Consider the following 55,338-nt stretch of genomic DNA (forward strand, 5'->3'; position numbering starts at 1 on the left):
ACGACAACTGTCGATCTGTCTGGATTTTGTCCATCAAATCTCGCCGACAGGCAAAGCATTCCCTCACCTAAGTAAGGGTAATAGAAGATGCTCCCGACGGGGACTTCTTCGATATGCTTGATGGCTGGAGTTTTGGTAAGCAAATGGACCTCCCCCGCAACACGATAGTGCGAAAGCCCACACCTGCAACCGACTCAGCATTGATGCTTGGGGAAACAGCACTACAGCGACTCAAATCGCGATAAAGCCATTTGTGCATTTGCTACCCAATACCGTCTTGGTGCGTTTGCTGGCAAAGGCCGGGGAAATGGCAGGGGTGACAGGATTCGAACCCGTGGCCCTCGGTTTTGGAGACCGATGCTCTACCAGCTGAGCTACACCCCTGCACGGGAAACGGGCCTTTATCCGAGCGTCACCCGATAGGCAACACAGGATATCGCAGCGATCGGCAGGCATGGCTGGCAAGCGCTTCCGATGGTGCTACATTGTCCGGCATGCATTCGCCCTTCGATCCAGCCGCGCGCGCGCCGATCCCGGTCGATACGCTGTTGCTCGCCTATCGCAGCGGAATCTTCCCGATGGCCGATGCGCGCGAAGATCGCGAAGTCTTCTGGGTCGAGCCGCGCGACCGGGCAATCATACCGCTCGACGGTGTTCGTATATCCAGGAGCCTGCGCAAGGCGATCCGGCAGGACCGTTTCACGGTCACGTTGGACCGGGCTTTCGAGCGGGTGATCCGCGCCTGCGCCGAGCCGCGTCCCGGGCACGAAGAAAGCTGGATCAGCGAGCGGATCGTCGCCAGCTATCTGCAATTGCACAGCGCGGGCCATGCACATTCGCTCGAATGCTGGTCCGCACCGCACGACGATCCCGAAGCGGCACCGGATCTGGTCGGCGGGCTCTACGGTGTCGCGTTCAACCGGGTGTTCTGCGGGGAAAGCATGTTCAGCCGCGCCGACAACGCCAGCAAGGTCGCACTCGCATGGCTGGTCGCGCTGATGCGCCAGGCGGGCTACGCCCTGCTCGATTGCCAATTCATGACCGAACACCTCGCCTCGCTGGGCGCGGTGGAACTCCCCCAGCCGCAATATCTCGGGCTGGTGCAGCAGGCCGCCGGCCCGCCCCGCTCAAGCCTGCATGAGGCGCTGGCGCATTTCGTTCAGGGAGAACCGGGTCACTCGCCGGGAAAGCTCATCGCGCAGTCCTTGACCCAGACGTCGTAGATCGGGTGCTCGACCACGTTGAGGCTGGGCGATTGCTTGAACAGCCAGCCGGAAAAGACGCGAGTGTGTTGCGACCGTCCGCGCTCGAGCACTTCGACCTGCACGAATGCGCCGGTTTCCTGCGGCATTTCCCACGGCGCGGTGCGTTCGCAGGCCGACAGCCGCACGATCACCGGCCCGACCTCGCGCGATTCGCCGGGGCGCATTTCGAGGTCTTCGGTGACATTGTTGCGCTTGTTGAGCAGGCCGATCGTCGCGACCCGCTCTTCCATCGGGGTCGCGCCTTCGGCATCGATAACCGGCGCGGCGGCAGCCGCATTTCCCTGCGAAGTTTCGGATTCGCCGATCGGCACTTCGACCGTTTCGGGCTCTTGCTGGTCACCGCCGCATGCGGCGAGCGCGAACAGCGCGGCAGCGACAAGGGGCGGACGCAGCATCGCGGCGTTCAACCTTCGGGCGTCCAGGCCTCGTAATCGCCGACCGCGCGGGCGCGCTTGCCGCCGCGTTCGAGCGCACCCTGAGGACGATAGGCCGCGGGCGTTCCGGTGGCGTTGGGCGTGTAGTCGGTTTCCCACACCTTGGGTGGCGGGAGATGGCTTTCGGGCACATCGTCGAATGCGCCATGCAGCCAGCCGTGCCATTCGGCGGGCACGCGGCTCGCATCATTGGCCCCGGCATAGATGACCCAGCGCTTCGCATTCTGGGTGTAGGATCCGGTATTCGGACCGTCCTTCGCCTTGGCGCGGTAGTACTTGTTGCCTTGCGCATCGGTGCCGACATGCTCGCCGCCGACGCGGCTCGCCCACCACTGCGTGCCGAGCGTGGCACCATCCCACCAGGTGAATATCTTTCCGAACAGGCCCATGGCCGGGCGGTTAGCGGATATGGCCGGGTGAGCCAAGCCGGAAACTCAATCGGGGAGCGTCCATTCGACCCGGTCGCCCGGGACAATTCCGAGCGCTTTGGCGCGGCCCGCGCGCAATTCGAGCACCGCGATCGACAGCCCATCCGATGGTACCGAATCGAGCGAGTATGGCACGGTGTCGGCGGCGATGTTGCTGATCCGCCCGTCGACCCCGACAAAAATGATATCGAGCGAGAGCGGGGTGTTCTTCATCCAGAAACTGCGCGCCTGCGGCTCCTGCGAGGGGAACAGCATTCCTTCGAAATCGCCAAGTTCAGTGCGGAACATCAACCCCTTGGCCTGCGCCTGCGGCGTGTCGGCGAGCTCTACCCTGAAAGGGATGCGTTTGTCGCCGCGTACCACCGCGAGATCGATCAGATTGAGGCCCGAAACCGGATGCGTGGCCACTGCGGTATCGGATATCTGCGCTGTTTCCGATGCCTGCGCCAGTGCCGGCCCGGTTTCGGCCTGCGAACATGCCGCCAGCACCAAAACGCCAGCCAGCGCCGCCAATCTTACCATGGTCCGTCCTCCTGCCGGTCGCCGGTTTCGCCGTCCTGCGCTTCTACCAGCCAATCTTCGATATCGCCGATAGCTGCTGCCTCGACGATGAACCGCGCGTGCCCGAAGTCATGGCCCGCGCGCAACATTGCGGCAATCTGTTTCTCTTTCGCGGCGCGTTGCGTGTCCGCGGGAGCCGCGTTGTCGATGCGGTGCCCGAACGCGCCGAATCCGCGCTTTTTCGCCAGCAGGATCGCCGCGCGGCGACTGTCGGCTTCCCCCGGCGCATGGTCGGTGCGGATCTGCTCATCCACCCCTGCAGCCCACAGCGCCTGTTCGACCCGCCGCTTGCCGTATCCGCGCGCGGTGAGATCGCGACTGCGCATTCGTGCATAGGCTTCGTCATCGACATAGCCGAGCTCGATCAGCCGCGCGACGAGCGCTTTCACGTCGAGCGCGCGGTCGCGGCCATCCTCGCCTTCGGCGATGCCGCGCTCACGTATCTTGCGGGCGAGATAGGCTTCGAGTTTTGCGCCGGTGGTGGCGTAACGAGCGGCATAAGACAGCGCGAGATCGCGCAACGCGGTCTCGTCGAGCGGGCGCTTGCGGTTGCTTTTTCCGCGACGACCCGAGGGTGATTTAGTTTCAGATGAAACCATTTTGCCTTATTGGTGCCACAGTCCTTATCAAATGGGAAAAATTGGAGCGCCGCGGAAAGCCATCCCGTGCGCGTTGGGGATATGATAGGACGCGCAGGGCCGCGCCGCAAATTACGGGTATCGCGAAGAAAATGACCGACGCCGCAATGACGCCGACGCCGAACGACTGCGGGTTACCCCGCATTCGTGCGCAATTTGCAACCTTTCACGAGGCGATCGATTACGCTGCGCGCAGCGAAAAGGGACTCAATTTTCACGATATGCGTGGACAACTCGAGCGCGTGTATCCGTACTCCGAAATGCGCGCGGATGCGCTCGAAATGGGTCGGCGACTCGTTGCCAGCGGGATCGGCAAATGCGATCGCGTAGCGTTGATCGCCGAAACTGGCCCCGAGTTCGCGGCACTGTTCTGCGGCTGCGTGTATGCCGGGGCGTGGCCCGTGCCATTGCCCTTGCCGACCACGTTCGGCGGCAAGGAAAGCTATATCGACCAGCTCGCGGTGCAATTGCAGAGCTCTGACCCGACGATCCTGATCTTTCCCGAAGAGATCGGCGAAATGGCGCAGGCTGCCGCCGCGCGCCAGGGTTGCAAGGGCGAAAGCTGGCAGGATTTCGCACAGCGCCCCGCGCCCGAATGCGACTTCCCCGAAACCGGCCCCGAAGACATCTGTTACCTGCAATATTCCAGCGGCTCGACCCGGTTTCCGACCGGAGTGGCGGTGACGCACGAGGCGTTGCTGCATAACCTCTACGGTCATTCGACCACGATGCATCTGGGCGCAAACGATCGCTGCGTCAGCTGGCTGCCGTGGTATCACGACATGGGCCTGGTCGGCTGCTTCCTGTCGCTGATCGCCAACCAGGTATCCGGCGACTATCTCAGGCCCGACGCCTTCGCCCGCCGACCGCTGGCATGGCTCGACATGATCAGCCGCAACAAGGGCAATACGCTGTCCTATTCGCCGACGTTCGGTTACGACATCTGCGCGCGCCGCATTTCGAGCCAGAGCCACGTCGCCGAACGCTTCGACCTGTCGCGCTGGCGGGTCGCGGGCAACGGCGCCGACATGATCCGCCCCGACGTGATGCAGCAATTCGTCAATGCCTTTGCCGATGCCGGGTTCAAGGCCAGCGCCTTCACCCCGTCCTATGGCCTCGCCGAAGCCGTGCTGGCAGTTACGGTCATGCCGCCGGGCGAAGGAATACGCGTCGAACTGGTCGAGGAAGAGCGCCTGTCGGGCACCCCGCGCGACATTTCGCGCCCGGCGCGCTACCGCGCGATCGTCAATTGCGGCAAGGCGCTGCCAGACATGAAGGTCGAAATCCGCGGCGAAGACGGCCATGCCCGCGGCGACCACCAGATCGGCAAGGTCTGGTGTCACGGCCCCAGCGTGATGCATTCCTATTTCCGCAACGAGGAAGCGACCGAGGATTGCCTGGTGGATGGTTGGCTCGACACCGGCGACATGGGCTATCTGGCGGATGGATATCTGTTCATCGTCGGGCGCGCGAAAGACATGATCATCATCAACGGCAAGAACCACTGGCCGCAGGATATCGAATGGGCGGTTGAGCAGCTGCCCGGCTTCAACCACGGCGACATCGCCGCTTTCGCGGTCGAGACCGACAATGGCGAGGAAGCCCCGGCGGTGCTGGTGCATTGCCGCGTTTCCGATCCCGTAGAGCGCGTGAAACTGCGCGAACAGATCGCCGACAAGGTGCGTTCGGTGACCGGCATGAGCTGCGTCGTCGAGCTGGTTCCGCCGCGAACGCTGCCGCGAACCTCATCGGGCAAGCTCAGCCGCGCCAAGGCCAAGAAGCTGTACCTGTCGGGCGAGATCGTGCCGCTACAACTGGCGGCGTAAGCTCACTCGCTTCCCACTTTCCCCCACTGCGCGCGCAAGGTGCCGGGTGCAGTCTGCACGGTAACGTCGACTCCGCTGCGGGCGAGAATTTCCGCGGCCATCGATCCCTGTTCGGCATCGCCCACCAGCACGACAGGCAGGTCGATCCGCGTCGCCGCCCAGGCAATCGTGCTGAGCGCGCGCGCGCCTTCGATCGTGGGTCCGCTATCCTCAAATGCGATTGCGGATGGCAGCGGTGCGACCGGCGGCACCAGTTCGATGGTCCATTCCGGTTCGGTCGCGGCGATGCGCTGTTCGAGAATGCGATAGGTGGTGAGCGTCGCGTCCTCCAGTTCCTGCGCGCGCACCGTCGCGCGGCGGCGGGTGCGATCGACCGTCACGTCGCTCTCGGTCACCCCGGCAACCAGGGCAAGCCGCCGCGCCAGCATTTCCGCGCGTTCGACCGCTGCGGCCTCCTCGTTGGCGCGGGCGGCGGTCAGCTGCGCCTGCTCGGCGGCGCTGGCGCTGGTTCCGACCTGGAACTGCGTCAGGGTCAGCTCGATGTCCTGACCGAGCCGCGACGAGAGCGCCCGCTCGATTTCCGATTCGGCATCGTTGCGCAACACCGGGGTCAGCATCGTCGCATTGACCGCAATCGGGGCAGCGGCGAACTCGATTTCAATCTCGCTCAGCCGCCCGCGCCCCTGGAAACTTTCCTCGATCTCGGCGCGCACGATCCGCTGCGCGTTGGTCTGCCACGCGATCTGCTGCAGCGAGAATGCCAGCGGCACCGCCAGCCCGATGAACACCGCAGCCACCGCCACATTCTGGAACAGCGTGTTGCGCGAGCTCAGCGACGTCTTGAAGCCATACAGGCGCGCCATCCCCCACGCCGTCAGCGCGATGGTGATGAGGTTGGTCACGTAAAGCAGCAGCGCACCCGAAAACACCGTCCAGTTCCAGGTCGCAAGGCCGAAGCCCACGGTCGCGAGCGGCGGCATGAGCGCGGTGGCGATCGCCACGCCGACGATCGTGCCTTCGCGCCCGCGAATCATCGCATAGGCGCCCGCCAAAGCGGAGAACAGCGCGACGAACAGGTCGAACAGGTTGGGCTGGGTGCGCGAGGCGATCTCGGGCGTGATCGTCTGGATCGGCGAGAGGTAGACCAGCACCGCCGTCAGCCCGATCGCCATCAGCGTGCCCCAGCCCAGGCTGCGCGCCGATTGCTTGAGCCATTGGTAATCGCCGATCGCCAGCGCGAAACCGAGGCCCATGATCGGACCCATCAAGGGCGACAGCAGCATCGCCCCGATCACCACCGCCGGAGAGGACAGCAGCAGGCCGAGCACCGCGATGCCCGCGCTCATGGCGGTCATGAACATGTAGCGTTCGGACATCGCGCAGTCTTCGCGTCGCTTCTCGATCACTTCGGCCTGGTCGACCGTGCCGATGACGTCGCGCAGCCACCAGCGGCGCAGGCTGAACACCACGCTGCCGAAACTCGATCGCTGCTCGGTCGCGCGGTTCGCCGCGTCACGCTCGGGCGTTTCGCTTGGAGCGAGGGGTTCGGAGGGCTGTGAAGAGGTCGCGTCGTTCACTGGTCTGGTTCGTTCCCGCTTGAGGCCGCGCGTTTACGAGCAAATTGCGACGAACGGAAGCACCGACGCAAATGATTGGACGCAAGGCCGTGAAACAGGCATTCTTGAAACTCGTGTTTTAGATCACTAATACAGTCAGGAAAGATCAGGGCCGCGTACCGGGACGAATGGAGCGGGGCGCGCAGGAGGGAGCAGACGAACCGCATGAACACCGAGACTTCGCCCGAAACCAAGCTGGCCACCGCGACCAAGACCGCGACCGATTTCGAGCTGAGCCCGCCCGATCCGGTGCCGGTGGTCGCTCCCGAAAAGGCGGCGGGTCTGGTCCCGGTCACCACCGAACAGAAGTCCAAGCTCGATACCAAGGTCGACGCCTTCGTCGACGATCTGGTGTCGCAGGATGCCAACTCGCCCGCATTCGGCGAGAAGGTCGATCAGATCACCCGCATGGGTCAGGAACAGATCCGCGCCGCCGCCGGGCACTCGAACCGATTTCTCGATCGTCCGGTACGCGCGATGGACGCCGACAGCAGCGTCGGCAGCGATCTTGCCGAATTGCGCCGCACGGTCGAGGATCTCGATCCCGGCCGCAAGAACAAGCTGCTGACCCCGCGCAAGCTGTTCGGCATCATCCCGTTCGGCAACAAGCTGAAGAACTATTTCGACAGCTACACCAGCGCGCAGGGCCACATCCAGGCGATCCTCGAACGGCTCGATTCCGGCAAGAAGGAGCTCCATCTCGACAACGCGGCGATCGACACCGAGCGACAGAAGCTGTGGGAGGCGATGGGCGAATTGGAGCAGATGATCCACATCGCCAAGACGCTCGACGAACGGCTGGAAGCCAAGGCGCTGGAGCTCGATTCGTCCGATCCGGCCAAGGCCAAGGCGCTGCGCGAAAGCGCGCTGTTCTACGTCCGCCAGCGCACGCAGGATCTGCTGACGCAGATGGCGGTCAGCGTGCAGGGCTATCTCGCGCTCGATCTGGTCAAGAAGAACAATATCGAACTGGTGAAAGGCGTCGACCGCGCCAGCACCACGACCGTGGGCGCGCTGCGCACCGCCGTCACCGTGGCGCAGGCAATGACCAACCAGAAGCTGGTGCTGCAGCAGATCACCTCGCTCAACCAGACCACCAGCGACATCATCGATTCGACCAGCACTTTGCTGCGCGAACAGACCGGGCAGATCCACGAACAGGCAGCGGCGAGCACGATCCCGCTCGAAACGCTGCAGCGCGCCTTCCAGAACATCTACGACACGATGGACGAAGTCGACGAGTTCAAGGTCCGCGCGCTGGCGAGCATGAAGGAAACCGTCAACGTCCTGTCCAGCGAAGTCGAAAAGTCGAAAGGCTATATCGCCCGCGCCGAAGGGCAGGCGCAGGCGCAGGCCAAGGTCGCTTCCGAACCATCGCTGCTGGCGCTCGATAGCTGACAGGAACCTCCGTGAGCGATACGACCAGGCATTCGGACCAGATCCTGAACGCGGCGGGCCAGTCGCTCGCCGTGCAGCGCTCGGGCGGGACGCATCGCCCCGGCCCGCCGATCGGGAAGGGCTCGGCCGACGTCCGGCTGAAGACGTGGATCAAGCGCGCGGGCTATTTCGGGGCGGCGCTGGTGGCGATCATGGTCACGGTGTCGATCGCGGGCATGATCCTCGGCGGGATCGGCTTCTGGGGCGTCGTGGCGGCGTTCTTCGCGATCCTCGGCGCGGCCTACATTTTCTCGCAATATCCCAGAGTGAAGGTGCCCAGGCGCGGCGAACTGAAGCAGGGCAACCCCAAGCAGATGGTTGCGCGCCTCGAACTCTGGCTCGAGGCGCAGCGCCCGGCGCTGCCAGCGCCTGCGGTCAAGCTGGTCGAGCAGCTTGGCGTGCAGCTCGACGCGCTCGGGTTGCAGCTCGAAACCATCGACGCCGGGCATCCGGCGATGAACGAGGTGCGCGAGCTGGTGGGCGAGTACATCCCCGAAACGATCGACAATTACCGCAAGGTGCCCGAGCACATGCGGTCGGAAGAGCACGCCGGAAAGACCGCCGACCAGCGCCTGACCGAAAGCCTGACCAAGCTGTCGGGCGAAGTCGACCGGGTGACCCGGCGGCTGGCCGAGGGCGCGCTCGACGATCTGGCGATCAAGTCGCGCTATCTCGAATACCGCTATGGCGGCGACGAACTGATCGCCGATATGCGCGGTGACGAAGGTTCCGGCGTGCCGCTGCCGGACTTCACGACGACACGCGAAACAGACAAGCAGTCGCGCTGACCGATGCGCGTCACTCTGCCCCATACGCTCGGCCGCGAGGAAGTGCGCCGCCGCATGCACGAACACGGGCACGAGATCGGCAGCTACTTCCCGCCCGGAATGGCCACGGTCGAGACAAGCTGGCCCGACGAAGACCGGATGGATCTCGAGATCACCGCCGTGGGCCAGCGGATCGACGGTCGGATCGAGGTGCACGAGGACCGCGTGGTGATCGAGATGGACCTGCCGCCGCTGCTCGGGTTCCTGCGCGGCACGCTGGAACGCGCGGTGCGCAACCACGGGGGCAAGCTGCTCGAAAAGCCGTAAACGGCAGATCCCGAACTGCGGCCGGTCCCGCACGGTGATGCGGGGTCCAGGCCGGTCGAGCCGGTTTGCACGAACGCAGCGCATCTGTCATCTGCAGTGGGCGGTCGCCTTGGACAATGCGGCTAGCACTGAAGCGAGGAATGGAGACCATCGGCATCCCGGCGAGTACCGACAATCTGCGTGCGCACCTGCGGGCCGAAACGGCGGGCGCGCACGACATTCTCGATCGATCGATGCGATCGCTCGGCGGATGGACGTCTCGCACTGACTATGCGGCGTTTCTGGCGTTGCAATATGCGGGCCGCGCCCCGGTCGAAGCCTGGTTATCGGACCACGCGCCGTCCCGTCTGCAGCCCCCACCGCAATGCTCGCTCATCGTACGGGACCTCGCTGCATTGGGTGCCCCGCAACCTGCAGCCGGGCTGCCGTTCGCGCCTGCGGCCCAGCGGCATTCGGAGGCTGGGGCGATCGGTGCGGCATGGGTGCTTGCAGGCTCGGCGCTCGGCAATCGCACGATACTGAAAGAGCTGGATCGCAGCGGTCGCCTGAAAGGCAGCGCGGGTTGGCCGCACGGCTTTCTCGGCGATCAGACGATGCTCGCCTTCTGGCAAGGCCTCCGCCGCGACCTCGAACGGCCAGCCTCACCCAGCGACGTCGAAAGCGCGAGCAGCGCCGCTAAAGCGGTCTTCGATCATTTCATCCGGTGCGCGCAACCAGTGGGCGAGGCCGTGCGCGAAGGGGCCCGCGCTTGATGAATATCCCAGCGCAATCAACCGACCTCACCGAATGCGATCGCGAGGCGATTCATCTGATTTCGGCAATCCAGCCGATCGGGGGTCTCATCGCGGTCACTGGCGACTGGCTGATCGCGCACCGTTCCGCCAATTGCGCCGAAATGCTCGGGGTGGAGCACGATCCCGTGGTGGGCAGCCGGCTCGAAGACACGTTCCAGCCCCGCGCGGTCGATTCGCTGCGCGATGCGGTCCGGCGGCTCGATTCCGATGACGGGGTCGAGCGGGTGTTCGGCCTGCGCCTCACCCACGGTGGATCGCTGTTCGATTGCGCGCTGCATTGCAGCGGCGGGAAGGTCGTGATCGAATTCGAGCCGCATGCCGAAGCCGATTATGCCGATCATCTTTCGCTGATCGGACCGGTGCTGGCGCAGCTCGAACCCATTCGAGACATGGAAACGCTGTGCGACAAGGCTGCCACGCTGGTGCGCCAGATGCTCGGATACGACCGGGTTATGATCTACCGTTTTCACCCCGATGAGAGCGGGGAAGTGATCGCCGAAGACCGGCGCGACGATCTCGAACCCTATCTCGGCCTGCGCTATCCGCGGGCCGACATCCCGCAGCAGGCGCGCGCGCTGTTTCGCCGCAACAAGGTCCGGATCATCGCAGACATGGGGGCAGAGCCGGTCCCGGTGGAACCTGTGCGAACAATCGACGGCGAGCCGCTCGACCTGTCGATGAGCGTCCTGCGCGCCCATTCCGAAATGCATGTGCGGTACATGCGCAACATGGGCGTCGATGCGTCGATGGCGATCGCGCTCGTGCGGCAGGGGCGGTTGTGGGGCATGATTTCGTGCCACCATTACGCGCCGCTCACGCCGCCCTATTCGCTGCGCACCATAGCCGAGATGTTCGGACAGATGTTTTCGATGATGCTCGACCGGTTGCTGATCAACCGGTCGGAAGCGCTGCGTGCCCGCGGCAGGCACCTGCACGATCAATTGATGGTGCGGCTCGCAGGGGGGACTTCGCTGGCCGACAGCCTGCCGATGCTCGAGGATGTGCTGCGCGACGTCATCGATCACGATGGCGCATCGATGCTGATCGACGGCGTGTACAGTTCGCGCGGGCTTGCGCCCAGTGAAGACCAGTTCTGCGGGATGGTCCCACGCCTGGCCGGCGCACCTATCAGCACGATTATCGCCAGTTCGTCGCTGCGCGAGCTGATTCCGATCGCAGGCGAGTTTTCCGACGAATTGGCAGGTGCCCTGATCCTGCCGGTGTCGCGCAATGCGCGCGATTATCTGGTGTTGTGGCGCCGCCCCCTTACGCAGACGGTGACTTGGGCAGGAAATCCCGAAAAAGCGGTTGCCGCGCAGGGCGAACGGCTCGAACCGCGCGGGAGCTTTTCGGCCTGGGAGGAAACCGTCCGCCATCGCTGCGCGGACTGGAGCGAAGACGAATTGGCCATCGCCGAAAGCGTGCGGGTGACGCTGCTCGAAGTGGTTCTGCGAATGAGCGACGAGGTCTCGCGCGAACGCGCCCGCGCGCAGGAACAGCAGGAATTGCTGATTGCCGAACTCAATCACCGGGTGCGCAACATCCTCAACCTGATCCGCAGTCTCGTCACGCAGTCACAGCATGATGCACTCGACGTCGCGAGCTTTGCCGGGATCATCGGAGGCCGGATCAGCGCGCTGGCTTCCGCGCACGACAACATCACCCGCGAAAACTGGTCTCCCGCGCCGCTCTCTGCGTTGTTCGAAACCGAACTGGCAGCCTACATCAGCGAAAAGCGCGAAAGGTTCGACCTGCAAGGGGAGGAAGTACTGGTCAAGCCGGAGGCCTACACCGTGCTGGCGTTGGTAGTGCATGAACTGGTCACCAATTCGGCGAAGTACGGCAGCCTGTGCGATCGCCATGGCACGTTGAAGGTCGATCTGTCGCGCAACCGAACCGGCGATCTCGAAATCCGCTGGCGCGAAAGCGGCGGCCCTCCGGTGAAGCCTCCCAAACGCCGCGGTTTCGGTTCGACCATCATCGAACGCTCGATCCCCTTCGAGCTCAAGGGCGAATCCGATCTGCGGTTCAAATTGAGTGGCCTCGAGGCCGATTTCCTGGTGCCCGAGCGCTTCATCGTTCCCTTCACCGAGAACAAGGGGTCGAAAACCAGTGCAGTCGCGGGGGCTCCGACATCCGAGCCCAAGGCGGCAGAAGGAATGGCGCTGCCGCAGCACGTTCTCGTCGTGGAGGACAGCATGATCATCGCGCTCGACACCGAAGAAACGCTCAAGCGGCTGGGTGTTCCATCGGTATCGGTTGCCGGCAGCGTCGCGAGTGCACTCGAGGCAATCAGGCAGCGCACCCCCGATCTCGCGATCGTCGATTTCAATCTCGGAATCGAATCGAGCGAGCCGGTGACCAAGCTGCTGCGGGAACGCGGCGTGCGATTCGTGCTCGCCACGGGCTATGCCGAGATCGAAGGGCGGATTGCCGATCTCGGCGCCGAACGACTGTTGAGCAAGCCCTACGGTCGCAGCGAAATCGAGGAATTGCTGATCTCCGAAGCGGCGGCTCAGGCGGAGCGCGAGAGCAGCGTCACCTCGGCAGCTCCGAAATCGACCGTGTCGAGCGACGGGGCGTAGAGACACTCGCCCGCGCCGGCGCTGATATCGCCCCGTGCCCGCACCTCGCCCGCAAGCGGCAGCACCAGCAGCCCGCCCGGATAGACCGCGCGCACCGAGGCATCGGGCGCGCCTTCGATCCGGTCGAGCCGGAAATGCGCCCCGTCGATCAGAGTCGTGCCACGGCTCGCGACCGACCCGCGATGCTCCTGGCCGTAGGGCGCGCCATGCGCCACCGCCACGGCACGATCGAGATGCAGATCGCGGGGGCGACCGTAATCGTAGAGCCGAAAGGTGGTATCGCTGGTCTGCTGTACTTCCACCAGCGCGAGGCCCGGCCCGATCGCGTGCACCGTGCCCGCCGGCAGGTAGAACACGTCGCCCGGCGCTGCATCGTGCCAGGTCAGCAGGTTCTCGATCGATCCGTCCCGCGCGGCAGCGGCGATCTCCTCGGGCGCGATCGCCGCGTCGAAACCGATCGCCAGTTGCGCGCCCGGCTCGGCGTCGAGCACCAGCCAGCACTCCTCCTTGCCGTTTTCGCCGGGGAGAGCATCGGCGTCGGAGGGGTGCACCTGAACCGACAGCTTCTCGCTGGTGAACAGGTACTTCACCAGCAGATCGGGCAGTTCGGCGGGCGGCTCGAACCAGATTTCACCGATCCGCTTGCCATCCGGCGCGGCAAAGGGCGCGGGCAGCGTCTCGCGACCCCAGATCTTTTCGACCATTTTGGTGGGAAGTCGCCGCGCACCGCTCACTGGTTTGCCGCTCCCGGCAGCTTGCCTACGTTCTGCGCACCCTCGCGGGTGGTTACCAGCACTTCACCGTCGCTGACGATGATGCACACATCATCGAGACCGACCGCCGAAATGCGCGGACCGTCGCTCGACGCCATGACATTGCGGCAATCGGCGAGATCGGCGGTTCCGCGCACCGAGTTGCCCGCGTCGTCGCGCGGCAGGGCATCGTGGAGCGCTGCCCAGTTGCCGATATCGGACCAGCCCATATCCGCCGGTACCATCGCCGCGCGCGCGGTGTTTTCCATCACCGCATAGTCGATCGAGTCGCCCTCGATTGCGGCGAATATCTCGGCTGCCGGATGGAAGCGCGAGCCCTCGTCGCGCCCGCCGGCAACCGCCTGAGCGACGCGCTGCGCCATCGCCGGCCGATGCTCTGCCAGTTCGACCAGCAATGCTCCGGCGCGGAAGGCGAAGATCCCGCCGTTCCAGCTGTATTCGCCGCTGGCAAGATAGGCCTTTGCCCTTTCGAGGTCGGGCTTTTCGACGAATTGCGCGATGCGGTAGCCGCCCGGCAAGGCTTCGCCGCGATGGAGATAGCCGTAACCGGTTTCCGGATGCGTCGGCGCGATCCCGAACGAGACCAGCCAGTCGTCACGCGCCAGTTCGGCGGCAGCGAGCGCGGCGGCGCGGAACGCGGCTTCATCGGCGATATGATGGTCGCTCGGGCACACCAGCAGGATCTCGTCGTCCGGGATCAGCGCGGCGGCAAGCGCGATCGCCGGGGCAGTGTTGCGCCCCATCGGCTCGACCACCAGCCGGTGTTCGCGCCCTGCCCCGATCTGCGCCTCGATCAGGTCGACGTGCTGCGCGCCCGCAACCACCATCGGCGGGGCGAACCGATCGTGACCGGCGACGCGTCCCACGGCCTGTTCGAACAGCGTCGTTTCGCCGATCAGCGGCAGGAACGGCTTGGGCTTGGCCTTGCGGCTGACGGGCCACAACCGCGTGCCGCTGCCGCCGCACAGGATGACCGGATGGATCGTGACGGGGGTGTCCATGGCCCGGCGCTATACCAGCGCCCGCCGCCGTGGCCAGCGGGTTTTGAGCGCGCCGTGCACAACCTGCGCCGGCTGGTGCGGGCGTGTCAGAACCACCGCTGGCGCCAGTAGAACGGCGCGGCCACCGGATTGCCATTCGCATCCTGCGCCGGGCGGAAACCGAGCCGCTGTTCGACCAGCTGGCAGGTAATCCGGTCGGCTTCCGGATCGGGGCTGGGCCGGTATACCGAGCAGCTGCGCGCGCGGCCATCGACGCCGACGGTGACCTTCACGATCACCTCGGTCCCGCGCCGCGCGGCGCGGCCGCCGGGCGGCACCGGATAGTCGCGCGCGTTGTTGATCGATCCCGAAATGTGCACCGGCTTGGAAACCGCGATCCCGCCGCGGCCCCCGCCGCGATTGCCGCTGCCGGTGCCGAGCCCGGTACCGGCCGCACCGGTGCCGTCGCCGCTGTCGCGCGCGCCCGAGCGGCTGGCGGTCCCGGTCGAGGACGCCCGTGGGCGCGGCTCGGGCGAGCGCTCGATCCGCGGCGTCGGCGCGGTGACCGGCTGGGGCACTGCCTCCTTTCCCGGATCACCCTGCGCACCCTCGTCCGGTTCGGGCCGGTTTTCGGGTGGCGGAGGCTCGGGCGGAGCGGTGATCGTTACCGTGAAGGCCGACACCACCTCGCGCTCCACCGAAGCGGTGAAATCGGGAACCAGCGCCCGCGCCAGCCCGTAGATCGCAGCGATATGCAACAGGATGATGGCGAAGATCAGCGGCCAGCTTGGCCGCCGCTTCACGCCCGAATACCCTCGTGCCATCGCTGTCCGTCCCTCCCGTCTGCTCCGATTCGGACCGTTTTGGTGCCAATTGCCGCTCTTACGGTAACGCTCCGGGTCTATAGCGAGCCTCGGGTTACAATGCGACGGAGCGTCCAATCGAGCGTGCGATGAGGGATACGGGCATCGTCGGTCCCGGCGCCAGGGCGCTGGGCCGCTTGGACGCGCGCAGCTTCGCTGCAGCGGCAATCGGCGCGCTATGTTTCTGGTTGCTTGCGGTGGCGAGCCTGTCGTTGCTGCGCTTCGATTCGACGCTTGCGGCGGTGTGGCTGCCCAATGCCTGTGCGGTGGCGTTTCTGCTGCGTGCGCGGCTCGCCAACGAATTGCCGTTTCTTGCCGCGATCCTGGCTGCCAGCACCATCGGCAACACCATGGGTGGCACCGCCGTAGAGGTCGCTGCGGTGTTCTCGTTCGCGAACGTGATCGACATCGCGGTGGTTACCTGGCTCACCCGGCGAAGCTGCGGCCTGCGACCCGACATGACGCGCATCGAACATCTCGCCCGTGTCGTGTGGGCGGGAGGGCTGGTCGGCCCGGTCCTGTCGGCCTCGCTCGCAGCGTTCGCGATGGGGCCGGACAGTGCCGCGATCCGGGACGGCGTGGTCAGCTGGCTCCTGACTGACAGCATGGGCATGGTGCTGATCGTCCCGACCGTGCTGCTGGTCTTCGACGCATTGCGAAACCGGGTCCGGTCGCGCGGAGCCGAGCTGGCGGAACGCACCGCGCTGCTGATCACCGGGTCGGTGTTCGTCTTCATGGTGTTCAGGCAGACCGGTTATCCCTTGCTGTTCCTGATCCCGCCGATCACCCTGCTGCACGCCTTTAGGCTGGGCAGCCTGGGGACGGCGCTGTTCGTCGCCTTGGTCGCGCTGATTTCGACCACCATGACCTGGGCGGGCTACGGCCCGATCGCGCTGGCCAGCACCTCCGATGAGACCCGGTTGCACCTGATCCAGGCCTTCGTCGCCGCCAATTTCCTCACCGGCCTGCCGGTCGCCGCGGTGCTCGCGGGCCGCAACCGGATCATGGAGGAGCTCGATTCCGGGCGGCGCGAACTGGCGCTGCTGACCGAAAACGCCACCGATGCGCTGATGTGCTTCGACCTGGCGGGGGTCTGCACCTATGCCTCGCCTTCGGTCGCGACCGTGCTCGCCGAACCGATCGACACCTTTCTGGGCCAGCGGCCATCCGATCGCGCCCATGCCGACGCCCACGACCGGATCGTGCAGGCGCAGCAACGGCTGATCGACGGGGAATCGGAAAACGAGCGGTTCACCTATCGGCGGCTGCACGACAGCGCGGCTGGAACCCCGGTGTTCCTCGAAGCGGAATGCGCGATCGCGCTCGACCCCGACAGCGGCGAGCGCGAAGGTATCGTGGTTTCGATCCGCGACGTTACCGAGCGGGTCGAGCTCGAACTGCAGCTGACCGGCGCGAGGCGCCACGCCGAAAACGCCGCACGCGCCAAGTCCGAATTCCTCGCCAACATGAGCCACGAGATCCGCACGCCGATGAACGGGGTGCTCGGGTTCGCCGAGCTGATGCTGCAGGGCGATCTCGATGCGGACCAGCGACGCCACATCCAGATGATCGTCGAGTCCGGGCGATCGATGATGCTGCTTCTCAACGATATACTCGACCTGTCGAAGATCGAGGCGGGACAGATCGCGATCCACCACGCTCCGGTGGACCTGGCGGCGACGATCGAGGAATGCGCTGCGCTGCACCGCCAGGCAGCCGAGAAGAAGGGGCTGAAACTGCACGTCGCGCGCGAATTGCGCCGCGATGGCAGCGTCGCGGACGAGCTGCCCTGGGTCTCCACCGACGGCCTGCGGCTGCGCCAGATGGTGCTGAACCTCGTCGGGAACGCAGTCAAGTTCACCGAAAAGGGCCAGATTCACATCGGCTACGCGGTCACCGATCAGGAGATCACGGTGCGCGTCGCCGACACCGGGATCGGGATCACCGCAGCCCGGCTCGAATCGATCTTCCAGCCGTTCACGCAGGGCGAGAGCGATACCGCGCGACGCTATGGCGGGACCGGGCTGGGACTATCGATCAGCCGCCAGCTGGCCGAACTGCTCGGCGGGTTCATCGATGTCGAGAGCCAGCCCGGTGTCGGTTCGTGCTTCACGCTCACGCTTCCGGCCACGCAAGCCAGTCCGGACTGCGCCGCCGAGGCCGAGCCATCCGCGCCCTTGCTCGGCCCCGAAATGTTCCCGCAATCGGCGCGCATCCTGCTGGCGGAAGATCACGACGTTAACCGCGAACTGATGGTCGAGATGCTCGAGCGGTGCGGCCTTTCGATCGAGATCGCGCAGGACGGGAATGAAGCGATTTCGCTGGTGATAGACGGATTGATGCGGGACCGCCCGTACGATCTCGTGCTGATGGATATACAGATGCCGGGCTGCGACGGGTACGAGGCGACCCGCGCGATCCGCGCCGAGGGCATCGGGCCGGGCACGCTGCCGATCATCGCGCTGACCGCCAATGCGTTCCCGCAGGATATCGCCGAGGCGCGCACTGCCGGAATGCAGGCGCATCTCGCCAAACCGATCGATTTCGCGGACCTCGCGAAAGCCCTGCAACGCTGGCTGCCGACCCGGATCATCGATCTGGATGGCGCCCCCGATGTGGCGGATTGCGATAGCGGCGGGCAGGACGAAACACCCAATCCAGCGAAATCGCGGCGGCCGACCGAAATGCGCTCGCCCGAGCTGACCCGGCGGTGGCAGGAGCGTCGCGAAGCCGCCATCGAAGCCGTGCGCGCCGCGCTCGCCAGCGGGATGCTCGGCTCCGCTGCGGCCAGCGCTACCCAGCGAGACGAGCTCGCCGCGACGGTGCACAAGCTGGCCGGAACCGCAGCGATGTTCGGCGAACCCGAACTGGGCGACCAGGCCGCCGCGCTCGAACGTGCGCTGAGGCTCGATCTGGGAGGGGACGTGCGGGAGATGCTGGCCGGCGAGCTGCTCGATCGCGCCGACGACAGCGATGGCGGGACGGAGCGGCTCGGCGAGGCTAGCGGCTAGCGGCCAGGGCGACGCGGCCGGGTGCCGGAGACGCGGCAAAAAAAAACAGCGGAGCCCGAAGGCCCCGCTGCTTTTTCTGTATCGACAGTGCGACGAATCAGAATTCGTAACGCGCACCGATCTGGATCCGCCAGGCCGACTGGCCGATGCTCAGGAAGTTCTGATCGTCCGGGTTGAAGCCCGAGATGATGTAGCGTCCCTGCGCATCGACACCGCCATCGACCAGGTCGACGAAATCGCCGCGTGCACGCAGCACGTTCCAGCTGCTGTCGAGCAGGTTGAGGAAGTTCGAGAAGTCGGCGAATACCTCGATCCGGTCTTCGGTGATCCCGGTCAGGCTGCCAAGGAACGGCAGTTCCTGGCTGATGCGCATATCGAGATCGAAGAACCAGTCGTTGTTGCAGGTGTTGCGCGCGATCGACTCGCCCGGAGTGAACTTGCATTGGCTCCCGACCTCGCTCGTGTCGAGGTAGTTGAGCAGTGCAGTCACCGCAGCCGGGTCCGAGGACGGCGAAATGTTCGGATCACCAACTCCGGTCGGGATGTAGAGCAGCGCGTTGTCCGAACCCGACGAGCTGTCGTTGAACACGCCGCCGCCATCGAAGGTGAGGCTGTAGGGCAAGCCCGAACGCGCCCGGAAGAAGAACCCGATATTGGTATCGTACCCTTCGAAGAATTCCTCGCGGAAGTTCACCGCCGCGGTGAAGTTGTGGCGGTTTTCGAAGTTGGAAGTCGACACCGCAGGATCCTGGCGATCGAACGCGGTGGTGATGTCGTAGGACGACGTCGCGGTCGACGATCCGTTGTTGCGGTTGTTTTCCGAGTCGGTGAAAGCGTAGCCGAGATTGATCCGGGTGCCGCCGCCCGAGGTGAACAGCCCGCCCTGGAAATTCTTCGACAGGATCGCCGAAAACACGTGGCTGTCGTAGCTCGGCCCGTTGGTCAGCTGGATTTCGTCATCGCGACGGGTGCTGAAACACGCTGCCGTGACATTGCTGTATACCGGCGGCGTTCCACCGGTCCCTGCGAGCACGGCATTGCATCCGGTCGCCGTCGGATCGATCGCGGCGTAGATCGGACGACCATCGACGGTGAAACCGCCGTTGGTGCGGATGTCCGGGGTCTGCGAAAGATCGACGAAGTTCAGCGTGTCGTTAAACCGCGAATAGATATAATCGAGGCTCAGACGCCAGTCGCTGAAGAAGCCGGTTTCGGTGCCGAAATCGGTCTGGAAGCCGACATTCGCGCGCACCACGGTCGGCACGTCGAATTCGGGATCGGTCGACTGCGTGTCGGAAAGGCCGGCTGCAGCTTGCGCCGAACCGGCGTTGATCGCGCATTGCGGGAAGCCGGCGAACTGGCCGTTCTGAAGTACGCTGAACGAACCGTTGGGGTTCCGGACGCCGGCGCAGCTGGAGCTGAACGTGCTGCCTTCGCCGGTCGAGAAGCCGTTGTTCGAGAACGCGTTCGAGAAATACACCACCGGATCGCCGCCGGTGAACATCCCGACACCGCCGGTCAGACGGCTGTTCGAGAAGAACCCGTCGTTATCGAATTCGTAGGTCGCCGACAGGCGCGGCAACACCACGGTGTCGATGCGGCCGAACGAATTGGCGTTGGTGAAGCCGTAGCGACGGAGGAATTCGGGGTTCGCCGTCGGAGCATCACCATCGTAGAGCTGCACGCGGACACCGGCATTGATCGAAAGCCGATCGGTCGCCTGCCATTCGTCCTGTGCGTAGACCGAGTAGATCCGGCGGCTGAACAGCGCCGCAGCCTCGTTGATATCGCCCGACGGGGTGGCGTTGATTACGCCGCCGCCGAGGAACTGCCCACGGCTGTTGCCGTCGATCAATTCGTCGGCAACGTCACCGAAAACGCTCGAGAAGTTGCCGCTGGCGACGAGGCCGTTTTCGAAATCGGCGAGGTTGCGGAAATACAGCGTGCCCGTCGCATTGATCGCGAACAGGTTGAACACTTCGAGATCGTTGATCTCGGCCCCGAACTTCAGGAAGTGGTCGTTGCCGGCGTCGACATTGATCTGGAACCGCGCCTGATCGATCTTGGTATCGAGCTGGTTGGCGGAGCGGAAAATGCCCGGGCCGGTGCTGAGAATACCGTTCTGGGTCGTCTGACCCGCTACCGGAGCAACCCCGACCACGAGACGCACGGTCGGATCGTCCGACTGTGCCTCACCGAAGCCGACCGGGCCCTGCACGTCGCCGACTTCGGCGCGGCTGAGGCGCAGCTCGGTCGAGATCGTGTCGCTCCAGGTCGAATAGAGGCGGACCGAGTAGTAGTCCGAGATCGTGCCTTCGTCTTCGAAGCTGTTGAGGCCGCCCAGGTTCTGATCGCCGAAATCGGGCTCGACATTGGTCTCCTCGAGCCGCTGGTAGGTCGCTTCGAGGCGGTGATCGTCGGTGATGATCGCGTCGAGACGGCCGAAATAGCGGACGTTGCCTTCTGCCAGCGAAGTCGGATAGCCGCCGATGTCCTGGCCGTAGACGTCGCGCGCGATCCGCGCGAACTCGTCGAACTGCGCCTGCGTTACGAAGTTTTCTTCATCGGCGAAACCGCCGCCGGTCGGGCCGACGTTGTTGCCCTGGCCAAGATCGGCCTCTTCGTATCCGAACGAGAAGAACAGCCGATCGGGAATGATCGGACCGGACAGCGTCGCGCCCCAGCGCTTTTCTTCGTTTGCGGACAGCTGGCGACCGTCGAGGTTGTCGGCGAACAGCCCTTCATCGAAGTAGGTGATGAAGGCCGAGCCGCTGAACTTGTTGCCGCCGGACTTGGTCACGACGTTGACGAGACAACCGGTGAATTCGGAATATTCGACGTCGAACGGCGCGAACTCGACCGAAACCTGGTCGACCACGTCGAACGGCAGCGGCAGCGAGTTGCGCGCGGCGAACGGCGTGCCGTTGAGGCCGAACACGTCAGCCTGGACGATCCCGTCGACGGTGAAGGTGTTCGAACGGTCGTTGCCGCCGAGGCAGGAAATGCGATCGACGTCGTTGGCCTGGTCGATGCTCACGCGCGGGTCGATGCGGATGATGTCGCGCACGTCGCGGGTGATGGACGGGAACGCTTCGAGCGTCTCGGTGCCGAACGCGGTGCCCGGGCCGACCGCGACCTGGGAGACCTGTGCACGCGCGCCGGTGACGACGATCACGTTATCGGCAGCGCCCGCCGCCGTCGCGTCGAGCGCGAAGTTGAAGCCGGTGTTGCCCGAAATGTTGGTGAAGACGTCTTCGACCGTCTGGCCTTCATATCCGTCCGCGGTGACCGTGACGGTGTAGGGACCGCCCGGTTGAAGCGACTGGATGCGGAAACTGCCGTTCGCGCCCGTGGTGGATGTGCGGGTGCTGCCGGTGCGCGTATCGGTGACGGTGACGACTGCGCCCGTCAGCGAGTTGCCGTCGGCGTCGGTCACTGAGCCTTCGACGCCCGACGTGATCTGTTGCGCGGCGGCGGGAGTTGCAATCGTGGTTGCGGCAGAGAGGCTGACGACGCTCGCTGCCAGGAGATATTTGAGTTTCATTGAGGAGCCCCTGGGTCGGAAAGGAAATCATATGGGATGGGAGTGCGTGCGCACTCCCTTAGGTGCGTTGCACTGCACAAAAGCGACTGTTTTGTGACAGTTCGATGAAACGCCCGAGTCGCGCAACCGGTGCGCCGCGCAAATTCACGGAATTTGCGGCACTTTGGCGAGGATTCGCGTGGGTTTGCCGCCATGTGTTGCGCGCGCGCAACGAGCCGGGAGTATTTCCGCGCCTCAGCAGCAGCGGGCGTGGCTAGGCGAGATTGATTTCGCGCAGCCGCTGTTGAAGAAAATCGTGCGCGGTGATCGATTCGGCCGGGGGATCCGGATCGTCGGCCGACACGCAGCTCGCCAGCGGCTCGATCAGGTAGTCGGGCCGGAAATGGAGAAAGAACGGCATCGAATAGCGCGAGCGCAACGCGGCCGGTCCGCGCGGATTGACCACCCGGTGCGTGGTCGAACGCAGCCGGCAATTGGTCAGCCGTTCGAGCATGTCGCCGACATTGATGACCAGCCCGCCCGGGGGAACATCGATCGCGTGCCATTCGCCCGCTTTGGTCAGCAGTTCGAGCCCCGCCTCTTCCGCGCCGAGCAGCAGGGTGATGGTATTGATATCGCCGTGCGCGGCGGCGCGGATCGCGCCTTCGGGCGCGTCGGGGCCGAGCGGCGGATAGTGCAGCAGCCGCATCACCGAATTGCCGTCTTCGACTGTGGCCGCAAAGAATTGGCGATCGAGCCCGAGATGCAGCGCGATCGCTTCGAGCACGCGCGATCCGGCGTGTTCGAATGCGGCATACAGCTCGCTGAATGTCTCGCGAAATCCGGCGATTTCATCGGGCCACACATTGGGGGCCATGTATTGCGCCAGCGGATGGTCGGCGGGCAGCGAACGCCCGACGTGCCAGAACTCCTTGAGGTCGAAGATTTCGGCGTCCTTGGCCTTTTCGGTGCCGAACGGCGTGTAGCCGCGCGCGCCTCCACCGCCTTCGATCCTGTAGGATCGCTTGACCTCTTCGGGGAGCGCGAAAAACGCCTTCGACGAGGCTTCGGCGCGGTCGATCAGGTCCTGCGGGATGCCGTGGTCGCGGATCACCGCAAAGCCGTATTCGGCAAAGCTGCGGCCCAGCTCGTCGGCGATGTCTTCGAGCGGCTTGTCCAGGGACACGATGGCAATGTCGGGGGCGGTGTCGGTCATGGCCCTGTATTAGGCACGAGGTCCGCCCGCGACAACAATCAAAGCGGCAGAAACAGGCTCGCCAGCGCGGCGCTCATCAGGTTGGCGAGGCTGCCCGCCGCCAGCGCCTTGAGCCCCAGCTTCGCAATCACCGGACGCTGGTTGGGGGCAAGCCCGCCGGTCACCGCCATCTGGATCGCGATCGAGGAGAAATTGGCGAAACCGCACAGCGCAAAGGTCACGATCGCGCGGCTGCGCTCGGTCAATTGCCCATCGGTCATCGCGCCAAGATCGATGAAGGCGACGAATTCGTTCAGCACGATCTTGGTCCCGAACAGCCCGCCCGCGATTTGCGCCTGGTCCCAGTCAGAAATCCCGATCAGGAACATCACCGGTGCAAACACATACCCCAGCAGCTTCTGGAAGCTGATCGTGCTGAGCCAGGTGGCGGCTTCGGCGCTGAGCGGCGTACCGAGCGCCTCGGCACCCGACACGATGCCCGCGCCGAGCCCGCCGAGCAGCCCGTTGGCCAGCGCCACCAGCGCGACGAACACCATCACCATCGCGCCGACCGCGACCGCCAGCTTGACGCCGGTCTGGGTGCCCTGTGCCGCCGCTTCGATGATATTGGCTGGCTTGTGCCCTTCCTCGAAAGTTTCGGCCATCTCCACCTCGCCGGGCTTGCCGCCCTCGACGATGGCCGCCGGACCGGCGGCGCTGATCCGCGACTGCGGCAGTTCGAGCTCCTCGCCATTGCTGTCGAGCATCGTGACCCGCGCCAGCTCGGCGGGAACGTTGGCCTTGCGCTTGACGCGCGCGCCCGCAACCGAGGCGACGCTCGGCCCCTCGGCAGGTTCGCGCACCACATCGTCGGGCATGATGATCTTGGCCATCAGGATTCCGCCCGGCGCCGACATAAACGCGGCGGCGAGCAGGAACGGCACGGCCTCGGCGCCGATGAAGCTGGCATAGGCGGCGAGGATCGTTCCGGCGACGCCCGCCATGCCGACGGTCATCAGCGTGAACAGCCGCGCAGGGGGCAGCGCGGCGAGGTAGGGCCGCACCACCAGCGGGCTTTCCGACTGGCCGACGAAGATATTGGCGGCGCTGCCCAGCGCCTCGACCTTGCTGATTCCGGTGATCCAGCCGATCGCCCCGCCGACCCAGCGCACCAGCCGCTGCATGATGCCGAGGTGATAGAGGATCGACACGATCGCGGCGAAGAACACAATCACCGGCAAAGCGGCGATGACGAAGGTGTTGGCGAAGGGATTGCCCTCCATCGGCCCGAATACAGAGGTGATGCCGACCTTGGAGAAATCGAGCAGCGCGATCACGCCATTCGACAGACCCTGGATCACCGCCACGCCGAAATCGGTGCGCAGCACCAGCACAGCCATCGCCGCCTGCAGCGCGAATGCCGCTCCGACGACGCGCATGTTGATCCGTTTCTTGCCCGAAGACAGCAGGAAGGCGATGAGCAGGATTGCGCCGATGCCGCCAAGGCTCAGCAATGTGGACATTGTGCTTTCGTTCACGGCGCCGCCGCTGCCCCCGAATGATTGTCTGAATCTGGACCATAATCCGCGCCGGACCGGCGCGCGCAAGTCGCGTGGGTGGCAGTTTGTCGGGTTTTGCGCAACTCCCGTGCGGAGCGACGCCTCGTGGCGGGGCATCGGAGCAGGCAGTTCGGTGGAAAAGCCTGTGGTCAAACCGGTCGTGCCCGGCTTTTCTTTTCGAAACGCACCGCTTACGCCCTTGGCGATGAGCGAAACGACCTCCGCCGCAGAACCAATGACAACCTCGCCGGTTTCAATCCCTCTAAGTCTATTCGTATTCGCCTTGTTGTACGGCGGAATGACAGTCTTGGCAGGCTTCTTGGCCGTCAAACAGGTGCAACTTTGGCCGACCAACCTAGGTGTTGAGGCAGGAATTTTCGCGTTTCTAGTTCTCGTGGTGCTTTCAAGCGCAATCACTCAGATTCATGGCAAGCAAATGGCCAATAAGTTGGTTTGGTGGGGCTTTCTGCCGCTGGGTGCCTCGATCGTGCTTATCTTTTTTGTGCTAGCGCTGCCGGCAGACCCCGCAATGTGGCCCGAAGGTCTGGAGGCCTTCCAACTCATCCATGCAACTACTCCAAGAATTATGGCAGCCGGTCCAGCGGCGTACCTTGTGTCTCTTTTGCTCAACGTGTGGATTTTCGACCGATTGCGAGGAACTGGCGAAGCGAGCACGTCCAGCCTGATGGCGCGTGGTGCAGTCGCTTCGGCCTTAAGCCAAGCGCTCGACTCGGTTATTTTCGTAACTCTTGCGTTTGCAGGCGAGCGCGACATCACCAACCTGCTGATCGGTCAAGTGATCGCCAAGGTCGCGCTAAGCCTGGTGCTGGTGCCGTTCCTGATCACGTTCGGCGTGAAGGCGGCGCAATGGCTCGATCGCAGGGGCACCCCGGGCTGAAGAACCTGGCTCCGCCGCGACGCGATCGCCCGGCATTCCGGGTGGCTTGGGATGGCGGCGTGGATGGTGAGCCGTGCAGGGGTCGAACCTGCGACCTACTGATTAAAAGTCAGTTGCTCTACCGACTGAGCTAACGGCCCCCACGGGGTGCTTCGGCATCCCGGGCGGGGCCGAACGGAGCGCTCACCTAGGCAGTAGGCGCGGACGGGTCAAGCGTGCATTGAGCTGCGCAAGCGTCAGCCCGGACACGGGGTCGCGCCAGCCGGGCGCAATCGCCGCAGCCGGACGAAGCACGAAACCGCGCCCGCGGAAATGCGGGTGAGGAACGGCGAGTTCCCCGCTCGACCAGATCCCGCCGCTCCACAGCACGATATCGCAATCGAGCACGCGGTCGCCCCAGCGCCGCCCCGGACGGCGGCCGAACTCGCGCTCCATCCGCTTGAGCGCGGCGAGCAATGCGGGGGGATCGTACTCGCTTTCGAGTATGGCGGCGGCATTGGCAAAGCGACGCTGCGCCGCCCCCATCGGCGCGGCTGCGATGATCGGCGAGCGGGCGACGACCGTGCCGAGCGCCGCCAGCTCTTCCATCGCCGCGTGCACCACCGCCTGCGGACGACCGCACAGGTGGTGCCGGCGGTTGCTGCCGAGCCCAATCAGGTAGAGGCTGCTCACACGTCTTCGCAGATGCGCCCGTAGAGCTGCGGGCGACGATCGCGGAAGAAACCCATTCCTGCGCGGTGCTGGCGCGCCCGCTCGAGGTCGAGCGTGGCGACCAGCACGCCCTCGTGCTCAGCGCCGAACTGCTCGACCAGGTCGCCCCACTCGTCGGAAATGAACGAATGGCCGTAGAAGCTCTGCTCGCCCTCGGGACCTTCTGCGCCGATCCGGTTGGCCGCTGCCACCGGCATGCAGTTCGAAACCGCGTGCCCGATCATCGCGCGCCGCCACATGCGGCTGGTGTCGAGCTCAGCGTCGTAGGGTTCGGAGCCGATCGCGGTGGGGTAGAGCAGCAGTTCTGCACCCTTCAGCGCCATCACCCGTGCGCATTCCGGATACCACTGGTCCCAGCAGATGCCGACCCCCACGCGCGCGGCGCCGCCGGTCGCGGGTACGTCCCACACCTTGAACCCGTCGTTGCCCGGGCGGAAATAGAACTTCTCCTCGTAGCCCGGCCCATCGGGAATGTGGCTCTTGCGATAGGTGCCCATGATCGCACCGTCCGGACCGATCATCGCCAGCGTGTTGTAATAATGGTGTCCGTCACGCTCGAAGAAACTGGTCGGGATCGTCACCTTGAGCTGCGCCGCCAGCTCGCGCATCGCGACGACACTCGGATGTTCGGCGGTGGGCCGGGCGAGCGCGAACAGCGCCTCGTCTTCGTCGCGACAGAAATAGGGGCCAGAAAACAGCTCGGGCGGCATGATCAGCTGCGCGCCCTTGCCCGCCGCCTGTTCGACCAATGTCGCGACAGCCGCGATATTGTCGGCTTCGGAATCCCGGTTGAGCGCAAGCTGTAGGGCGGCGACGGTGATGGTGGTCATACCGCCGCCTCTAGCGGATCATTCCGGCTTGCGGAACAGCAGTGTCATCCGGTCGCTTTCGCCGATTTCGGTGTACTTCGCGCGGTCCTCGTCGCCCTTCGCGTAGCTCGGCGGCAGGGTCCATACGCCCGCCTCGTAGTCGGCGGTGTCCTTGGGGTTGGCGTTGATTTCGGACGTTCCGACCAGCTCGAACCCCTTGCCTTCGAAGAACGCGATCAATTCGTCCTCCTTGAGATAGCCCTTGTTGCCGTCGACGTACTCGGCTGGCGCGTCGGCCTTCGCACGGTGCTGCACAACGCCGAGCAGACCGCCGGGCTTGAGCGCCTTGAACAGCGCCTCGATCTCGCTGTCGGCCAGGCCCCAGCGCTTGAGGTTGTGCATCATCCGGAAGATCAGCACGCGGTCGACCGTGCCGTTGATCTCGTCGGGAATCGCGTTGCCGAAATGGAACGGCAGCTTTTCCGCAGGGATCTGCATCGCTTCGGACTGGCGCGCCGAAAAGGTCTCGCCGCCCTGCCGGACACGCGCGACGAAATCCTCGCCGAGGCTGCTCGCGCCCTCGGGCGGGAAATTGACCGCGATATACTGCCCGTCCTGCACCAGATACGGCGCGAGGATGCGGGTATACCAGCCGCCGCCTGGGCCGTATTCGGCGACCGTCATGGTCGGCTCGATCCGGAAGAAAGCGAGCGTTTCGCCCGGATGGCGATACTGGTCGCGCGCGCGATCTTCGGCGCGCAGGTCGGAAGCCAGCACTTCGGCCAACGCGTCGCTGGCCGAGGCTGCACCGACTGCCTCTTCGTGGCTCTCCGCCGCCGGAGCGCAGGCGGCGATGGCGGCGATCGCCGCAAAGCTGGCAAGTATGCGTCTGGTCATGGCTTCTCTCCCGCCAGGCCCGGCCCGATGGGGCTCAGTCGGCCTTTTTGAACAGCAGTGTCATCCGGTCGCTTTCACCGATCGCAAGATATTCGCTGCGGCGCGGATCGTCAGGACCGGTCCCGAGTACCGGCGGCAGCGTCCACACGCCGCGCTCCCAGTTGGCCGGATCCTTGGAGTTGGCGTTGATCTCGCTCTTTTCGACCAGTTCGAAGCCATTGGCCGCGAAGATCGCGATCACGTCCGCCTCGCGCATGTAGCCGCGCTGGCGCGCGCCATAATCGTCGTAGCTGGCACCATCGGGCGCGCGGTGCTGGACGACGCCAACCAGACCATCGTCCTTGAGCATGACGCGCGCGGCCTTGAGCACATCGTCGGCATTGTTGCCGATGTTGAGACCGTGCATCGAGCGGAAGATCAGCACGCGATCGACGGTTCCGGCGACGTCCTCGGGCATTTCATCGGTTTCGAAGGCGGTCACAGCGTCCGGCTCGACGCCCATGCCGCTGGCGAGGCCCGCCTTGAAATCCTCGGTCCAGGCCTTGGCCCGAGCCTCCTGTGCGCGGCTGTTGTAGCTGCGCGCATCGCTGTCGCCGTTGAAGGCGATGTATTTGCCGGCGGGCATAAGATAGGGCGCGAGGACGCGGGTATACCAGCCGCCGCCTGGGCCGTATTCGGCGACCGTCATGGTCGGCTCGATCCGGAAGAAAGCGAGCGTTTCGGCTGGATTGCGATACTGATCGCGCGCGCGATCGTCGGCGCGGCGTTCGTGTGCGAGCACTTCTTCGAGGCTCGGTGCAGACGCATGGTCGTCGGCGATGGCAGGAGCGCTGGCGGCGAAAGTAGCGGCACCGGCAAGCGCGGCGAAGGGGGCAAGCAGGGCAAGTTTCATCGTCGGGGACCTCTCTCGTGAAAACCTGTCTGGTGTCCTTACGCCTCGCAGAGGCGATGGCAAGGCGCAGGAGCGGCACTGGCAAATTCGGTCGACCTTCCTATGTCATTCGTCGAAATCAGGAGATCGAACGATGGAACAGGCAATCATTGCAGGCGGGTGCTTCTGGTGCACCGAAGCGGTGTTTCGCGACGTGATCGGCGTCAGCGAAGTCGAAAGCGGTTATATCGGCGGGGACAAGGCCGATCCGACCTACAAGGAGGTCTGCACCGGCAACACCGGTCATGCCGAGGGCATCCGGGTGACGTTCGATCCCGACCAGATCAGCCTTGCGGAGATCTATGACGTATTCCTCGGCACCCACGACCCGACCCAGCTCAATCGGCAGGGCAACGATATCGGCACCCAATACCGCTCGGCGATCTTCCCGCTGTCGGACGAACAGGGCGAAGCGGCGAAGGCCGCGATCGGCCGCTGGAACGCGGAAAACGGCGCCATGGCGGTGACGACGATCGAGGGACTGGCCGACGGCAAGCAGGTCCATGCGTGGTATCCGGCGGAGGACTACCATCAGGAATACTGGGACGGCGAAGGCCAGCGGAATCCCTATTGCCTCGCGGTGATCCCGCCCAAGATCATGAAGCTGCGCAAGAGCTTCCAGAAGTACGTCAAGCAAGACGCCTGAGCGCCCATGCCCGCGCTCGACCGATCCTACACGTCCGACCACGAGGTTCGGGCCGATGGGTCGGTCGCCTTCGCCTGTTCGCAGGACGTGCGCGAATGGCCATGGCTGGCGCTGCCGCCGCAGCATCCGCTCGTCATCCAGACCCAGAATTTCTGGACCAGCGTCGGGGCCACGCAGGCGGCCGGTACGCGTGACGACAGCAAGTGGAGCGCGCTGACGTGGACCGACTGGGTGCTCGGCGATCGCGCCGCCGGGATCGCTGCGCGAGGTTTATTTGAGCGCACCGATGACAACGACAAGCTCGAATTTGCCATCGAGCTGTTCGATGCGCAGGACCGCCTGATCGCCCGCATTCGCGGCAGGGGTGTGGTTTTCCGCACGCGCGATTTCGAAAGCTGGCGCGACAAGTCCAAGGTCAAGGCCCGCGATGCTGCCGCCGAGACCGGCGTATTCGACTATGCTCCCCGCGAACAGCTTGGCCTGTCGAGCGTTGAGCCGCCCTTGATTGCTCCGCTACGCGAGCAAGACGGTTCGCTGACAACGACCGCGCTCATCACCAAGGAAAACGGCCTGATGCCGGGCCACCCCTATTTCAGCGGGTCGGGCGACCATGTGAACACGCCGCATCTGGCGGAGGTCGCGCGGCAAGTTGCCTGCCTCCTGTGCGACGGCAGACAGGTCACCATCACGTCCGCCGAAATGGATATGCACCGCTACATCGAGCTCGACACGCCTATCGAGATTTCGATCGATGTCGTCGCGGAGAACCGGATGACCCTGTCGGTCTCGCAGCTCGAACGGTCCTGCGCGACCATCGCGATGGAGTGGGCCTAGCGCTTCCGCCACCGCGCGACGAAGAATCCGTCGAGACCGCCATCATCCGCCAGCATGCCCGGATGGGTCCGCAGCCAGCCCTCGGGAGTCGGCTCGATCCCTTGCGCCAACTCGCTTGAGGCGATCGGCATAGGCTCGAGATCGAACGTCGCATCGATCCACGCCGCCTGCTCCTCGCCCTCTTCCGCCTCCAGAGAGCACACCGCGTAAACCAGCACCGTGCCCTCGCTCATCCATTCGACCGCCTTCATGATCAGCGAATGCTGGATTTCGGTCAGCTCGCCGATCTGGCGCGGCCCGACCCGATGCAGCACGTCCGGGTGACGGCGGCAGGTTCCGGTGGCGGTGCAGGGCGCGTCGAGCAGGATTGCGTCGAAGCGCTTAGCCGGGGTGTAGGTCATTGCGTCGGCCTTGACGATCTCGGCCTCGAGCCCTGTTCGCTTGAGGTTGTCGCGCAGCATATCGAGCCGTTTCTCGCTGATGTCGAGCGCGGTGACTTGCCACCCTTGCGCCGCGAGCGCGAGCGATTTGCCACCCGGCGCGGCGCACAGGTCGAGCGCGCGCTTTCCATCGCCAGCGCCGAGCAGGCGCGGCGGAATCTGCGCGGCGAGGTCCTGCACCCACCATGCGCCGTCGGCGTAGCTCGGCAGCATGTCGATCGGCGTCCCGCGTGGCAGCCGGATGTGCCCGGGCGTGAGGCTGACGCCGCCCATGGCGTTGCAGCGCTCCTCAGTTTCGGCGGTGTGCTTGAGCGCCAGATCGACCTCGGGCGGGTGGATCAGGCCGGGCGCGATCGCCTCGGCCCGCTCGCCCCAGCGTAGTCGAACCGCATCGGGCAGAGTCGGCACGTCGGGCAAGCGCGCCTCGCGCTTCATCAGCGTCGAAAACACGCCATGCGCCAGCCTGCGCGGCCCGCCGGCGAGCAGGTCCAGCCCGGTGGCGATCACGGCATGCGCCGGCGTGTCGAGCCGCAGCGCCTGCGCCAGCATCAGGCGCAACAACGTGCGCGGCTTCGCATCGTCGGGCAGGCGCTTTTTGGTAGCGCTGTCGATCAGCGCATCGAGATCGGTCAGCCAGCGCAGTGTCTCGCCCGCGATCGCCCGCGCCAGCGCGCGGTCGGCGGGGCCCTGCACGCCCTGCATCGCGGAATGTTCGGTCTGTTCGAGCGTCTCGCCCCGACGCAGCACCGCATCGAGCAGCTTGAGCGCGGCGCGACGGGCGGGAAGTCCCGGAACCTTGTTGTGTGGGTTGGGCATAGGCGGTTCGCCTAGCGACAGTTGAAACCAAGCGCCAGCACGCGCATTTCATAGGCGTATGACGAAAAAGAAATCAGCTGCCGCGAATGCGTTCACGAAGCCCGCACACTGGACCAACGATCCGCCGCCCAAGCCCAAGGCGGTCGATCCGCTGAAGGACGAACCGCGCGAGATTTCCCCCACCCGCTATGGCGATTGGGAGAAGGATGGCATCGCCTGGGACTTCTAGAACCTCGACGCGTCGGTTTCGAAATTCGCGACATAGATCCGTCCCTGCCAGGTCGCGATGCAAGTGACGGTCGAGATGAGGGTATCGCTTTCGTAAATGGTGCACTTCCCGCGCGCGTCTACTGCCTCGCCGGCTCGAATCTGAAGATCTGTGACCTTGGCCGTGCCGACGATCGGTGAGTCGAAAACGTGTTCGACGGTGTAGGTGAATGCCTTGCCGCCGGTCTCGCTGCTGAATTCGATCAGGAGCGCCATACCTGTTTCGGTGATGACCACTTGATCGCACCGGGCGAAAGCCACGCCTTGATCGCGCAGTTCGGCGTATCTGGAGGAGTAGGTGCAATCGCCCGTCAAATGGATCGGCCTGCCGCTCGCGGAAGCATCCGGAGCCGGCTCCGTCAGCGCGAGCGCTGCAATCACCCCAAACAGACCGATTCGGTTCACAGTCATGGCGCCAGATTGATCTCCGGCCGCTGCATCGGACGTGAACGTCAAAGTTTGACGAAGGCGACTTCCAACCCGTCCTTCGGCTGCGGGATCGGCCACGCCTGCCAATCGGGCGCGTAGCCCTCGGCGACCTCGATCCGGTAGCGCTGCAGCAGCTGCGCCATCAGGATTTTCACCTGCATGTAGGCGAAGTGCAGGCCGAGACACATATGCGCCCCGCCGCCGAACGGGACCCAGGCGTATTTGTGCCGCGCCTTCACCTTGTCGGGTGTGAACCGCATCGGGTCGAAGGTGAAGGGATCGTCCCAGTATTCCTCCGAATGGTGCGTCCAGTAGATGTTGATCCCCACCATCTGCCCGGCCGGAATGCGATAGCCGCCGAATTCGAATTCCTTGAGCGCGCGGCGCGGCATCGAAGGAACCGGCGGCATCATCCGCAGCGCTTCCTTGAAAGCCATTTCGGTAAGGTCGAGCTTGCCGAGATCGTCGTAATCGAGCCCGCGCGGATTGCCGTCCCCGTCCGGCCCTCCGGTCACCGCAAAAATCTCCTGACGCACCTTTTCCTGCCACTCGGGATTGGCCGCGAGGTAGTAGATCAGCGAGGTCGCGCTCGACGTGATCGTGTCATGCGCCGCCATCATCAGGAAGCTCATGTGGTCGACCACTTCGTCGACCGGCAGCAGCGAGCCGTCCTCGCGGGTCGCGGTGGCGAACTGGCTGAACATGTCCTGCCCCCCGCCCTCGGCACGGCGGCGATTGGTTTCGCGGGTCAGGTAATCGACCATGTATTTGCGGCCGTCGACGCCCTTCTTCATCTTGGTGAAGGGCAGCGGACGGCGGATCGGCGCGACCGAGGCCTGGACCATGTCGACGAAGGCCTGATTGATCCGGTCGGCTTCGGGGCCGAGCGGCACACCGAGAAAGCTGTCCGCGGCCAGATCAAGCGTCAGCTTCTTGATCGCCGGGTAGAAGCGCATCGGCCCTTCCCATCCGGCGACTTCGCGCGCGATCCCGCTACCCAGCGCCCCCGAATAGTGCCGCATCGGCTCGGGCTTGAACGCGATTGAGAGCGCGCGGCGGTCAATCCGGTGATGGTCGAAATCCATCAGCATCAGCCCGCGCGGGAACAGCAGGTCGAGCACCGGGCCCCAGCCCTGTTCGCTCGAAAAGATCTTGTCCTTGTTGAACAGCACCAGTTCGTTGGCTTCCGCCCCGACCAGCGCAACGCTCCAGCCGCCGAAGGCGAAGCTCTTGTAGACCTTCCCGTAAGTCTCGATCATGCGCTTGGTGTAAGCGTGCGGGTCGGCCAGCTGCTTGAAGGTGTTGCCGATGACCGGCAGGCCACGCTCGCCCGGAATGTGTGCCAGGTCGGCATCGCTGGGGATGCCTTCGCTCCAATGCTTGAAGGTCGGAGTGGTGGCAGGCTTTTCAGCTAGGGTGGCCATGGCTTGAGTTCCCGTTTGGGTTTCGGATCACTACTTACCTTAGTGTAAGTAGTCGCTCAAATCCAGCCGGAAAGCTCGCGCCGGATCAGGCTTTCGAGCATCGCTATCCCGCCGCTCGAGACATTCAGGCAATCGAGCACGGCATATTGCTCGCCGCCCGCCTCCAGAAATTCGTTGCGTCCCTCGAGCGCGAGTTCCTCAAGCGTCTCGACGCAATCGGCGGCGAATCCGGGTGCAGCGACGACCAGCCGCTTGGTGCCCTTCTCACCCTCGGCGATTAGCGTGTCGTCGGTCGCGGGCTCCAGCCATTGGGCCGGGCCGAACCGCGACTGGAACGTCGTCTCGAACCGCACGCCCGCGAATTCGGGATTCTCGGCAAGCCGCTCGCGCAGCAGCCTTGCGGTCTTGTGACAATGGCAGTGATAGGGATCGCCGCGCTCCAGCGTGCGCAGCGGCATGCCGTGAAAACTGAGCAGCATGACTTCGGGCGCGAATTCGAGCGAACCAACCTGCCGCGCCAGATCGCCGGCCAATGCATCGAGATACGCCGGATTGTCGTGATAGGGCGGGAGAAACCGCAGGGCGGGCTGCCAGCGCATCGCCGCCATCACCCGCGCCACCTCGTCGAACACGGTCGCCGTCGTCGCGGCGCAATATTGCGGGTAGAGCGGCGCGATCAGGATCCGGTCGCACCCCTTCGCGGTCAGCTCGGTCATCCGCTGCTCGATCGAAGGCTGGCCGTATCGCATCGCGTAATCGACCACGATCTCCTGCCCCATCTCGCCGGCAATGGCTTCCGCCTGGCGGGCAGTGATATCCGCCAGCGGCGAGCCGCGATCGGTCCAGATCTTGGAATAGGCCTTCGCGCTTTTCTGCGGCCGCGTATTGAGAATGATGCCGCGCAGGATCGGCTGCCATGCGATCGGCGGGATTTCGATGACCCGGCGATCGGACAGGAACTGCTTGAGGTAACGCCTGACCGATCCCGGATCGGGCCCATCGGGCGTGCCGAGATTGACCAGCAGCACGCCGATTGCGCCGCTCTCGACCGGCGGGTGATCGTTGGGGAGGCGCTGCTTTTGCCAGGTCATGCAGCGTCCAACGCACCGGTGCGGCAACGTTTCCGGACAGAACTAAGGATGCTGCGATCGATCATATGCCGTCCGAAAGTAGGGGCAGGCGCCGCAGTCTCAAGCCCGTCGCCGAAAACAGCGCGTTGGCGATGGCGGGCGGCGCGATCACCGCGCCGAGCTCTCCCGGGTCGGCCGGAGGGGCCTCGCTGGCGATGAAATCGATCGCGATTTCGGGACAGTCGGCGAGCGTGGGCAGGCCGAGCCCGGCGTAATCGAGGGTGGTCGGAAGACCCGCGCGGTAGCGCAGCGCATTGCCGAGCGCGATCCCGATCCCGAACACCAGACCGCCTTCGATTTGCTGGCGAGCGACATCGGGATTGACGAGCCTGCCGATATCGACTGCCGCACTGAGGCGAGTGACCCGTACTCCGCCTTCACCCGGCCGCGCGGTTGCGACACAGGCGATCCGGGCGCCGGAGGCCGGATCGCCGATCCGGTGGCAGGCGATCCCCTGTCCGCTCTGGTCGAGCCCGCCGTCCCATTCGGCCAATTGCGCCGCGCGCTGGAGGCATGCGGCGAGGCGGATATCGTTGCCCAGCATCGACATCCGGAACGACAAGGGTTCGCGTCCCTGGGCCCGAGCAATCTCGTCGATGAAGCTCTCGATCGCGAAGGCGGTGTAGCTGTTGGCATTGCCGCGCACGCGGCCGACCGGCAGCCCGATCTCGACCGGTACATGCTCGACCACCACGCTCGGCAGTTCGTAGGCCGGGAGCGCGCCTTCGCAGGCGAGTTCATCCTTCTTGCCCGCCGCCTCGCGCAACGCCGCCCACGATGTAAGGTTGCCGAACAGCCGGTTGCCGAATTCGAGCGTAGCCGAGGGGCAGGCGAGCCGCACCCGCAGCGCGTCGATCTGGCCGCTATCGCCCTGCGCCAGCTGCGCTCCGAGCAACGCGTAGGCCGGATTGCGGGGACGGTTGCGGATCAGCTCGCTGCGGCGCGGCCAGCTCAGCTGCACCGGCTTCCCGATCTCGCGCGCGATCAGCGCGATCTCGATCGCGTGATCGTGTTCGAGTCTGGCATCAAAGCTGCCGCCGGCGGGCATCGGGTAGAGCGCGACATCTTCGGGATCGAGCCCGATCGCTTTGGCCGCCGCCACGCGCGCCTGTTCGGGAGCCTGCGATGCAATCCACAATTCCAGCCGCCCGTCGCGCAACCGCGCGGTCGCGGTCGCGGTCTCGAGCGGCGCGGCGGGAGCGGGTTCGACCTCGTAACGCTGCGCGAAATCGACCCGTGTCATTGCCGCTTCGCCAAAGCCGGTTTCGGCGATCCGGAACGACGGGCCGCCTCCGACCATCGTATCGAGCCGCCCGGCGATATCGTCGCTGTCGACCGGATAGGCGGTCTTGAAATGCGGTGCCATCGCCTCGAGCGCCCTGTTCGCGCTCCACCATGTCGTCGCCGCGACCGCGAGCCAGCGATTGCCGCGCACCGCACCCACGATCCCGCGAATGCCCTGCACCGCCCCGGCGTCGAAGCCGACCAGTTCCGATCCGTCGTTGGGGCCGTGGCGGATCGCGGCGAAGACCATTCCGGGCAACCGGATATCGCCGGCGAACTGGAATGTCCCGTCGACCTTGGACGGCAGGTCGATGCGCGGATATTCGATAGTCGAGGCACCGGGCAGCGGGAGCGGCGCGGCTCTGGCCGGTTCGGGCCGCAGCGGCGGAGGGTCGGGCGGAGAGCGTTCCGCCGCCCCGGCGGCAAGTTCGCCGAAAGTCGCCGAATTCTCGCCCAGCGTCACCATGCCGCCCGCGACCTCGCATTCCTCCCAGCTTGCGCCCCACCGATCGGCGGCTTCCTGCGCCAGCATCGCACGCGCAGTCGCACCGGCGGCGCGGCAGGCATCCTCGTAGGCGGCGATCGAGGTGCCGTCGGCTGTCGCGGTAAAGCGCCGCTCGCGCGCGAACCGCTCGGCGAACATCGCGTCGGTCGCGTCGGTCAATCCCGCACCGAACGGATCCCACAGCGCCATCCAGCGTTCGGCCAGCGGGATATTGGGATACGCCCCCGACACCGCTCCCGGCTCGACCGCGATCTGCCGCCAGTCCGCGCCCAGTTCCTGCGCCACGATCTGGGGCAGCAGCGTGGTGACCCCCTGCCCCATTTCGGTCTGCGGCACCGCGACCGTGACCACGCCGTCTTCGGCGATCTTGAGCCACGCACCGAACAGGTGTTCGCCGTCTGCCGGTTCGAGCGGGTTGGGATAGCTGCGCGGCATCAGCCACCACGCCACCAGCAAACCGCCCCCGACGGCCGCTCCGGTCAGCACTCCGCGTCTCGTGACCTGCATTTTCAGCCCGCCTCCCGTTCGAGCCAGTCGGCAACCTGCCGCGCGATCGCGGCGAAGGCGGCGGCGTTGTCGTCTTCACCCAGCGCGGGGGGATCGCCCGCATCGCTCTTGATCCGGATGTCGAGCGCGAGCGGAATTCGCCCGAGGAACGGGATGTCGAGCGTGTCGGCAAATTTCTCGACCCCGCCCTGCCCGAACGGATCGCTCACCTCGCCGCAATGCGGGCAGGCATAGCCCGCCATGTTCTCGACCAGCCCGATGATCGGGATATCGCCCTGCTCGAACAATTGCCCGGCGCGCGCCGCATCCATCAGCGCGATGTCCTGCGGCGTCGAAACCAGTACCGCGCCATCGGGCTTGTGCTTCTGCATCATCGAGAGCTGCACGTCGCCGGTTCCCGGCGGCAGGTCGACCAGCAACAGTTCGGTATCGCCCCAGCGCGCATCTACCAGCTGGCCCAGTGCACTCCCGGCCATCGGGCCGCGCCATGCCAGCGCCTTGCCCGGATTGACGAGGCTGCCCATCGACAGCAGCCTGATGCCGTGCGGCGTATCGATCGGGATCAGCTGCTCGTCCTCGGCCACCGGACGGTCCGTCTCGTTGCCGAGCAGGCGCGGCTGCGAGGGGCCGTAGATATCGGCATCGATCACCCCCACCTTCTTGCCGAGTTTCGACAGGGCGACGGCGAGATTGGTGGTGAGAGTCGACTTGCCGACCCCGCCCTTGCCCGATCCGATCGCGATCATCCGGCGGCGTGGCTTTTCGCCCATCAGCGCGACGCGCACTTCGCCGACGCCCTCGACCGGCGTGAGCGCTTCGGTGACCTGCCGTTCGAGCGTTTCGCGACCCTTCGCCGACATTTCCCCGACTTCGACGACCACGACGGCGCGCCCCGCGACCATCTTCGCCGAGCGCACGCGCGCTTCGATTTCCGGGGGCAACGCCGCGCGAAGCTGGTCTTCGCCGGGCGGTGAATTGGCGGCCGCGTTCATGGGACAGCGCCTCTAGCACCAAAATCCAACGCTCAACCCCTGTTTTTCGCCAATCCGCATACCTATAAGGGTTGTATGCGAATTTTCGACGGTTTGAGAGAGCGCTTTGGGTGGGCCGACAGGGGCCTTGCCATGGCTGGGAAAAAGAACCCTTGGGGCGGCGCCGGAAAGGGCGAAGGCGACGGCGATACGCCCGAAACCGGCGAAAGCGACCCGGGCAAATCCGGCGGCCCGCGCAATCCCTGGCTTCCCGGTGGCGGCTCGGACAATGGCAAGCGTCGTTCGGCCAGTATCGAGGATATCTTCAAGAATCGCGGTCCCGAAGGCCCCCGTCGCAGCGGCGGCGGGCCGCGCGGACCGAGTTTCCGCCTGCCCGAACGGCCCGGCGGCAAGAGCTGGGTCCCGGTCATCGCCGTAGGGGTCGTGCTGCTGTGGGCTGGGCTCACCAGCGTGCATTTCGTCCAGCCGCGCGAGCAAGGCGTGGTCACATGGTTCGGCGGGCAGTATTCGCGCACGCTGAATTCGGGCACCAATTTCACGCTGCCCTGGCCGATCCAGCAGGTGACGGTCGAGCTGGTCAGCCAGATCCGTTCGGAAACCGTGCCCAGCGGCAATACCGAAAAGCTGATCCTGACCGGGGACCAGAACCTGGTCGACCTGTCCTACCTCATCCGCTGGAACATCTCCGATCTGGCGCTTTACCAGTACCAGCTCGAGGACCCGCAGGACACGCTGCTCGAAGTGGGTGAGGCCGCGATGCGCGCTGCTGTCGCCAAGCAGGAACTCGACACGGTCCTGACCGGTGCCGGTCGCGCCGAGATCGAACAGGAAGTGCGCGACCGGATGCAGGCGCGGCTCGACGCCTACCGCTCGGGCATCGCGGTGCAGGGTATCGAAATCAACAAGACCGACCCGCCCAGCCGCGTCGAAGAAGCGTTCAAGGATGTGTCGTCGGCGCAGCAGGATGCCGACGCCGCTATGAACCGGTCGCGCGCGATCGCCGAACAGCTGCTCGCCCGCGCGCAGGGTGACGCGGCCGAGTTCAACAATATCTACGAACAATACCGGCTCGCGCCCGAAGTGACGCGCCGTCGCCTCTATTACGAGACGATGGAAAGCGTGCTGTCGCGCACCGACAAGACGATAATCGAGGCCGACGGGGTGACGCCCTACCTGCCGCTCAACGAGATGCAGCGCCGCCGCAACCAGCCGCAAGCCGCCACTCCCGCGCAGCCGGAGGGACAGTGACCATGGAAAACATCTGGCAGACATATCGCATCGCGATCATCGCTGTCGGCGTCGCGATCGTCGGCTTGCTCAGCTTCCTGTACGTGGTTCCGGAAACGCATCAGGCGGTGGTGATCCGCACCGGTAATCCCGAACGCACGGTCAACCGGTTCCGGCCGGACGTGCCCTACGGCCAGACCGGTGCGGGCATTTCGTGGCGGATTCCGTTCTTCGAGCGGGTTCAGATGATCGACCGCCGCGTGCTCGATCTCGACATGGAGCGCACCCAGGTGCTTTCCAACGATCAGCAGCGCCTGCAGGTCGATGCCTATGCGCGCTATCGCATCATCGATCCGGTACGGATGGTTCAACGGGCCGGGACCGAGGAACAGCTCGAAACCGCGCTGTTGCCGATCCTGACCTCGGTGCTGCGGCAGGAGCTCGGGCGCCGCCCGTTCGCCTCACTGATCAACGCCGAACGCGGCACCGCGATGACCAACATCACCTCGGCACTGGATCGCCAGGCGCGGCAATACGGCGCGCAGGTGCTCGACGTGCGGATCAAGGCGGCCGACCTTCCCGAAGGACGCCCGCTCGATGCGGCCTTCACCCGGATGGAGACCGACCGCGAGGAAGAGGCGGCAACCATCCGTGCGGCCGGGCAGCGCGACGCGCAGATCATTCGCGCCGAAGCGCAGGCCGAAGCCGCCCGCATCTACGCCGAAGCCTATGGCAAGGACCCGGAATTCTACGATTTCTACCGCGCCATGCAGAGCTATCGCCAGACCTTCCTGCAGGGCGAGGGTGAAAGCTCGATGGTCCTGTCGGAAGACAGCGAGTACTTCCGGCAGTTCCGCGGGCAGCGCTAGAGCGCTGCGCCGACGAACCGCCGACGCGGCCCGGCGAGCGGCGAGCGCGTTCAATCGCCGTTCAGTGCGTCTGGGCGCATTGTGGCGGCGTAGCTAAACACAGGAACGGGCGTGCGCCCGCGCGCGCCCGGTCATGAGGATAAGGAAAGAGGACGTGAACAACGTGCGGTATGTTTATGGACTGACGAGCGCGCTTCTGGTGGGAGGCGCTGCGGTTTCGCTGATCACTGGCCAGCCGGTCGGTGCGCAGGTCGCTCAGAACGACGATTCGGTGATGAGCCGGGTGGTGCCGCGGGCCGGCGCGCCCGAAAGCTTCGCCGACCTCACCGAACAGCTCCAGCCGGCGGTGGTCAACATCGCGACCCGCCAGCGGGTGCAGGTCAACAACAACCCGTTCGCGGGGACGCCGTTCGCGGACCTGTTCAGCCGCCGCCGGGGCGGAACCCCGCAGCAGCCGCAAACGCGCGAGGCACAATCGCTCGGTTCCGGCTTCATCATTTCCGCCGATGGCTTCGTGGTGACCAACAACCACGTCGTCGCGCCCAACAACCGCGCGACGCTCGAATCGATCACGGTCACGATGCCCGACGGCACCGAATACGAAGCCGAGCTGGTCGGGGCCGACGCACCGTCGGATCTCGCGGTGCTCAAGATCAAGGCCAATCGCACCTTCCCGTTCGTGCAGTTCGGCGATTCGAGCGAAGCGCGCGTGGGCGACTGGGTGGTCGCGATCGGCAACCCGTTCGGGCTCGGCGGCACGGTCACCAGCGGGATCGTTTCGGCGGTCTACCGCAACACCGGCCAGGGTGGCGCCTACGACCGCTACATCCAGACCGACGCAAGCATCAACCGCGGCAATTCGGGCGGCCCGCTGTTCGACATGCAGGGCAACGTCATCGGCATCAACAACGCGATCTTCTCGCCCTCGGGCGGCAGCGTCGGGATCGGTTTCGCGATTCCCGCCGAAATCGCGGCGCCGATCGTCGACAAGCTCAAGTCCGGCAGCGAGGTCGAGCGGGGTTTCCTCGGCGTGTCGCTCCAGCCGATGGACGATGACCTCGCCGATTCGCTCGGCCTGCCGCGCAATCGCGGCGAGCTGGTCCAGTCGGTGCAGGACGACAGCGCGGCGCAGGCCGCCGGGCTGCGTCCGGGCGATATCGTGACCAAGGTCAACGGCCGCGATGTCACCTCCGACCAGACGCTGTCGTTCCTCGTCGCCAATCTCGAGCCGGGCATGCGGGTGCCGATCGAATTGCTCCGCAACGGGCAGACGCTGACCGTCACTGCGACGCTCGGCAAGCGGCCGACGGAGGCCGAACTGGCGCAGCAGGCGCAGGTGTTCGACCCGGAATCGGACGAACCGATGGATCCCGACCAGACCGACGACGTGATCGCCGAAAAGCTCGGGCTGCAGGTGCTGGCCATGACCCCGCAGATCGCGCGCCAGCTGGGTGCCGACAGCGGCACCGTCGGGATGGTGATCGGCGCGGTCGATCCGAATTCGGACGCGGCGCGCAAGGGCCTGCAACGCGGCGACATCATCCTGTCCGCGAATTACTCGCCGGTTTCCTCGATCGACGAACTGCGGGGAGCCATCGCCGAGGCCGAAAGCGAAGGTCGCGAGGCGATCCTGCTGCGCATCCAGCGCCGCGGCCAGCCGCCGCGCTATGTCGGCGTGCGCCTGCGCTAGGCACCGCCCGGCCCATTCACCAACGCAAACAAAAAGGCGCCGGGACATCCCCGGCGCCTTTTTCGTTGCAGTCAGCGGCGCCGCTAGTTCGCGAGGGTTTCCTGGGCCGGACGCGGTGCTGCCGGTGCGCGCGGCTGCGGTTGCGGCGGCCCGGTTTCCGGAAGCGGTGGCGAGCGCGGCTGCGGCGAACGCGAAGGTTGGGGCCGCGATCGTCGCTCGCGCTCCGGCGGCAGTTCGCCGCCGGTGGCGCGCTCGAGGAAATCCTCGCTCACGGCTGGCGGCGGTTCGGTACCAGCTCCCCCTTCGGGACGTTCACCGTCGACTCCGAACGGGCTCTCCGAGGGGTCGCGCCGTCCCGGTTCGATGAGATTGCCGTCCTCGTCGATGAAGTAGTAATCGTCGGGCTCGCCCAGCAGATACTCGTCATCTGGCTCGAGCCGCCATTCGGGCAGGTTCAGCTCGGTATCGAACTGCTCGACCGGGCGGTCTTTCACCGCGTAGCGCATGTAGGCAGCAAAGGCCGCCGCCGGTGCGCGCCCGCCCTGCAGACCCGGAACCGCCTTGGCGTCGTCACGCCCCATCCACACGCCGGTGGTGATCCCCGACGAAAACCCCACGAACCAGCCATCCTTGTTCGAGCTGGTAGTGCCGGTCTTGCCTGCCACCGGGCGCCCGATCTGCGCCGCGCGCCCCGTCCCGGTCTGCACCGCTGCCTGAAGCAGGTCGGTTATCCCGGCGGCCACGTAGTCGGGGACGAGTGTCGTCTGGCGCTGCTTCTTGTGTTCGTAGAGCAGTTCGCCGCTGGCGGTGGTCACCCGGGTGATGCCATACGGCTCGACCGAAACCCCCTTGGCCGAGACCGCGGCAAAGGCGCGGGTCATGTCGATCAGCCGCACCTCGGACGATCCCAGCACCATCGACGGGTAGGTCGAAACCGGCGTCGTGATACCGAACCGCCGCGCCATCGACGCGACGGTCCCGAACCCCACTTCGTTGCCGAGCTGCGCCGCCACGGTGTTGATCGAATAGGCGAAAGCGGTGCGCACGTCGGTATCGCCGATATTGCGCCCGTTGGAATTGCGCGGGCTCCAGCCGTCGATCGTGACCGGCACGTCCTTGACCTCGTCGGTCGGCGTGTAACCGGCCTCGAGCGCGGCGAGAAAGACGAACAGCTTCCACGAAGAACCGGGCTGGCGCATCGCGTTGGTGGCGCGGTTGTAATTGCTTTCGACATAATCGGTGCCACCGACCATCGCCAGGATCGCTCCGTCGCGATCGAGGCTGACGAGCGCGCCCTGCGCACCGTCGGGCGTGTTGGCATCGACCGAAGCGGTCGCGGCGCGCTGCATCCCGACATCGAGCGTGGTCCACACTTCGATCGGGGCAAAGGTTTCGGGCAGCAGGATATCGAGCTGCGGCAACGCCCAGTCGGTAAAGTAGCGGACCGAATTCTGCCCGGATTGCTGTTTCAACTCCACCGTGTCGACATCGACCGACGCCTGTTCGGCGGTGATGTAGCCCTGCTCGCGCATCAGCCGCAGCACCACTTTCGCGCGATCGACCGCGGCCTGCACGTCGGCGGTCGGCGAATAGCGGCTGGGCGCCTTGACCAGGCCGGCGATGATCGAAGCCTCGGCGACCGACAGCTCTTTCGCCGGGTGGCTGAAGAACTTGCGGCTGGCGCTGTCGATCCCGTAGGCGCCGCCGCCGAAATAAACCTTGTTGAGGTAGAGCTCGAGGATCTGTTCCTTGGAGAACTTCCATTCAAGCGCCATCGCCAGCACCGCTTCGCGCGCCTTGCGGTCGACGGTCCGGTTGTTGTTGAGGAACAGGTTGCGCGCCAGCTGCTGGCTGATCGTCGAGGTTCCGCCGACCCGTGAGCGCGAGCCGGTGAAGCCTTCGATCACCGCGCCGGTGGTGCGCACCGGATCGACCCCGAAATGGTCGTGAAACCGCTTGTCTTCGACCGCGACCATCGCGTTCTTCATCGTTTCGGGAATGTCCTGATAGTCGAGCCATTCGCCGAAACTCGGCCCCAGTTCGACAATCTCGCTGCCGTCGCGCGCGCGCACCAGGATGGTCTGCCCCGTCTGGGTCGCCTTGAGCTGGTAGAAACTGGGGATCGAGCGCGCCGCGAACCCGACCGCAAAGGCGAGGAACAGCGCGCCCAACACCGCTGCGCCGGTGCCCCACAGCGCGAGCCGCTTGGTCCAGCGCCAGAACGGGGAAGCAGGCTTGCCCTCGCCCCTGCTCTTGCGCGGCTTGCTGGAGCGCGAGCGGGACCGTTCGGCGGCGGCGCGGCGGCTGCCGCGCTTGCTCTTGTTCTGGATACCGTCACCCCGTTTCGACATCGTCGTCCATCAACCCGCTGAGCCATTCCACCACGGCACGGCACTGCATAGGCGACTTCTAACCGCGCGTGAACATGTCCGGCGGCACCGGTCCCCCGGGAATCGACCCCGTCGCGCGCTCAATCGCCGGTCTGGTCGGTTTCCCCATCGAAATCGAGCGCGGCCGAATTGATGCAATAGCGCATGCCGCCGGCATCGGGCGGGCCGTCCGGGAAGACGTGGCCGAGATGCCCGCCGCAGGTCGCGCACAGCACTTCGGTGCGAATCATGCCAAACGATGTGTCGCGCCGCTCCTCGACGGTCTCTTCGTCCGCGGCCCTGGTAAAGGCGGGCCAGCCGCAGCCGCTGTTGTACTTCGCATCGCTTTCGAACAGCTTCGTGCCACAGCCGGCACACATGTATTCGCCGTCCTGGAAATGCTTGTCGTACTGGCCGGTGAAGGCGCGCTCGGTCCCCGCCTCGCGCAATACGTGGAATTGCTCGGGCGTGAGTTTTCGGCGCCAGTCGTCTTCGCTCAGCGTCTTGGGATCGGGGGAGGTCATGCGGGGGTCCTTCCTGTTCCCCCCAATATCGGGGCGAGCAGCGGCGTCCGCAAGGGCGATGGCGTAGCGTACAGTGCGAGCCGGGGTCGCATGCCGGCCCGGCTTCAGCCGGGCAGGGCGGTGTCGCTATCCGTCGACGAGCGCATAATGTGCGGGCGGCTTGATCACGTCCATCCGTTCGGTCAGCAGCGGACGGAAGCTCGGTCGGCTCTTGAACACCGCATACCAGCCTCGGGTCTGTTCGTGCCCGGTCCAGTCGATCCCGCCGAGATAGTCGGCGACGCTGATCTGCGCCGCAGCCGCGAGGTCCGCCAGGCTCATGGTCGATCCCGCCAGCCACGGGCGGTTGTCGATCAGCCAGTCCATGTAATCGAGATGGCCGTGCGCCATCTTCATCGCTTCGCGCAGCGCCTTGCTGTCGGGCGGCTGGCGCAGCACGATGCGTTTCTTCATCCGCTCGGACAGCAGCGGCGCGGTCACGTCGGTGTAGAAATTCTCGTCGAACAGGGCGACCAGACGGCGGATTTCCGCACGCACCGTCGCCGTGCCGTTGATCATCGGGGAGCGGTCGACCGTCTCCTCGAAATATTCCGCGATCGCGCGGCTGTCGGCGATCGTGATCCCGCGCTCCTCGTCCACCAGCACCGGGGTGCGCCCGGCGGGGTTGAGGTTGAAGAACATGTCGGACGCCGCCCAGGGATCTTCGCGCACGAGCTCGTAGGCAATGTTCTTCTCACCCATCAGCAGCCGCAGCTTGCGGCTGAAGGGACACAGGGGAAATTGATAGAGCTGCCACATTGCGCGTGAAATCATGCCTCAAGCGCGCGGATACGTCCATATTCGCGGCTGCGTAAGCGGCGACTTATATGCGGTTATCGCGCGTCGCGCGCTTCTTCGATCGCTTCGCGCATGCGCTCGGCCATATCGCGGAAGGCGGGGAGCATGTCGCGCATGCCCTCGGTCATGGCACTCATCGCATTCATCGCCACCGGCAGACTTTCGGACAGCCGTTCGGGCAGGTCCTCGGCTTCGGGAGCAAGATCGCGGACGCGGGCATCGGGATCGATATCCGGCCCCGCCCCGCCGGTCGCGCGGTCGATCGCATCGGCGAACGGACCGACCTCGAGATCGAGCATCGCGCTCACGAAAACCTGCGCCATGACGGCGGCCTGATCCTGGAATTGCGGATCGCCGAGCCTGTCCGACAGTTCCGACAATGCCGCTTCCGGCGGCTCGACCGGTTGTTCGTCAGCCTGCGCGTAGACGGGCGAGGCGAACGCAATCACCGCAGCAGCGGCAAGGGGGAAAGCGCGCATGGCAGATCCTTTCGGTATTTCGGGGTGCGACCGCTCTAGTTCATGTTCGATGACGTTTAGCTGAACGAGTGCGCTCAGACCCCGGACGCTTCGAGCATCACCAGGCACGCGGGCATGACCGCATCGACTGCGCCCTCGTCCCGAAGGCGGCGCGCCTCGTCGCCGACAAGCTGTGCCACACCATTCCTGTCGAGCCCGGTCTGATCCATCACCTGCGCCAGGGCGACAACGAAGAATTCGCGCCCGCGCGGGCCGAGATCGGGCCATTTCCGTGCCGATTCGTCTCCGGTCGACTGCAGGTGTGCGATGATCGCGAACGCCGCCGAACAGCGAATGGCCGCGCGGTTCTCCTGCGTCAGCCGGACTTCGTCCGCAGGGGTTGCCGGGGTCGGGCTTTGCGCAGCCAGCAGGACTGCGACAAGAGTTCTCATCATCATCGCACGCGCCGTATAGCCAGCGCGATGAACCTCATGCTACCGCGCATGCAAATATCAGCATGAGAGGAGTCACCGATGCTCAACCACATCATGATCGGCAGCAACGATATCGAGCGGTCGAAGAAATTCTACAACGCGGTGCTCGGCGTACTCGGTGCGGGCGAGCCGTTCGTCAATGTTTCCGCCACCGGCCACACGCGGCTGTTCTACATGCACGACGGCAGCACCTTTTCGGTCAGCGAGCCGATCAACGACGCACCGGCCACTGTCGCCAACGGATCGACCATCGGCTTCAAGTGCAACTCACTCGAACAGGTGAAGGAACTGCACGACGTCGCGATCGCTCATGGCGGAACCAGCATCGAAGACCCGCCCGGCCCGCGCGAGAACACGATGGGCACGATGAACCTGTGCTATTTCACCGATCCCGACGGCCACAAGATCTGCGGCATCCACCGCGCCTAATCTGGCGGAAGTGTCCGGGGCCGCTCGCTCACTCCACCCTACCGGCTAAGCTGGAACACGGCGAATTCGGCACGCCAGTTGGCGCCGAATTCGCCGATCTGCGCTTCATTGGCGAAGTACCAGGCGCGGTCGATGGCTGCGCCTTTTTCGCGCGCGAGATCACGGAAGTCGTCAACGGTGACGTGGTGGATGTTGTCGGTTTCGTACCAGCTGACCGGCAGCGCCCGCGTCACTGGCATCCGCCCCCGAACATCAGCGCGGAGCGGGTCCGCCAGTGCGCGAAATTCGGGAACGAGACGAAGGCCCGCCGCCCGACCCTGAGCAGTTCGTCGAGCATCAGGTCGGGCCGGGTCGCAGTCTGCAGCGTCTGACTCAGGATCGCATAGTCGAACGCCTTGTCGGGATAGTCCGCAAGGTCGGTATTGGCATCGCCCTGCACCACCGAAAGCCCGCGCGCGACGCAGCGCTCGACCTTTGCCGCGTCGATCTCCATCCCCCGCGCGTCGGCCTGTTTCGCGCCTTCAAGCTCGGCCATGAGCGCGCCATCGCCGCAGCCGATATCGAGCACCCGGCTCTGCGCCGCGACATGCTCGGCGATGACGGCGAGATCGGGACGGAGGGTGGACCGGCTCATTCGATGAACCCCTTCACCACCCGGTCGAGCTGCGCGTGTTCGAGCAAGAAGCTGTCGTGGCCGTTGGGCGCGCTCAATTCGACGAAGCTGACCTTGGCTCCGGCGGCGTTGAGCGCATGGACGATGTGGCGGCTCTCCGCCGTCGGATAGAGCCAGTCGGTGTCGAAGCTGACGAGGCAGAACCGCGCAGGGCTGCCCGAGAACGCGTTGGCGAGCTTGCCGCCATGCTCTTCGGCGAGGTCGAAATAGTCCATTGCCCGCGTGATGTAGAGATAGCTGTTCGCATCGAACCGCTGGGTAAACCCGCTGCCCTGGTAGCGCAGGTAGCTCTCGACCTGGAAATCGGCATCGAAGCCGAAGCTCTTGGCACCGGGTTTCCCGTCTTCCCTGGCCTGCAACCGCCGCCCGAATTTCTCGGTCAGTCCGGCTTCCGAGAGGTAGGTGATGTGCGCCGCCATCCGCGCCACTGCGAGCCCGTTGTCGGGTTTCGCGTCGCTCGCGTAATAGTCACCCCCGGCCCAGGCGGGATCGGCCATGATCGCCTGCCGTCCGACTTCGTGAAACGCGATGTTCTGCGCCGAATGCCGCGCGGTCGAGGCGATCACCAGCACGCGTTCGGTACGGTCGGGCCAGTTCGCCGCGAGGCTCAGCGCCTGCATCCCGCCCATCGACCCGCCGACAATCGTGTGCAGCCGCTCGATCCCCAACCCGTCGAGCAGCGCGACCACTCCCCTCACCATGTCGCGGATGGTGATGACGGGAAAGCGCATCGCGTAGGGCTTGCCATCCGAACCGGGGCTCGCCGGGCCGGTCGAGCCCATGCAGCTGCCGATCACATTGGCGCAGATGACATGGAAGCGGTCGGTATCGATCGGCTTGCCGGAGCCGACCATCCGCTCCCACCAGCCAGGCTTGCCGGTGATGGGATGGGTAGATGCCACATACTGGTCGCCGGTAAGCGCGTGGCAGATCAGCACGACGTTCGATCGATCCGCCGCCAGCGCGCCATAGGTTGCGTAGGCGATCTCCACGCCCGAAAGCACCTCGCCGCTGTCGAGCGGCAGGTCGCTGGGCAGCGCAAAGCTGTGGGAGGCGGAAGCGGCATTCATTGCGCCCGCCAAAGAGGAAAAACGGCCTTTCGACAAGCTCGGGGCGAACGGTTAGGAGAAATTTTCGCTATTCCGTTCGTGCTGAGCTTGTCGAAGCACCGGATTTTCTTCAAGCCGCTGCGCGATGAAGTCGAAACCCACACCCAAACCCTGGATCGAGGCGATCCACGCCTATGTTCCCGGCAAGGCGACCGCGAGCGACGGGCGTCCGCTGGTGAAACTGTCGGCGAACGAGAACCCGCTCGGCACCAGCCCGGCGGCGCTGGCCGCGCTCGAAGCAGCGCGCGGAGAGGCGGCGAGCTATCCCGATCCCGACAGCAAGGCATTGCGCGCGAAAATCGCTGAACTGCATGGGCTCGACGCGGACCGGATCGTCTGCGGCACCGGCTCGGACGAGCTGCTCAACCTCGCTGCGCAGGGTTATGCCGGGCAGGACGACGAGGTGCTGTTCAGCCGCCACTCCTTCTCGGTCTACGACATCGCCGCGCGGCGCTGCGGCGCGAACCCGGTCGAAGCACCCGACCGCGATTTCACCGCCGATGTCGATGCGCTGCTTGCCGCCGTCAGCGAGCGGACCCGGGTGGTGTTCCTCGCCAATCCCAACAATCCTACCGGCACCTGGATACCGGCGAATGAGGTCGAGCGGCTGCATGCCGGCCTGCCGCAGGACGTGGTGCTGGTGGTGGACGAGGCCTATGCCGAATACCTGCCCGAAGCCGAACAGCGCGCCGGCTTTGCGCTCGCTGCAGCCCACGAAAACGTGCTGGTCACGCGCACCTTCTCCAAGATTTATGGCCTCGCCGCCGAGCGGATCGGGTGGGCGACCGGGGCGCCGGGACTGATCGCGACGCTCAACCGCATTCGCGGACCGTTCAACGTCACCGCATCGGGGCAGAAGGCCGGGCTGGCCGCGCTGGACGATCAGGATTTCGTTCGCCGCAGCCGCGATCACAACGCCGCCGAGCGTGCGCGCCTCGCCGATGCCGTTGCGGCGCTGGGCAATCACGGGCTGAGCGCGGTGCCGAGCGAGGCGAACTTCCTGCTGGTGCAGTTCGAGGGCGACCTTTCCGCCGAAACCGCGCGCGATGCGATCGCGGAAGTCGGTTACGCGGTGCGACACATCCCGGAACCCGGCCTCAGCCATGCGCTGCGCATCACCATCGGCAAGAGCGAAGACATGACCCGAGTCATCGCCACCCTGCGCCAGCTGTGCGGAGAGGCGCCATGACGATCAATCGGGTTGCCATCATCGGGCTTGGCCTGCTCGGCGGATCGATCGGGCTGGCGCTGCGCGAGCGCGCGCCGGGAATTGCCACCACCGGCTTCGACGCCGATCCCAATGTCCGCGCGGTCGCCACGGATCGGGATCTGGTCGGTACGGTGTGCGAGACCCCCGGCGAGGCCGTGGCCGAGGCCGATCTGGTGATCCTGTGCGTGCCGGTCGGCGCGATGGGCGATGCCGCGCGCGCCTTTGCCGATGCCTTGCCGGAAGGGGCAATCGTCAGCGATGTCGGCTCGTCCAAGCGCCACGTCGCCGAGGCGCTGGCAGAAGCGCTGCCGGGCCACACGATCATCCCTGCGCACCCCGTCGCCGGGACCGAGCAGAGCGGGCCGGAGGCCGGGTTCGCGACCCTGTTCGCCAATCGCTGGTGCATCCTCACCCCTCCAGCCGATGCGGAGGAGGACAAGGTCGAGGTGCTTGCGAATTTCTGGCGCGGTCTCGGCGCGCGGATCGAGATCATGGATGCCGAGCATCACGACCTCGTGCTCGCCGTGACCAGCCACATCCCGCACCTCATTGCCTACACCATCGTCGGCACCGCCAGCGATCTGGAAGACGTGACCCGCAGCGAAGTCATCAAGTATTCCGCCGGTGGCTTTCGCGATTTCACCCGCATCGCCGCCTCCGATCCGGTGATGTGGCGCGACGTGTTCCTCTCGAACAAGACCGCCGTGCTCGAAATGCTGGGCCGCTTCACCGAGGACCTGACGGCGCTGCAACGCGCGATACGATCCGGCGACGGCGACACCCTGCACGACCTGTTCGACCGCACCCGCGCGATACGGCGCTCGATCATCGAGGAAGGGCAGGACGACGAGCGGCCCGATTTCGGGCGGGAGGATCATATTTGATTTCGCCTCAAGCGCCGGCGGGGCCATCCGGCCCCTTGGCTATCCTCGCTCACGCGACCTGAAGGTCGCATCGCTGCGGGCGGGCGGTCGCCCTTGCGGCTGCGTCGCAGCCGATGAGGCTCAATTCAACGCATTGATCGCTGCATGCACACGCGCCTCGACTTCCGCGCGGGGGAGGCCTGCCGGGATCGTCTCGCCGATCCGATATGTGATCGTGCCCGGCCGCTTCCACAGCCGGTTATAAAGCGGGCCGCTGTTCACAGCGACCGGCACGACCGGCAGTCGCAGCAGCTTGTAAAGCCCGGCAAACCCCGATTGCAGCGGGCGCTCACTCCCGTGTTCCACCCGTGTGCCCTCGGGAAAGATCACCAGCGGACGGCCCTCCGCAATCCGTTGCCGCGCGGTCGTCAGCATATGCCGCAGCGCCCGCGCGCCTTCATCACGGGCCACAGGTACAAGACCGTAGACTTTCGCCGAAAACCCCCAGCCGGGGATCGTAAACAATTCGCGCTTGGCGAACACGGCGGGAAAGCTGAGCAGGTGCGGCAGGTCGATCGCTTCGAAATAGCTTTCGTGCTTCATCGCGATCAGAACCGGTTCGTCGGGCAGCGAGCCTTCGACGTCGATCGCAATGCCCAGCAGGTTGCTCACGCACCAGCGGTGCCACTTGCCCCATGTCGCCACCACCCGCTTGAGCCAATGCCGCCCGAACGGGATCGCCAGCACCGATGCAACCACCAGCACGGCGCTGAACCCGTAGAACAACAGGTAGAACAGGAGACTGCGTAGAACCGCCATGGCTGCCCTCAATAACCGAACAGTCCGGCGACCCAGCTGGCGAGCAGCTTGTGATACTCGAGAAACAGGCTGGTCAGGCTCGGTTCGGACGGCACCGCGTCGCGCACCACCGTGACATCGTCGGGCAACGCCCGGTCGAGCTCGCGCGCGGCACGGCGCATGTGCCAGTCGGTTGTGACCAGCCGCAGCGTCTTGACCTTGTTGTCGACCACCCATTGCGCAGTCTCGGCAGCGTTCGAGCGAGTATCGACCGCCGCAAAGCCCAGCGTCACGCAACATTCCATTCGTTCGGGTGCCACGTCGAACTGGGCGGCGAACTCTTCCGGCTTTACCTCGCGGTCGACGCCGCTCACCAGCATCTGCCGGGCAAGCCCGCGATCGAGCACATCGAGCCCCTGCGCAATCCGGCCTGCACCGCCGGTCGGCACGATCACAGCATCGGTAGCCGTCTCCTGCGCCGGTTGCGGCAACCAGACCGCAAACCACAGGAAGCCGAGCGCCCAGATCAGGAACAGCGTAGCGACGGACCGCCGGATCATAGCATTCTCCGCAGTGCGAGCGCGATCGTGATGCGCCCCGTCAGCAGCGCCAGCAGCACGCCGAGGATCGGGATCGCCGCGATCACCAGCCAGTCGCCGAGGTCGAGCCCGCCGCCTGACAACATGCCGCTGTCGAGCGCGGAGAACTGCCGGCCAAGCAGCCACACTGCGGCGAGGCCCAGCATCAGTCCCGCTGCCGCGCCAAAACTCGCTTCGCGCAGCACCGATCGCTGGAAAATTCCGGTAACCTGCGTGTCGGTGCCCCCCAGAAGGTGGATGATCTCGACCGTCTCGCGGTGATTGGCAAAGGCGCTGCGCGCTGCCAGCCACACCGCCGCAGCCGTGGCGAAGGCGACCAGCGCAATCAGAGCGAGCGCGAGATATTGCAGCGCGGCGAGCGCATCGTAGACCGGGCGCAGCCAGTCCGACTGCGCATCGACCCGCGCATCGGGCACGGCATCGCGCATCAGCGCCTCGACCCGGGCGATCTCGCCGGCAGAGGCGCGGCGGGTCAGTTCGACGTCGATCAGCGCCGGAATCGGCAATTCGTCGCTGCTCGCGCCGGCACCCAGCCACGGCTCGAGCAGGTCGGCGAGTTCCTTTTCGGGAACGATCCGCACCGACTGGACCAGTGGATCGTCGGCCAGCACCTGCGCAGCGGCCTGCGCGTCGCGCTGGCGCGCTTGCGGATCGGCCTCCACGATCTGCACCGTCAGCGCGTCGGACAAGTCGGCGCGGGCGCTGCTAGCGAGATTGCGCAGCGCCAGACCGCCCGCGGCGGAAACGATGACCAAGGCGATCAGGATCGCGATGACCCAAGGGATCGGGCCGCCGAAGCGGGTCTGCGGCACCAGCCGTGCAGCGAAATTGCCGCGCAACGGACCGGCGCCATCGCCGCGCTTGCCCTGCGGCGGAATCCGGGTCGGCGGAGCGTCGGTCATGATGGCACCTGCGCGCCGATCGCCGACCCGCCGCTGGGTCGCGGGGGGAACCGCAGCGCCCCGGTCGGATCGGACAACCGCCCCTTGTTGAGCCGCATGATCAGCGAATCCGGCACTTTCTTGAGCAGGTGCACGTCGTGAGTCGCGACCACCACGGTGGTGCCGACGCGGTTGTTGAGCGCCTCGAACAGGCGCAGCAGCTTGAGCGCCATTTCCGGATCGACGTTCCCGGTCGGCTCGTCCGCGATCAGCATCTGCGGTCGGGCGATCACCGCGCGGGCGATCGCGACGCGCTGCTGCTCCCCGCCCGACATGGTCGCCGGATCGGCTTGGGCGCGGTGCGACAGCCCAACCCAGTCCAGCATGTCGGATACCGGCTTGATCACATTCGCTTCGCGGATCCCGGCAAGGCGCAGCGGCAGCGCCACGTTGTCGAACGCGGAGAGATGCGAAACGAGCCGGAAGTCCTGGAACACCACGCCGAGCCGACGCCGGAAATCGGGCAGGCGCCCCCTCGGCATGGTGATGACATCCTGCCCGAACATCTGGATCGCCCCGCGCGAAGGCCGCTGCGCGAGGTAGAGCAGCTTGAGCAAGCTGGTCTTTCCCGCCCCGCTCGCACCCGTGAGGAAGTAGAAACTGCCGGGGAACAGGGTGAAGCTGAGGTCGCTCAGCACCTCCGGGTCGGTGCCATAGCGCAGCCCGACATTGTCGAATTTGACGATTTCTCCCGGCCGGTCGGTCATGGCCCGGCCCTAACGCAGGCCATCGTCGCGGGGAAGTCTGTCATCGCATTGGAGTTTATAAGGACGCTGCAGTGTGGAAAAAAGGCGCGATTCGCCGATGTCTACGGCCGATGCCCTTGTGCGGGCGGGGGCGTGGGCTATTGCATTCGCCCGGATGATCATCGCCTGCCCTGCCTGCTCGACGCGCTACGCGGTTCCCGATTCCGCCATCGGCGGCGACGGTCGCACGGTGCGCTGCGCGAAGTGCAAGCACAGCTGGTTCCAGGAAGGGCGGCCGCTGGACCTCGCTTCGGTTGCCCCGTCCCCGGCGGCCCCGGAACCTGGGACGACCCAGCCATCGCCGCCGTCCGAACAGCCCGCGCCCCCGCCGTCACCGCCGCCGTCGCCGTCGCCTGAAAGCGCGCCGCCCGTTGCCGATGCGGCCGAACCCTCCGGGGGCGGCCCGTCGATCAGCCACTGGAAGACCGAAAGCCACCCCTCCGAACAGATCGCGGCCCGGGCGCTGCGACAGGGTCTGCCGCGACAGGAAGCCGCCGCGCCTGCGGCAAGGCCGCCTGCACCGGTTGATGCCAGCCCCCCGTGCCCGAACCGGCAAGCCAGGAACCGCCCGGTTTCGCGGGCGGCGAAGACCCGTTTGCGGACCATGCCGACATCGCGGAAGACGCCGGCTACGACGAGGGTTACGGCGACAGCGAGGTCTCGCAGTTCGATTACACCCCGCCCTTCACCGCGCGGCGCAATCCGCTCAAGATGTGGACCGCTGCGGCGGCGATCTTTGCCCTGCTGGCGACGGGCACGATTGTCGCCGTCAATTACTACGGCCTGCCCGACTGGGCGCCGTTCAACCGCCCGACATTCGGCCTGGGCCAGCCCGATCTGGCGCTCGACTTCCCGCCCGCGCAGCAGCAACCCGAAACGCTGGCGAACGGCGAGGAGATATTTCGGGTCCGCGGCGCGATCACCAACACCGGGCGCAGCACCGTGTCGGTTCCGACCCTGCTGATCGTGTTTCGCGACGCACGCGAACGCCAGGTCGGCAATTGGGTGGTGGTGCCGTCGAAGGCGGAACTCGCGCCGGGGGAAAGCCTCAACGTGACCGAAGCGATCGCCGACATCCCGCCGACCGCAGAGGTGGCTGAAATCGGCTGGTCGCCGGGTTGATCCACCCGGGGTAGCGTTCAGTTGAATTCGAACCACACCGTTCCCGCGGCATCGCGCGAGCGTTGCGGCGGAACGGCGCTTTCAGCGCTCACTTGCTGAACCGCGTCGCGCGGGCGGTAGCGGACAATCGCTGGCTGCAAAATCCGCGCGCTTGCCGAAACGGTCACCCCGGGCACGGGCCTGCGCGTGGTCTGGGCATCGGCCGCGACCGGCGCGGCGCTCTGCACGATCATCAGAAGGGCTGCTCCGGCGCTCATCGGCTATGGTTGACGCGCGAT

Annotated in this window: 52 protein-coding genes, 2 tRNA genes and 2 pseudogenes (1 of these 56 only partly in view); 20 read left to right on the forward strand and 36 right to left on the reverse strand. The window is 65.5% G+C overall.

The genetic code is table 11. The features are described from left to right. Positions 1 to 143, reverse strand: partial view of a hypothetical protein gene (locus tag KDC96_RS10390; RefSeq protein ID WP_212448374.1) — the 5' portion only. 352 nt of this gene lie to the left of the window's left edge; the window shows 143 of its 495 coding nt (coding positions 1-143); it begins with the start codon at positions 141 to 143; its stop codon lies off the left edge, out of view. A 165-nt stretch (positions 144 to 308) separates the two neighbouring features. Continuing rightward, positions 309 to 384, reverse strand: a tRNA-Trp gene (locus tag KDC96_RS10395). 110 nt (positions 385 to 494) lie between these two features. Between KDC96_RS10395 and aat the strand changes: the two genes are divergently transcribed. Next, the gene (gene aat / locus KDC96_RS10400; protein ID WP_212448375.1) at positions 495 to 1,223 is read left to right on the forward strand and encodes a leucyl/phenylalanyl-tRNA--protein transferase; all 729 of its coding nucleotides are present in this window, start codon (positions 495 to 497) and stop codon (positions 1,221 to 1,223) included. Here aat and KDC96_RS10405 read toward each other — a convergent pair. The 4 genes from KDC96_RS10405 to KDC96_RS10420 are packed head-to-tail and all read right to left on the reverse strand — an operon-like array spanning position 1,175 to position 3,287. Next, entirely contained in the window at positions 1,175 to 1,660 is a 486-nt protein-coding gene (locus tag KDC96_RS10405) for a DUF2155 domain-containing protein (protein WP_212448376.1), read from the reverse strand. The two genes, aat and KDC96_RS10405, sit on opposite strands and share 49 nt — an antisense overlap. A gap of 8 nt (positions 1,661 to 1,668) precedes the next feature. Next, a complete protein-coding gene (locus KDC96_RS10410) occupies positions 1,669 to 2,088 on the reverse strand; it encodes an NADH:ubiquinone oxidoreductase subunit NDUFA12 (RefSeq protein ID WP_212448377.1) in 420 nt (139 codons plus the stop codon). A 45-nt stretch (positions 2,089 to 2,133) separates the two neighbouring features. Further along, a complete protein-coding gene (locus tag KDC96_RS10415; protein ID WP_212448378.1) occupies positions 2,134 to 2,649 on the reverse strand; it encodes a DUF192 domain-containing protein in 516 nt (171 codons plus the stop codon). After that, a complete protein-coding gene (locus KDC96_RS10420; RefSeq protein WP_212448379.1) occupies positions 2,643 to 3,287 on the reverse strand; it encodes a regulatory protein RecX in 645 nt (214 codons plus the stop codon). Before KDC96_RS10420 ends, KDC96_RS10415 begins: the two co-directional genes overlap by 7 nt. 131 nt (positions 3,288 to 3,418) lie before the next feature. Between KDC96_RS10420 and KDC96_RS10425 the strand changes: the two genes are divergently transcribed. Further along, on the forward strand, positions 3,419 to 5,152 hold the full coding sequence (locus tag KDC96_RS10425) for a fatty acyl-AMP ligase (RefSeq protein WP_212448380.1): 1,734 nt from the start codon (positions 3,419 to 3,421) through the stop codon (positions 5,150 to 5,152). A gap of 2 nt (positions 5,153 to 5,154) precedes the next feature. On the opposite strand, the gene KDC96_RS10430 is transcribed toward KDC96_RS10425, so the two are convergent. Further along, positions 5,155 to 6,729 carry a TIGR00341 family protein gene (locus tag KDC96_RS10430; protein WP_212448381.1) on the reverse strand — a complete coding sequence of 525 codons (1,575 nt, stop codon included), beginning with the start codon at positions 6,727 to 6,729 and terminating at the stop codon, positions 5,155 to 5,157. A gap of 204 nt (positions 6,730 to 6,933) precedes the next feature. Between KDC96_RS10430 and KDC96_RS10435 the strand changes: the two genes are divergently transcribed. From KDC96_RS10435 to KDC96_RS10455, 5 genes are all read left to right on the forward strand, one after another. Then, positions 6,934 to 8,166, forward strand: a complete 1,233-nt coding sequence (locus KDC96_RS10435; protein ID WP_249171755.1) for a toxic anion resistance protein — start codon at positions 6,934 to 6,936, stop codon at positions 8,164 to 8,166. A gap of 11 nt (positions 8,167 to 8,177) precedes the next feature. Then, positions 8,178 to 8,993, forward strand: coding sequence for a hypothetical protein (locus tag KDC96_RS10440; protein WP_212448382.1), 816 nt, complete (start codon positions 8,178 to 8,180; stop codon positions 8,991 to 8,993). A 3-nt stretch (positions 8,994 to 8,996) separates the two neighbouring features. Continuing rightward, entirely contained in the window at positions 8,997 to 9,299 is a 303-nt protein-coding gene (locus KDC96_RS10445) for a polyhydroxyalkanoic acid system family protein (protein ID WP_212448383.1), read from the forward strand. A gap of 140 nt (positions 9,300 to 9,439) precedes the next feature. After that, positions 9,440 to 10,051 (forward strand): biliverdin-producing heme oxygenase, encoded by a 612-nt coding sequence (locus tag KDC96_RS10450; RefSeq protein ID WP_212448384.1) that lies wholly within the window; start codon positions 9,440 to 9,442, stop codon positions 10,049 to 10,051. Beyond that, complete coding sequence (locus KDC96_RS10455) at positions 10,051 to 12,678, forward strand: HWE histidine kinase domain-containing protein (RefSeq protein ID WP_212448385.1); 2,628 nt, start codon at positions 10,051 to 10,053, stop codon at positions 12,676 to 12,678. The genes KDC96_RS10450 and KDC96_RS10455 overlap by 1 nt, the downstream gene beginning before the upstream one ends. Here the strand turns inward: KDC96_RS10455 and KDC96_RS10460 are convergent. The 3 genes from KDC96_RS10460 to KDC96_RS10470 form a co-directional block, all read right to left on the reverse strand. Further along, a complete protein-coding gene (locus tag KDC96_RS10460) occupies positions 12,609 to 13,382 on the reverse strand; it encodes a class I mannose-6-phosphate isomerase (RefSeq protein WP_212448386.1) in 774 nt (257 codons plus the stop codon). The genes KDC96_RS10455 and KDC96_RS10460 overlap by 70 nt on opposite strands. Positions 13,383 to 13,408: 26 nt before the next feature. Beyond that, on the reverse strand, positions 13,409 to 14,452 hold the full coding sequence (locus KDC96_RS10465; protein WP_212448387.1) for a mannose-1-phosphate guanylyltransferase: 1,044 nt from the start codon (positions 14,450 to 14,452) through the stop codon (positions 13,409 to 13,411). A gap of 86 nt (positions 14,453 to 14,538) precedes the next feature. Beyond that, entirely contained in the window at positions 14,539 to 15,255 is a 717-nt protein-coding gene (locus KDC96_RS10470) for a TonB family protein (protein WP_212448388.1), read from the reverse strand. A gap of 128 nt (positions 15,256 to 15,383) precedes the next feature. Here KDC96_RS10470 and KDC96_RS10475 point away from each other — a divergent pair, with 128 nt between their 5' ends. Beyond that, the gene (locus tag KDC96_RS10475) at positions 15,384 to 18,305 is read left to right on the forward strand and encodes an ATP-binding protein (RefSeq protein ID WP_212448389.1); all 2,922 of its coding nucleotides are present in this window, start codon (positions 15,384 to 15,386) and stop codon (positions 18,303 to 18,305) included. Positions 18,306 to 18,402: 97 nt separating this feature from the next. Here the strand turns inward: KDC96_RS10475 and KDC96_RS10480 are convergent, their stop codons facing one another. From KDC96_RS10480 to KDC96_RS10490, 3 genes are all read right to left on the reverse strand, one after another. After that, the gene (locus KDC96_RS10480; RefSeq protein ID WP_212448390.1) at positions 18,403 to 21,849 is read right to left on the reverse strand and encodes a TonB-dependent receptor; all 3,447 of its coding nucleotides are present in this window, start codon (positions 21,847 to 21,849) and stop codon (positions 18,403 to 18,405) included. A 253-nt stretch (positions 21,850 to 22,102) separates the two neighbouring features. Then, entirely contained in the window at positions 22,103 to 23,044 is a 942-nt protein-coding gene (locus tag KDC96_RS10485) for an isopenicillin N synthase family oxygenase (protein WP_212448391.1), read from the reverse strand. Positions 23,045 to 23,082: 38 nt separating this feature from the next. Beyond that, positions 23,083 to 24,546 carry a NupC/NupG family nucleoside CNT transporter gene (locus KDC96_RS10490; protein ID WP_212448392.1) on the reverse strand — a complete coding sequence of 488 codons (1,464 nt, stop codon included), beginning with the start codon at positions 24,544 to 24,546 and terminating at the stop codon, positions 23,083 to 23,085. Here KDC96_RS10490 and KDC96_RS10495 point away from each other — a divergent pair. After that, entirely contained in the window at positions 24,539 to 25,480 is a 942-nt protein-coding gene (locus KDC96_RS10495; RefSeq protein ID WP_371815473.1) for a queuosine precursor transporter, read from the forward strand. The two genes, KDC96_RS10490 and KDC96_RS10495, sit on opposite strands and share 8 nt — an antisense overlap. Before the next feature lie 64 nt (positions 25,481 to 25,544). On the opposite strand, the gene KDC96_RS10500 is transcribed toward KDC96_RS10495, so the two are convergent. The 5 genes from KDC96_RS10500 to KDC96_RS10520 form a co-directional block, all read right to left on the reverse strand. Further along, positions 25,545 to 25,620: transfer RNA gene (locus KDC96_RS10500), tRNA-Lys, on the reverse strand. A 43-nt stretch (positions 25,621 to 25,663) separates the two neighbouring features. Beyond that, positions 25,664 to 26,152 carry a 2-amino-4-hydroxy-6-hydroxymethyldihydropteridine diphosphokinase gene (folK, locus tag KDC96_RS10505; RefSeq protein ID WP_212448393.1) on the reverse strand — a complete coding sequence of 163 codons (489 nt, stop codon included), beginning with the start codon at positions 26,150 to 26,152 and terminating at the stop codon, positions 25,664 to 25,666. Next, a complete protein-coding gene (gene aguB / locus KDC96_RS10510) occupies positions 26,149 to 27,021 on the reverse strand; it encodes an N-carbamoylputrescine amidase (protein WP_212448394.1) in 873 nt (290 codons plus the stop codon). Before aguB ends, folK begins: the two co-directional genes overlap by 4 nt. Before the next feature lie 18 nt (positions 27,022 to 27,039). Beyond that, positions 27,040 to 27,897, reverse strand: coding sequence for a class I SAM-dependent methyltransferase (locus KDC96_RS10515; RefSeq protein ID WP_212448395.1), 858 nt, complete (start codon positions 27,895 to 27,897; stop codon positions 27,040 to 27,042). A 34-nt stretch (positions 27,898 to 27,931) separates the two neighbouring features. Then, the gene (locus tag KDC96_RS10520) at positions 27,932 to 28,789 is read right to left on the reverse strand and encodes a class I SAM-dependent methyltransferase (RefSeq protein WP_212448396.1); all 858 of its coding nucleotides are present in this window, start codon (positions 28,787 to 28,789) and stop codon (positions 27,932 to 27,934) included. A 133-nt stretch (positions 28,790 to 28,922) separates the two neighbouring features. On the opposite strand from KDC96_RS10520, the gene msrA reads away from it, so the two are divergent. Both msrA and KDC96_RS10530 read left to right on the forward strand, forming a co-directional pair. Then, positions 28,923 to 29,474: a peptide-methionine (S)-S-oxide reductase MsrA gene (gene msrA, locus KDC96_RS10525; RefSeq protein ID WP_212448397.1), complete on the forward strand. Its 552-nt coding sequence runs from the start codon at positions 28,923 to 28,925 to the stop codon at positions 29,472 to 29,474. A 6-nt stretch (positions 29,475 to 29,480) separates the two neighbouring features. Continuing rightward, on the forward strand, positions 29,481 to 30,308 hold the full coding sequence (locus tag KDC96_RS10530) for a hypothetical protein (protein WP_212448398.1): 828 nt from the start codon (positions 29,481 to 29,483) through the stop codon (positions 30,306 to 30,308). Here the strand turns inward: KDC96_RS10530 and KDC96_RS10535 are convergent. Then, on the reverse strand, positions 30,305 to 31,564 hold the full coding sequence (locus tag KDC96_RS10535; RefSeq protein WP_212448399.1) for an RsmB/NOP family class I SAM-dependent RNA methyltransferase: 1,260 nt from the start codon (positions 31,562 to 31,564) through the stop codon (positions 30,305 to 30,307). The two genes, KDC96_RS10530 and KDC96_RS10535, sit on opposite strands and share 4 nt — an antisense overlap. A 58-nt stretch (positions 31,565 to 31,622) precedes the next feature. On the opposite strand from KDC96_RS10535, the gene KDC96_RS10540 reads away from it, so the two are divergent. Then, complete coding sequence (locus KDC96_RS10540; protein ID WP_212448400.1) at positions 31,623 to 31,793, forward strand: DUF1674 domain-containing protein; 171 nt, start codon at positions 31,623 to 31,625, stop codon at positions 31,791 to 31,793. Here the strand turns inward: KDC96_RS10540 and KDC96_RS10545 are convergent. The 5 genes from KDC96_RS10545 to KDC96_RS10565 all read right to left on the reverse strand — a co-directional run bounded on the left by KDC96_RS10545 (position 31,790) and on the right by KDC96_RS10565 (position 38,102). Further along, positions 31,790 to 32,287, reverse strand: a complete 498-nt coding sequence (locus KDC96_RS10545; RefSeq protein WP_212448401.1) for a hypothetical protein — start codon at positions 32,285 to 32,287, stop codon at positions 31,790 to 31,792. The two genes, KDC96_RS10540 and KDC96_RS10545, sit on opposite strands and share 4 nt — an antisense overlap. Next, positions 32,284 to 33,684: a cytochrome P450 gene (locus KDC96_RS10550; protein WP_212448402.1), complete on the reverse strand. Its 1,401-nt coding sequence runs from the start codon at positions 33,682 to 33,684 to the stop codon at positions 32,284 to 32,286. Before KDC96_RS10550 ends, KDC96_RS10545 begins: the two co-directional genes overlap by 4 nt. Positions 33,685 to 33,740: 56 nt before the next feature. Next, positions 33,741 to 34,775 (reverse strand): ferrochelatase, encoded by a 1,035-nt coding sequence (gene hemH / locus KDC96_RS10555; protein ID WP_212448403.1) that lies wholly within the window; start codon positions 34,773 to 34,775, stop codon positions 33,741 to 33,743. 61 nt (positions 34,776 to 34,836) lie between these two features. Next, complete coding sequence (locus tag KDC96_RS10560; RefSeq protein ID WP_212448404.1) at positions 34,837 to 37,110, reverse strand: xanthine dehydrogenase family protein molybdopterin-binding subunit; 2,274 nt, start codon at positions 37,108 to 37,110, stop codon at positions 34,837 to 34,839. Positions 37,111 to 37,112: 2 nt separating this feature from the next. Continuing rightward, positions 37,113 to 38,102, reverse strand: a complete 990-nt coding sequence (locus KDC96_RS10565; RefSeq protein WP_305819757.1) for an Mrp/NBP35 family ATP-binding protein — start codon at positions 38,100 to 38,102, stop codon at positions 37,113 to 37,115. 132 nt (positions 38,103 to 38,234) lie between these two features. Between KDC96_RS10565 and hflK the strand changes: the two genes are divergently transcribed. The 3 genes from hflK to KDC96_RS10580 all read left to right on the forward strand — a co-directional run bounded on the left by hflK (position 38,235) and on the right by KDC96_RS10580 (position 41,888). Then, complete coding sequence (gene hflK, locus KDC96_RS10570; RefSeq protein WP_212448405.1) at positions 38,235 to 39,350, forward strand: protease modulator HflK; 1,116 nt, start codon at positions 38,235 to 38,237, stop codon at positions 39,348 to 39,350. Positions 39,351 to 39,352: 2 nt separating this feature from the next. Further along, a complete protein-coding gene (gene hflC / locus KDC96_RS10575) occupies positions 39,353 to 40,198 on the forward strand; it encodes a protease modulator HflC (RefSeq protein WP_212448406.1) in 846 nt (281 codons plus the stop codon). Positions 40,199 to 40,331: 133 nt separating this feature from the next. Continuing rightward, positions 40,332 to 41,888 carry a Do family serine endopeptidase gene (locus KDC96_RS10580; RefSeq protein WP_212448407.1) on the forward strand — a complete coding sequence of 519 codons (1,557 nt, stop codon included), beginning with the start codon at positions 40,332 to 40,334 and terminating at the stop codon, positions 41,886 to 41,888. 83 nt (positions 41,889 to 41,971) lie between these two features. Here KDC96_RS10580 and KDC96_RS10585 read toward each other — a convergent pair whose 3' ends face one another. The 5 genes from KDC96_RS10585 to KDC96_RS10605 all read right to left on the reverse strand — a co-directional run bounded on the left by KDC96_RS10585 (position 41,972) and on the right by KDC96_RS10605 (position 46,534). Next, positions 41,972 to 44,239: a transglycosylase domain-containing protein gene (locus KDC96_RS10585; RefSeq protein ID WP_212448408.1), complete on the reverse strand. Its 2,268-nt coding sequence runs from the start codon at positions 44,237 to 44,239 to the stop codon at positions 41,972 to 41,974. A gap of 119 nt (positions 44,240 to 44,358) precedes the next feature. Then, a complete protein-coding gene (gene msrB / locus KDC96_RS10590; RefSeq protein ID WP_212448409.1) occupies positions 44,359 to 44,781 on the reverse strand; it encodes a peptide-methionine (R)-S-oxide reductase MsrB in 423 nt (140 codons plus the stop codon). Positions 44,782 to 44,907: 126 nt separating this feature from the next. Continuing rightward, positions 44,908 to 45,579: a glutathione S-transferase family protein gene (locus KDC96_RS10595; protein WP_212452599.1), complete on the reverse strand. Its 672-nt coding sequence runs from the start codon at positions 45,577 to 45,579 to the stop codon at positions 44,908 to 44,910. Positions 45,580 to 45,653: 74 nt separating this feature from the next. Then, positions 45,654 to 46,097 carry a hypothetical protein gene (locus tag KDC96_RS10600; RefSeq protein ID WP_212448410.1) on the reverse strand — a complete coding sequence of 148 codons (444 nt, stop codon included), beginning with the start codon at positions 46,095 to 46,097 and terminating at the stop codon, positions 45,654 to 45,656. Between the two features lie 74 nt (positions 46,098 to 46,171). Further along, positions 46,172 to 46,534 carry a hypothetical protein gene (locus KDC96_RS10605; protein ID WP_249171756.1) on the reverse strand — a complete coding sequence of 121 codons (363 nt, stop codon included), beginning with the start codon at positions 46,532 to 46,534 and terminating at the stop codon, positions 46,172 to 46,174. A gap of 75 nt (positions 46,535 to 46,609) precedes the next feature. Between KDC96_RS10605 and KDC96_RS10610 the strand changes: the two genes are divergently transcribed. After that, on the forward strand, positions 46,610 to 46,999 hold the full coding sequence (locus KDC96_RS10610; RefSeq protein WP_212448411.1) for a VOC family protein: 390 nt from the start codon (positions 46,610 to 46,612) through the stop codon (positions 46,997 to 46,999). Between the two features lie 38 nt (positions 47,000 to 47,037). Here KDC96_RS10610 and metW read toward each other — a convergent pair. Both metW and KDC96_RS10620 read right to left on the reverse strand, forming a co-directional pair. Next, positions 47,038 to 47,633, reverse strand: a pseudogene (metW, locus tag KDC96_RS10615) (methionine biosynthesis protein MetW). Beyond that, positions 47,630 to 48,742: a homoserine O-acetyltransferase gene (locus KDC96_RS10620; protein WP_212448412.1), complete on the reverse strand. Its 1,113-nt coding sequence runs from the start codon at positions 48,740 to 48,742 to the stop codon at positions 47,630 to 47,632. Before KDC96_RS10620 ends, metW begins: the two are co-directional and overlap by 4 nt. A gap of 124 nt (positions 48,743 to 48,866) precedes the next feature. Here KDC96_RS10620 and hisC point away from each other — a divergent pair, with 124 nt between their 5' ends. Continuing rightward, complete coding sequence (gene hisC / locus KDC96_RS10625) at positions 48,867 to 49,970, forward strand: histidinol-phosphate transaminase (RefSeq protein ID WP_212448413.1); 1,104 nt, start codon at positions 48,867 to 48,869, stop codon at positions 49,968 to 49,970. Then, entirely contained in the window at positions 49,967 to 50,875 is a 909-nt protein-coding gene (locus KDC96_RS10630) for a prephenate/arogenate dehydrogenase family protein (RefSeq protein ID WP_212448414.1), read from the forward strand. Before hisC ends, KDC96_RS10630 begins: the two co-directional genes overlap by 4 nt. 120 nt (positions 50,876 to 50,995) lie before the next feature. Here the strand turns inward: KDC96_RS10630 and KDC96_RS10635 are convergent, their stop codons facing one another. The 4 genes from KDC96_RS10635 to ftsE are packed head-to-tail and all read right to left on the reverse strand — an operon-like array spanning position 50,996 to position 53,899. Continuing rightward, a complete protein-coding gene (locus KDC96_RS10635; protein WP_212448415.1) occupies positions 50,996 to 51,673 on the reverse strand; it encodes a 1-acyl-sn-glycerol-3-phosphate acyltransferase in 678 nt (225 codons plus the stop codon). An 8-nt stretch (positions 51,674 to 51,681) separates the two neighbouring features. Then, a complete protein-coding gene (locus KDC96_RS10640; RefSeq protein ID WP_212448416.1) occupies positions 51,682 to 52,212 on the reverse strand; it encodes a YdcF family protein in 531 nt (176 codons plus the stop codon). Beyond that, positions 52,209 to 53,153, reverse strand: coding sequence for an ABC transporter permease (locus tag KDC96_RS10645; RefSeq protein ID WP_212448417.1), 945 nt, complete (start codon positions 53,151 to 53,153; stop codon positions 52,209 to 52,211). The genes KDC96_RS10640 and KDC96_RS10645 overlap by 4 nt, the downstream gene beginning before the upstream one ends. Next, a complete protein-coding gene (gene ftsE / locus KDC96_RS10650) occupies positions 53,150 to 53,899 on the reverse strand; it encodes a cell division ATP-binding protein FtsE (RefSeq protein ID WP_212448418.1) in 750 nt (249 codons plus the stop codon). The genes KDC96_RS10645 and ftsE overlap by 4 nt, the downstream gene beginning before the upstream one ends. Before the next feature lie 154 nt (positions 53,900 to 54,053). Here ftsE and KDC96_RS16425 point away from each other — a divergent pair. Both KDC96_RS16425 and KDC96_RS16430 read left to right on the forward strand, forming a co-directional pair. Beyond that, positions 54,054 to 54,110: pseudogene (locus KDC96_RS16425) on the forward strand (zinc-ribbon domain-containing protein); the annotation flags it as partial. A gap of 368 nt (positions 54,111 to 54,478) precedes the next feature. Next, entirely contained in the window at positions 54,479 to 55,060 is a 582-nt protein-coding gene (locus tag KDC96_RS16430) for a hypothetical protein (protein ID WP_249172027.1), read from the forward strand. Between the two features lie 17 nt (positions 55,061 to 55,077). On the opposite strand, the gene KDC96_RS10665 is transcribed toward KDC96_RS16430, so the two are convergent. Continuing rightward, the gene (locus KDC96_RS10665) at positions 55,078 to 55,317 is read right to left on the reverse strand and encodes a hypothetical protein (protein ID WP_212448421.1); all 240 of its coding nucleotides are present in this window, start codon (positions 55,315 to 55,317) and stop codon (positions 55,078 to 55,080) included. Positions 55,318 to 55,338 lie beyond the last annotated feature (21 nt).

It is taken from the genome of Erythrobacter sp. JK5, from assembly GCF_018205975.1.
Lineage (GTDB): Bacteria > Pseudomonadota > Alphaproteobacteria > Sphingomonadales > Sphingomonadaceae > Erythrobacter.

Bases quoted from the DNA above. Each gene is read 5' to 3' on its own strand.
- aat (WP_212448375.1), top strand. From the start codon at position 495: ATGCATTCGCCCTTCGATCCAGCCGCGCGCGCGCCGATCCCGGTCGAT.
- KDC96_RS10405 (WP_212448376.1), bottom strand. From the start codon at position 1,660: ATGCTGCGTCCGCCCCTTGTCGCTGCCGCGCTGTTCGCGCTCGCCGCA.
- KDC96_RS10410 (WP_212448377.1), bottom strand. From the start codon at position 2,088: ATGGGCCTGTTCGGAAAGATATTCACCTGGTGGGATGGTGCCACGCTC.
- KDC96_RS10415 (WP_212448378.1), bottom strand. From the start codon at position 2,649: ATGGTAAGATTGGCGGCGCTGGCTGGCGTTTTGGTGCTGGCGGCATGT.
- KDC96_RS10420 (WP_212448379.1), bottom strand. From the start codon at position 3,287: ATGGTTTCATCTGAAACTAAATCACCCTCGGGTCGTCGCGGAAAAAGC.
- KDC96_RS10425 (WP_212448380.1), top strand. From the start codon at position 3,419: ATGACCGACGCCGCAATGACGCCGACGCCGAACGACTGCGGGTTACCC.
- KDC96_RS10435 (WP_249171755.1), top strand. From the start codon at position 6,934: ATGAACACCGAGACTTCGCCCGAAACCAAGCTGGCCACCGCGACCAAG.
- KDC96_RS10445 (WP_212448383.1), top strand. From the start codon at position 8,997: ATGCGCGTCACTCTGCCCCATACGCTCGGCCGCGAGGAAGTGCGCCGC.
- KDC96_RS10450 (WP_212448384.1), top strand. From the start codon at position 9,440: ATGGAGACCATCGGCATCCCGGCGAGTACCGACAATCTGCGTGCGCAC.
- KDC96_RS10455 (WP_212448385.1), top strand. From the start codon at position 10,051: ATGAATATCCCAGCGCAATCAACCGACCTCACCGAATGCGATCGCGAG.
- KDC96_RS10460 (WP_212448386.1), bottom strand. From the start codon at position 13,382: ATGGTCGAAAAGATCTGGGGTCGCGAGACGCTGCCCGCGCCCTTTGCC.
- KDC96_RS10465 (WP_212448387.1), bottom strand. From the start codon at position 14,452: ATGGACACCCCCGTCACGATCCATCCGGTCATCCTGTGCGGCGGCAGC.
- KDC96_RS10470 (WP_212448388.1), bottom strand. From the start codon at position 15,255: ATGGCACGAGGGTATTCGGGCGTGAAGCGGCGGCCAAGCTGGCCGCTG.
- KDC96_RS10475 (WP_212448389.1), top strand. From the start codon at position 15,384: ATGAGGGATACGGGCATCGTCGGTCCCGGCGCCAGGGCGCTGGGCCGC.
- KDC96_RS10480 (WP_212448390.1), bottom strand. From the start codon at position 21,849: ATGAAACTCAAATATCTCCTGGCAGCGAGCGTCGTCAGCCTCTCTGCC.
- KDC96_RS10485 (WP_212448391.1), bottom strand. From the start codon at position 23,044: ATGACCGACACCGCCCCCGACATTGCCATCGTGTCCCTGGACAAGCCG.
- KDC96_RS10490 (WP_212448392.1), bottom strand. From the start codon at position 24,546: ATGTCCACATTGCTGAGCCTTGGCGGCATCGGCGCAATCCTGCTCATC.
- aguB (WP_212448394.1), bottom strand. From the start codon at position 27,021: ATGACCACCATCACCGTCGCCGCCCTACAGCTTGCGCTCAACCGGGAT.
- KDC96_RS10515 (WP_212448395.1), bottom strand. From the start codon at position 27,897: ATGACCAGACGCATACTTGCCAGCTTTGCGGCGATCGCCGCCATCGCC.
- KDC96_RS10520 (WP_212448396.1), bottom strand. From the start codon at position 28,789: ATGAAACTTGCCCTGCTTGCCCCCTTCGCCGCGCTTGCCGGTGCCGCT.
- msrA (WP_212448397.1), top strand. From the start codon at position 28,923: ATGGAACAGGCAATCATTGCAGGCGGGTGCTTCTGGTGCACCGAAGCG.
- KDC96_RS10530 (WP_212448398.1), top strand. From the start codon at position 29,481: ATGCCCGCGCTCGACCGATCCTACACGTCCGACCACGAGGTTCGGGCC.
- KDC96_RS10535 (WP_212448399.1), bottom strand. From the start codon at position 31,564: ATGCCCAACCCACACAACAAGGTTCCGGGACTTCCCGCCCGTCGCGCC.
- KDC96_RS10540 (WP_212448400.1), top strand. From the start codon at position 31,623: ATGACGAAAAAGAAATCAGCTGCCGCGAATGCGTTCACGAAGCCCGCA.
- KDC96_RS10550 (WP_212448402.1), bottom strand. From the start codon at position 33,684: ATGGCCACCCTAGCTGAAAAGCCTGCCACCACTCCGACCTTCAAGCAT.
- hemH (WP_212448403.1), bottom strand. From the start codon at position 34,775: ATGACCTGGCAAAAGCAGCGCCTCCCCAACGATCACCCGCCGGTCGAG.
- KDC96_RS10560 (WP_212448404.1), bottom strand. From the start codon at position 37,110: ATGCAGGTCACGAGACGCGGAGTGCTGACCGGAGCGGCCGTCGGGGGC.
- KDC96_RS10565 (WP_305819757.1), bottom strand. From the start codon at position 38,102: ATGAACGCGGCCGCCAATTCACCGCCCGGCGAAGACCAGCTTCGCGCG.
- hflK (WP_212448405.1), top strand. From the start codon at position 38,235: ATGGCTGGGAAAAAGAACCCTTGGGGCGGCGCCGGAAAGGGCGAAGGC.
- hflC (WP_212448406.1), top strand. From the start codon at position 39,353: ATGGAAAACATCTGGCAGACATATCGCATCGCGATCATCGCTGTCGGC.
- KDC96_RS10580 (WP_212448407.1), top strand. From the start codon at position 40,332: ATGAGGATAAGGAAAGAGGACGTGAACAACGTGCGGTATGTTTATGGA.
- KDC96_RS10585 (WP_212448408.1), bottom strand. From the start codon at position 44,239: ATGTCGAAACGGGGTGACGGTATCCAGAACAAGAGCAAGCGCGGCAGC.
- msrB (WP_212448409.1), bottom strand. From the start codon at position 44,781: ATGACCTCCCCCGATCCCAAGACGCTGAGCGAAGACGACTGGCGCCGA.
- KDC96_RS10595 (WP_212452599.1), bottom strand. From the start codon at position 45,579: ATGTGGCAGCTCTATCAATTTCCCCTGTGTCCCTTCAGCCGCAAGCTG.
- KDC96_RS10600 (WP_212448410.1), bottom strand. From the start codon at position 46,097: ATGCGCGCTTTCCCCCTTGCCGCTGCTGCGGTGATTGCGTTCGCCTCG.
- KDC96_RS10605 (WP_249171756.1), bottom strand. From the start codon at position 46,534: ATGATGATGAGAACTCTTGTCGCAGTCCTGCTGGCTGCGCAAAGCCCG.
- KDC96_RS10610 (WP_212448411.1), top strand. From the start codon at position 46,610: ATGCTCAACCACATCATGATCGGCAGCAACGATATCGAGCGGTCGAAG.
- KDC96_RS10620 (WP_212448412.1), bottom strand. From the start codon at position 48,742: ATGAATGCCGCTTCCGCCTCCCACAGCTTTGCGCTGCCCAGCGACCTG.
- hisC (WP_212448413.1), top strand. From the start codon at position 48,867: ATGAAGTCGAAACCCACACCCAAACCCTGGATCGAGGCGATCCACGCC.
- KDC96_RS10630 (WP_212448414.1), top strand. From the start codon at position 49,967: ATGACGATCAATCGGGTTGCCATCATCGGGCTTGGCCTGCTCGGCGGA.
- KDC96_RS10635 (WP_212448415.1), bottom strand. From the start codon at position 51,673: ATGGCGGTTCTACGCAGTCTCCTGTTCTACCTGTTGTTCTACGGGTTC.
- KDC96_RS10640 (WP_212448416.1), bottom strand. From the start codon at position 52,212: ATGATCCGGCGGTCCGTCGCTACGCTGTTCCTGATCTGGGCGCTCGGC.
- KDC96_RS10645 (WP_212448417.1), bottom strand. From the start codon at position 53,153: ATGACCGACGCTCCGCCGACCCGGATTCCGCCGCAGGGCAAGCGCGGC.
- ftsE (WP_212448418.1), bottom strand. From the start codon at position 53,899: ATGACCGACCGGCCGGGAGAAATCGTCAAATTCGACAATGTCGGGCTG.
- KDC96_RS10665 (WP_212448421.1), bottom strand. From the start codon at position 55,317: ATGAGCGCCGGAGCAGCCCTTCTGATGATCGTGCAGAGCGCCGCGCCG.